The organism is Streptomyces sp. 5-10 (genome assembly GCF_014712245.1).
GTDB lineage: Bacteria > Actinomycetota > Actinomycetes > Streptomycetales > Streptomycetaceae > Streptomyces > Streptomyces violaceusniger.
This window is the reverse complement of the sequence record NZ_JACVYG010000044.1, coordinates 1-55,072: the sequence shown is the minus strand read 5'-3', so window position 1 is coordinate 55,072 and position 55,072 is coordinate 1. Positions and strand designations below refer to the sequence as shown.

Sequence of the window (55,072 nt, the reverse complement as noted above, 5' to 3'; positions counted from 1 at the left end):
CGCTCATCAGGCGCTCTCCACCGTCTCGATGCCGAGCTCGCGCTCCCGCATCAGGGTGTAGATCCGGGCGATGTCCTTCCGGACGGCCTTCAGCCGGCCGTGGTTCTCGAGCTGTCCGGTCGCCGCCTGGAAGCGGAGGTTGAACAGCTCTTCCTTGGCCTCACGCAGCTTGCCAACGAGGTCCTCGTTGTTCAGCTCACGCAGCTCGGACGCCTTGGTACCGGCCGCCATCACGACTCACCTGCCTCGCGCCGAACGATCCGGCACTTCATCGGGAGCTTGTGAGCAGCGCGGGTGAGCGCCTCACGCGCAGTCTTCTCGTTCGGGTAGGACAGCTCGAACATCACCCGACCGGGCTTGACGTTCGCGACCCACCACTCCGGCGAACCCTTACCGGAACCCATGCGGGTCTCGGCAGGCTTCTTCGTCAGCGGACGGTCCGGGTAGATGTTGATCCAGACCTTGCCGCCACGCTTGATGTGGCGGGTCATCGCGATACGAGCGGCCTCGATCTGACGGTTGGTGACGTACGCCGGGGTGACGGCCTGGATGCCGTACTCGCCGAACGCCAGCTCCGTACCGCCCTTGGCCATGCCGGACCGCTTGGGGTGGTGCTGCTTGCGGTGCTTGACCCTGCGAGGGATCAGCATGGGGTCAGCTCTCCTTTCCGGCTGCGCTGGGCTCGGCCGCAGCGGCGGCGGGCGCCTCGGCCTTGTTGGCCTCGGCGGCCGCGGCGGACTGCTGCGGCTTACGGCCGCGGCCGCCGCGCTCGCCACCACGGCGCTGCGGGCGGTCGCTGCCACCACGCGACGGGCGGTTGCCGGCGCGGGCGGCGGCGTTCTCGGCGCGGACCTCGGCGATGTTCTTCACGTCGCCCTTGTAGATCCACACCTTGACGCCGATGCGGCCGAAGGTGGTCTTGGCCTCGAAGAAGCCGTACTCGACGTTCGCGCGGAGCGTGTGCAGCGGCACCCGGCCCTCGCGGTAGAACTCCGAGCGGGACATCTCGGCACCGCCGAGACGGCCACCACACTGGATCTTGATGCCCTTGGCACCGGCCTTCATCGCGCTCTGCATCGACTTGCGCATGGCGCGACGGAAGGAGACGCGGGAGGACAGCTGCTCGGCGACGGCCTGGGCCACCAGCTGAGCGTCGACCTCGGGGTTCTTCACCTCGAGGATGTTCAGCTGCACCTGCTTGCCGGTCAGCTTCTCCAGGTCGCCGCGGATACGGTCGGCCTCGGCGCCGCGGCGGCCGATGACGATGCCCGGCCGGGCGGTGTGGATGTCGACGCGGACCCGGTCACGGGTGCGCTCGATCTCCACCTTGGAGATACCGGCGCGCTCCATGCCCGACGTCATCATCCGGCGGATGGCGACGTCTTCCTTGACGTAGTCCTTGTACAGCTTGTCGGCGTACCAGCGCGACTTGAAGTCGGTGGTGATGCCGAGCCGGAACCCGTGCGGGTTTACCTTCTGGCCCATTACCGGGTTCCTTCCTTGCTGCTGACGACCACGGTGATGTGGCTGGTCCGCTTGCGGATCCGGTAGGCGCGGCCCTGGGCGCGCGGACGGAACCGCTTCAGGGTCGGGCCCTCGTCGACGTACGCCTCGGAGATGAAGAGGCTGTCGGCGTCGGTGTGGTCGTAGTTGTGCGCGGCGTTGGCGATGGCGCTGTCCAGCACCTTGCCGACCGGCACGCTCGCGGCCTGCGGGGCGAAACGCAGGACCGCCTGGGCCTCCGTGGCACTCATGCCACGGATGAGGTCCACCACGCGGCGGGCCTTCATGGGCGTGACGCGGATGTACCGCGCCTGGGCCCTGGCTTCCATGGTTGTCCCTTCGGTGTCTGTCATGAGTCTTTTCCGCTGATCAGCGACGACGCGACTTGCGGTCGTCCTTCTCATGGCCGCGGAAGGTGCGGGTCGGCGCGAACTCGCCGAGCTTGTGGCCGACCATCGACTCGGTGACGAACACCGGGACGTGCTTGCGGCCGTCGTGCACCGCGATCGTGTGGCCGAGCATGGCCGGGACGATCATCGAGCGGCGGGACCAGGTCTTGATGACGTTCTTGGTGCCTGCTTCGTTCTGCGTGTCCACCTTCTTGATCAGGTGGTCGTCGACGAAGGGCCCCTTCTTGAGACTGCGCGGCATCTAAACCCGCTCCTAGCGCTTCTTGTTCGTCTTGCGGCGGCGGACGATGTACTTGTTGCTGGCCTTCTTCGGCGAGCGCGTACGGCCCTCCTTCTGACCCCACGGCGAGACCGGGTGGCGACCACCGGAGGTCTTGCCCTCACCACCACCGTGCGGGTGGTCGACGGGGTTCATGACCACACCACGAACGGTCGGGCGGACGCCCTTCCAGCGCATGCGGCCGGCCTTGCCCCAGTTGATGTTCGACTGCTCGGCGTTGCCGACCTCGCCGACGGTGGCGCGGCAGCGGACGTCGACCAGGCGAATCTCACCGGACGGCATGCGCAGGTGGGCCATGGAGCCCTCCTTCGCCAGCAGCTGCACGGAGGCACCCGCGGAGCGGGCGAACTTCGCGCCGCCGCCGGGCCGCAGCTCGATGGCGTGGAGCGTGGTACCGACCGGGATGTTGCGCAGCGCGAGGTTGTTACCGGGCTTGATGTCGGCGCCGGGGCCGTTCTCGATCCGGTCGCCCTGCGTCAGGCCGCGCGGCGCGAGGATGTAGCGCTTCTCGCCGTCGGCGTAGTGCAGCAGCGCGATGCGCGCGGTGCGGTTGGGGTCGTATTCGATGTGTGCGACCTTCGCCGGGACGCCGTCCTTGTCGTGACGGCGGAAGTCGATCACGCGGTACGCACGCTTGTGACCGCCACCCTGGTGGCGGACCGTGATGCGGCCGGCGTTGTTACGACCACCCTTGCTGTGCAGCGGGCGGACCAGCGACTTCTCCGGCGTGGACCGCGTGATCTCGACGAAGTCGGCGACGCTGGAGCCACGACGGCCCGGGGTCGTCGGCTTGTACTTGCGGATACCCATTTCTCAGTCCTCGGAAGATTCCGGACTTCTGGACGTTCCGATCTCCGTCAGGAGACCGGACCGCCGAAGATGTCGATGCGGTCGCCCTCGGCGAGGGTCACGATGGCGCGCTTGGTGTCCTTGCGCTTGCCGAAACCGGTGCGGGTGCGCTTGCGCTTGCCCTGGCGGTTGATCGTGTTGACCCCGGTGACCTTGACCGAGAAGACCGCCTCGACGGCCTGCTTGATCTGGGTCTTGTTCGCGCGCGGGTCGACGATGAACGTGTACTTGTTCTCGTCCAGCAGCGCGTAGCTCTTCTCCGAGACCACCGGCTTGACGAGAACGTCGCGGGGGTCGGTGAAGGTCTTGCTGGTGACAGCGGTCGCCTCACTCATCAGGCGGCGCTCCCTTCGGTCTTCTCAGCGGCCTTGGGACCAGCCACGAAGGACTCGAAGGCGGCCTTGGTGAAGACCACGTCGTCGGAGACGAGCACGTCGTACGTGTTCAGCTGGCCCGGCTCCAGGATGTGCACCTGGGGCAGGTTGCGGGCGGACAGCCACGCGGCCTCGTCGCTCCGCTCGGCGACCAGGAGCACGTTCTTGCGCTCGCTGATCTTGCCCAGCAGGGCCTTCGCGGCCTTGGTGGAGATCTCGCCGTCGACCACGCCGGTCACGACGTGGATGCGCTCGTGACGCGCCCGGTCGGAGAGGGCCCCGCGCAGCGCGGCGGCCTTCATCTTCTTCGGGGTGCGCTGGCTGTAGTCGCGCGGCACGGGGCCGTGCACGACGCCACCGCCGGCGAACTGCGGCGCGCGGGTCGAGCCCTGGCGCGCGCGGCCGGTGCCCTTCTGGCGGTACGGCTTCTTGCCACCGCCGCGGACCTCACCACGGGTCTTGGTCTTGTGCGTGCCCTGGCGGGCAGCGGCCAGCTGGGCGACGACGACCTGGTGGATCAGCGGAACGCTGACCTGCGCGTCGAAGATCTCCGCGGGGAGTTCGACGGACCCGGCCTTGTCGCCTGCCGGCGAAAGGATGTCAATGGTGCTCATCGGTTACCTCAGGCCCCCTTGGCCGCGGTACGGACCAGGACGAGGCCGCCGTTCGGACCAGGAACCGCTCCCTTGATCAGGAGCAGACCCTTCTCCGCGTCAACGGCGTGGACGGTCAGGTTCTGGGTGGTGACCCGCTCATTGCCCATGCGGCCGGCCATGCGCAGGCCCTTGAACACGCGGCCCGGGGTGGCGCAGCCACCGATGGAGCCCGGCGAGCGGTGCTTGCGCTGGGTGCCGTGGCCGGCGCCGAGGCCGCCGAAGCCGTGGCGCTTCATGACACCGGCGGTGCCCTTGCCCTTGCTGGTGCCGGTCACGTCGACCTTGACACCGGACTCGAACACCTCGGCCGTGACCTCCTGGCCGAGCGTGTACTCACCGGCGTCGGCGGTACGCAGCTCCACCAGGTGGCGGCGCGGGGTCACGTCCGCCTTGGCGAAGTGGCCCTTGAGCGGCTTGTTCACCTTGCGCGGGTCGATCTCGCCGAAGGCGATCTGGACGGCGCTGTAGCCGTCCGCGTCAGCGGTACGGACCTGGGTAACGACGCAGGGACCGGCCTTGACGACGGTGACCGGGACGACGCGGTTGTTCTCGTCCCACACCTGCGTCATGCCGAGCTTCTCGCCCAGGACGCCCTTGATCTGCTTAGCCATCTCGCGCGTCACCTCAGAGCTTGATCTCGATGTCGACGCCGGCCGGCAGGTCGAGACGCATCAGCGAGTCAACCGTCTTCGGCGTGGGGTCGAGGATGTCGATGAGGCGCTTGTGCGTACGCATCTCGAAGTGCTCGCGCGAGTCCTTGTACTTGTGCGGCGACTTGATGACGCAGTACACGTTCTTCTCTGTGGGCAGCGGCACCGGGCCCGCGACCGACGCACCAGTCCGGGTCACCGTCTCGACGATCTTCTTCGCCGAGGAGTCGATGACCTCGTGGTCGTAAGCCTTGAGCCGGATGCGGATCTTCTGTCCCGCCATGGCTACTTCGTAGTCCTGTCTCTCGTAACGCTCTGGGACCCGATGGCGTTCGCGCCCTCCTCCACCTCACCACCGACCCACGCGGTCGGGCGTGTCGCATCCCTTCCCATAAATCTCCGCACGGAAATCCCTGGTGAAGGGGGTTGCTGGGGGAGAAAGTCACCCACCGGGCGCCTGGCTGGGGCCCCGCTGACACTTCCCGGAAGATTCCCGTACTTCCGCCCCTGATCAGGGGCGACGAGTACTGTGGGACTCGCTTCCGGTCCTCCCGGCGGGAGGCGCGCAGCATCGGCACTCAACCGAGCAACCTGGTTAGTGTGCCATAGCGGCTGCTCCGGACGCCAATCAGGGGCCCGGAAGCGTACCCCTCGCGGGGCGCACTTCAAACTCGGCGGGCACCGGAGACCGGGGCACGATGTCAGGTGCGACCGTGCAACCCCATGTGACCCCGCGCGCAACAGGGCACGAGCCCCAACCGGTCACCCGTCCCACACGTCTCTCCAGGGGAACACACGACACTGACACCCCTGGAAGCGCCCCCATGACCTCCACCGCGCAGGCCCCCGGCCCATCCACCTCACCACCAAGACGACGGGGGCGCACCACCCGGAGCGCCCGCCCCCGGAACGCGGCGGTGGCACTGGCCGCCGGTGCGGCCCTGATCGCCGGGGTCGTGTTCGCGTTACGCGACGACGATGGCGACGGCACGGCCCGCGCCGCCAACGCGACACCCCCGCCGCCGGACGCCATCTCGGCCACCTCAAGACCCCCTCGCCCGGGCTCCCCCACCACCGCGACCGGCGAGTTCGTCACCGCGAAGTCCTCCGGCACGGTGATCGGCAAGGGAGGCGATCTCCGGCGGTTCAAGGTCATGGTGGAGAAGGGCACCGGCGTCGACGCGAAGCGGGCCGCGGCCGAGATCTCGGCGATCCTCGCCGACAAGCGCGGCTGGACCAACGACGGCATCCACTCCTTCCAGCTGGTCGCCGACGGCCCCTCCGACTTCGAGGTGAAGATCGCCACCCCGGACACGGTCGACGAGATCTGCGGCGCCGTGGGCCTGGACACCCATGGCGAGGTCAACTGCGACGCCGGCACCCAGATCATGGTCAACCTCACACGCTGGAACACCGGCTCACCGGAGTTCTCCGGCCCCATCAGCGGCTACCGGGCGCTGATCGTCAACCACGAGGTCGGCCACCGCATCGGCCACGGCCACGAGACCTGCCCCGGGAAGGGCAAACGGGCGCCGGTGATGATGCAGCAGATATACGGGCTCAAGGGCTGTGCCGCGAACGAGTGGCCCTACAGCGCGAACGGCAGGTACATCGAGGGCCCGGCCGTCCCGTGACGACTACATGTGATCGATCTGGGTCAGGTCGATGTCGATCGTGAAGGGGACCGTCAGCTTCAGCCGCTCGTGATGGATGCCGGTGTTCGTGTAGGACTTGGTCACGGGATCCAGCTCATATGGGGCGTCGTGCCCGAGCTGATCTGCAAGACGGTCTGGGCCGAACTCGCCCTCCGCCGCTGACATCGTCCGCCCGCACCGGCGTCCGGCATCCCCGGCCCCGGTGGCCGAGATCCCGGGGCTGCGGGAGATCAATGGCCAAGAACCCCCGGAAAGAACCCACCCAACCCATCCAAACCTCACCCTGGTCACCCGCGCGGGTGATCCCGCCCGCTCCAACTGGCGCACCGGCGGCCCGGCAGGGCAGGCTCGGGCACGACAACCCCAGACATGCGACGGCCCCCGGCCGGGAGTGGCATCCCGTTCGAGGGCCTGACCAACGAGGAAGTTAGGGCTTCCCCAGTGGCTGAGCAGCAGCTTAGCGCGCCTCCGCGCGCGCTTTCCCTGGTTCGCCGATCCGCCGGCGGACTCACCCATGTGAGTGAGCACCAACCCACCCAGTACACGGTCATCGGCAATCACCTCACCCAGCACCGCGCGCTGTCCCTGACCGCGATCGGGCTCGGCGCGCACATCCAGTCGCTGCCCGACGGGGCCCAGGTGGACATCAGGACACTGGCCGCGAAGTTCCCGGAAGGGCGGGACCGGATCGCCGCCGCGCTCCGGGAGCTGGAGCGGCACGGGTACCTCGAGCGGGTCCGGGAGCGTACGTCCGAGGGGCGAATCGTCACCCGGACGTTCTCGTACAACGCCCCGGAGATCACCCGCGCCCGCCGCCGCGCCGGGGAGATCCGGCCGCGCGAGGCGGTCAGGCCGCCCGCACCGCCGCCCCGGACCGACCCCGGCCTGGCACCGCCGCCCCGGACCGACCCCGGCCTGGCACCGCCGCGCCGGACCGACCCCGGCAGCCTGGCACCAGCGCCCCCGGCCGGCGCCGTCCCGCCCGCACCGCCCGTCCCTCCCTCGCCGCCCCCGGCGCCCGTACCCGTCCGGATTCCCGCGCCGCCGCGCCCACCCGCCACGCAGGCCGACCCCGCGCCCCTCGGAACCCGCGCTCGCGCCGCGACGTCGCTCCTCGCTGAGCTGCGCCGCGACGACGACCGCTTACTCCTGCCCGAGCGGGACGTGCGCCGCCTCGCCCCCGCCGTCACCACCTGGCTGGAGCGTGGCGCCACCCCCGAGGCCGTACGCCGGACCCTGAGCACGAACCTCCCGCCCGACCTGCGTCACCCGGCCGCTCTGCTCGCCCATCGCCTCACCGCGCTGCTGCCGCCGCCTCTCCCGGCGGCCCAGCCCACGCCACCACGCCCGGCAGTCGTCCCCCTCCAGAACTGCGACGGCTGCGACCGCGCCTTCCGCTCCCCAGGGCCCGGCCTCTGCCGAGGCTGCCGAGAACCCGAAGACGCTGTCACGCCGACCGCTGCCTGAAGAAAGTCAGGCCAGCGCGAGTGGTGTCGTCGGGGCGACCGAACGGCTGGAGAGCTCCAACAACAGATCGCCCACGGTGGCCCCGTTGCCGAGCCCCAGGTCCGATACGGGGACCGTACCGGGGAGCGCTCGGGAGGCGACGCCCAGCAGGTGGAGGGTGGCGTCCTCGCCGCGCACTGCGAGCAGCGCCGACGCGTCGTCCGGAGCGATCTGGTCGAGCACCGCGCTCAACCGGTCCTGGAGGACCGCACACACCACCGCCAGCCGATCCGGCTCACTCCGTGGCAGCGCACACATTGTCCGCATGGTCTCCGGCCGCCCGAGCGCATGCTCCAATTGCGTTACCCAGCCCGGCCGTGTTGTCAAACGACAACACACGCTACGGGGTACGGCGCGGGTCGCCTTCAGGGAGCGGACAGAGCGCGGCGCGCGCCGCGATCCTGCGGGCCGCGCGGTCGGCGTTCGACGGCGTGCCGGGCACGGGAATGGTCAAGCAGCGCCCCTCACACGGGCAGTACAGCCGCCCCCAGGTGATGATCAACCAGCAATGACAGCGTTCACCCCGATACATCGCATGGACGTTCGCGTACAAGGTCGGCAAGCTCCCAGCGGTAGCTGGGGCGGCCGTACCAAGGCGGCGAGCGGGGCAGATCTTCACCGACGCGGCACTAGCATGACCGTGAGGTCTTCCCGTTGTCCGACACACTCGGCCGCCGCCCGAGAGAGGAGCGAACGCCATGACGATCGCCCCGGATCACGCCGACCGTGACGCACTCCGCTACCAGTCCATGCGGGACATCGTCGAGCAGATACAGGAAAGCGTTCCCGGAAAGCTGGAGATCACCAAGGAAGGGATCGTTCACGACATGATGTCGCCGGGGGGGCCGCACGAGTTGACGGCGGCGCGCATCAGCCGTCGGCTGGAGAAGGTCATGCCGGACGATCTGCTGGCCCATACCGGCACACCGGATGTGGAGGACCCGAACACAGGCGTGCTGCGCCATCCGGACGTGATCGTGATCGCCGAAGCGGATATGGACGTCGAAGGAGCGCTCGATCCGAAGACGCTCCTCGCCGCCATCGAGGTGGTGTCCCGGTCCAATCCGGACAATGACTGGGTGGGGAAGACACGGGATTATCCACAGCTGGGAGTTCCCGTGTATGTGATCTTCGATCCCCGTACGGGTGAGGGCGCCGTGCTGTCCGAGATCCACCCCACTCCGCACGGCCCCCGGTACGCGACCCGGAAGGACTTCGTCTACGGGGAGGACATCACCATCGGCGAGTGGACGATCTCGACGGAGAACCTGCCGCGCTATCGGTAGAGCGGCACGCTGGTGCGGCCGACCGCGCCCACGGTAGTCATCGGCGTCGGAGTGTCGCTGGGCTTCTCGCTGATGCTGCGCTTCGGGCGCCAGTACCTGCTGGCGCGCAAGGAGGCCGTGATCGAGCTCGAGGAGTACCTGGCCTGGCACGGCGGCGAGCGGACAGTGAACCGCCGCACCGACGACCCCGGCGCCGCCTATCTGAAGGCGTCCCCCACTGGCGCGATCATGATGCTGCTGCCGGTGCTGGTCGCGGCCTGCTGGCTCGCGGTGCTCGGAGTGCTGATCGCCGACTGCCGTCGCCGAAGGGGTGGGCCCTCGGCGGTATGCGTTATGCGTCGGCCTCGTGGCGGCGATGTGTCCGATCTGTGACCGATACCTCCCGTCCGGCGGACAACCTGTCAAGATCACCGATCGTCCCTTCACGTGGAGCAGCCGGGGATTACGCGCTGCCGAAGTGACAGGGCCACCAAATTGAACAGTCGATGGACATCGCGGGGGGCGCGGACCACCCGCAGGCAGACGCTCGCCGCGCTGGCGGCGCTCACCGCCGGGGGAGCCGTGGGGATCGCCGGAGTCACCGGGATCGCCGGATGCGGGGCCGGGCGTTCGCGTGGCGCGGCAGCCGAGCCGACGCGGGCCAGTGAGCCGGGGGCGGCGGAGCCGTTCACCTCGACGGTGGGCGACAAGCGGGCGCTGCTGCTGCAGATCATGGCGCACCCCGACGACGATCTGTACTTCATGAACCCGGACGCCGAGCATGTGCTGCGCTCCGGCACCCCGGTGGTCTGCGTGTACGTCACGGCCGGTGAGGCCCGGGGGATCAACCATCAGGCGGGGACGCCGATCCCGCGCGCCGACAAGGCGGCGTACTCCGCCTCCCGCCACCAGGGGCTGCGGCAGGCGTACGCGCAGATGATGGGGCTGAACCAGTTCGCGCCCTGGCAGCGTTCGGTGCTGCGGCTGCCCGGCGGGGTCACGGCGGAGACCAACACCCTCGCCAACGGCGCCCGCAGCGCCCGGCTGATCTTCCTCAACATCGCCATGCTGTCCGACGGCGGCGTACGGATCCCGGCGCTGTGGAGCACCCCGGGCACGGTGATGCGCACCCTCCTGGCCACCGGCTCCCCCGTGGCACACCCCAGCTCGTACGGCCATCAGACGCTGGTCGACGTGCTCGCCGGGATCATGGACCGCTATCGGCCCACGCTGATCCACACGCTGGACCCGGACCCCGACTTCCAGGTGCACGACCTCCTGCACCCCAAGGACAACGATCAGCCGGGCTGCTCGGACCACCGCGACCACACGCCGGTCGCGCTGTTCACCTGGAAGGCGATCGCCCAGTGGGTGGCCGCGTCCACGCGGCGCGACAAGAGCGCCCCGCGCTTCACCACCACCGCGTTCCGCGGCTACTACAACCAGCGCTGGCCGCACAATCTGCCGCCCGCGGTGCTCGCCCAGAAGGCCCGGGCGATCAAGTCCTACGGCGGTGCGCCGGACTGGGACTGCGGCAACGCGGCCGGCTGCGGCGACTACAGCCAGGGCGGGCTGCGCCCGCTGCGGAACCGCAAGGGCTGGATCCGCTCCACCCACTACCGCTACCCCACCTCGCTGCCCGCCCCCACCACCGACGCCCAGGGACGCCTCGTGGCGTACGGCGTGCTCGGCACCCAGGCCGTGCGGTGGCGCGAGACGGCGCCCGGCAGCGGGCGGTTCGGGGCGCCGCGGGGGCTCGGCGGCGGACCGCTCGCCCCGGCGCTCGCCGCGGTGCGGGACAGCGCGGGGCGGCAGGTGCTGTTCGCCCTGCGGTTCGCGGCGCTGGCCGGGCAGGGCGCGGGCGACCTGCGCGAGATCGTGGTGCTGGAGCAGCGCCGCCCGGACGGCCCGTTCCGCGCCTGGACCGGGCTCGGCACCCCCGAGAGCGACCCCGAGCACGGCCGCCGGGTCGGCTGCCCGGCGGCGGTGGCCACCCCGGACGGCCGGGTGCACCTCTTCGTACGGACCGCGGACAAGGGCCTGGCCAGCCGGGTACGGGAGGCGAACGGCGGCTGGGGTCCCTGGCAGCGGCTCGGCGGTACCGAGATCCAGGACGGGCTGACCGCGCTGCTGGACGCGGAGGGGCTGGTCCACGTCCTCGCCCCCGGCCGCGACACCGTCCACCACTGGGCCCAGGAGCGGGCCGGCGGCCCGGTCGCCCTGCGCCGGCCGTCCGGTCTGCCGCGCCCCGGCGGGGACCCGCTGGGCGCCGCGGTGGCGCCCGACGGCACGCTCGCGCTGGTCTACCGCACCCCGACGGCCACCGTGCCCGCCGTCCACGGCGAAACCTCCCTCACGGTGCGGCACTTCGAGGGCTACGGGGCGATCGCCGCCCACACCGTGGCGGAACCGTCCGGCCGCCGCGAGGCGAAGACGCTGCTGCTGGTCGGCCGCGACCTGAGCGGTGAGGTCCAGGTCCAGTACGGCACCGGCCCGGACGCCAAACCGCTGCGCTCCCCCGGCCACCTGACCCCGGTCGGCGCCCCGGCCCTCCTGGCGGACGACGGCCACCAGGGCGTCTGCGTGGTGGGCCTGTCCCCCGACGCCACCCCCTGGATCTGGCGCCCCCGCCCCACATCGCGGGCGTAAGCCCCCGGGCCGCCGCCCAGGCGGGGGCCCGGGCGGGGCCCAGGCCCCGCCGCCCCGCCCGGTGGGCGACCCCGAGGCGGCGTCCCCGGGACGGCATCCTCGGGGCGGCGTCCAGGCCGCATCCCGGCGCGGCCCGCTCGGCGGCATCCCCGGTCGGTCCGGGCCCGCGCTGGGCGCCCCCGGGGGGCAAGCATCACCAGTGCACACCGTCCGGGCCCCGTCCCGGCGCAGCCCCCTCGGCGACATCCCACGGTCCGTCCGGCTTTCCGGGCGGCGGCCGACCCGGCGGGCGGCCTTCGCGATCCCCGTGCGGCTACCGCTCCTCCGCCGTGCGGCATGGCCGGGGCCCCACCCGGTGTCTTGCCACTGGGTGGGGCCCCGTCGTGTCCGGCTTTCGCCGGGGGTGCTCAGCGGCGGGCCGCTGCGGTGCGGGGGGCGGGTTCCTCCTCGAGCTCCTCTTCGGGCTCCTCATACGCCTCGGCGTCCCCGGGTTCCTCGGGCTCCTCCGGCTCTTCGGCCTCCTCCGGCTCTTCGGGCTCCTCCGGCTCGCCCTCGTACCCCTCGTCGTACTCCTCGGGCTCGGCGCCTTCGGGTTCCTCCTCGTACGCGTCCTCGGGCGTCTCGTCCGGCTGCTCATCGGAGCCTCCCCCGGTCTCCTCGGCCTCCTCGGCCGCGCCGACCTCGTCGGCCTGCTCGCGCTCTTCCTCCTCCACGGCCGTCTCGTGGTCCCGCACGACCTCGCCGTCCTGGATCTCGCCGCGCCAGCCGTCCGTGGCCTCGCCGCGCATCATGATGAACTTCCGGTAGAGCTTCAGGTCGAGCCGGGCCCGCCGGCCCTGGGCGCGCCAGATGTTGCCGGTCTTCTCGAAGAGGCCCTTGGGGAAGTACTCGAGAACCAGCAGCACCCGGGTGAGGTTGTCCCCGAGCGGGTGAAAGGTGACGACGCCCTTGACGGTGCCCTTCGCACCCTCCGTCGTCCAGCTGATCCGCTCGTCGGGCACCTGCTCGGTGACGTTCGCCCGCCAGCTGCGGGTGGACTTGGCGACCTTCACCTTCCAGTTGCTGCTGGTGTCGTCGGCCTTCTCGACGCTGACGACCCCCTTGGCGAAGGTGCTGAACTCCTGGAACTGGGTCCACTGGTCGTACGCCTCGCGGACCGGCACCCCGACGTCGATGTCCTCGACGACCGTCACGCTCTTGGACTTGCCGCCCCCGCTCCTGCCCCGTCCGCCCTTGCCGAAGGCCCCTTTGACCTTCTCCTTCAGCGACTCCTTGAGTGAGTCCTTGAGTGAGTCCTTCAGCTGGGACGTACCGGCCTTCCTCAGGGCCTGCCCCGGGGACTTGCCCTCGGAGAGGGACTGCGCGCCCTTGGCGAGGCCCGAGCCGAGGCCGGAGATCGCATGGGTCGCCCGTGCCTGGACATAGTCGCGCAGCTCGTCCTTCAGGCGGTCGGTGGCCGGATTCTTGACGATGTCGTCCTTGAGCTTGCCGAGCGTGTCAGCCATTGCGGCCCCCCGCGGTCCTGTCGGTCTTCTTCGCCGCGGCCTTCTTCGCTGTCGTCTTCTTCGCCGTGGTCTTCTTGGCCGCGGCCTTCTTCGCCGTGCCGGAACCGGACGCGGCGGTCTTCTTCGCCGGGCGGGCCGGGGCCTTGGCCGCCGCCTTGCGCGGGGGCCTCGGCGGCTTCGGTTTCCGCTTCGGCTCGGGCTCCGCCTCGCCCTCCGGCCGCCCTTCGGCAGGCTCCTCGGCGGGCTCCTCGCCCTCGCCCCGGTCCCGCTCGTCCTCCGCTTCGGCCCCCTGGCCCTCGTTCTCGCCCTCGTCCCCGCCCCCGCCTTCGCCACGCAGCAGCGCCGTGCGCTCGTGCAGCGAGTCGGCGAGGCCGCTCACCCGGTCGGAGACGGCCTTGGTCGCGGCCTGCCGCGTGGCGTCGGCAAGCTCCTTGCGCACTTCCGAGTTGAGGCCGCTCAGCAGCGGCGCCTCGGCGAGGGACTTCTTCAGCTGCTGCGGATCCAGCGCGATCTTCTTGCCGGCCAGCAACATGCCCAGCCCGACGGCGAGTTTCGCCTTCTTCGTACGCCCGAGGAGGTAACCCCCCACGACCGCGACCGCGATCTTGCCATTGGTCATCATCTGTTCGCTCCCGAAGTCGAACGCGGCTTCGATGTGGACGGCCGGGTACCCACATACGAAAGAGCCCCACCCGCCAGAGGCGGATGGGGCTCTTTGCTCCGGGGAGCGTCAGGTCACTTGACGATCTTGGTGACCTGGCCGGCGCCGACGGTCCGGCCACCCTCACGGATGGCGAACTTCAGGCCCTCCTCCATGGCGACCGGCTGGATCAGCTGGACCGACATCTCGGTGTTGTCGCCCGGCATGACCATCTCGGTGCCCTCGGGGAGGGTCACAACGCCCGTCACGTCCGTGGTACGGAAGTAGAACTGCGGACGGTAGTTGTTGAAGAACGGCGTGTGGCGGCCACCCTCGTCCTTGGACAGGATGTACGCCTGGGCCTCGAACTCGGTGTGCGGGGTGACCGAGCCCGGCTTGATGATGACCTGGCCGCGCTCGACGTCCTCGCGCTTGATGCCGCGGAGCAGCAGACCGACGTTCTCACCGGCCTGGCCCTCGTCGAGCAGCTTGCGGAACATCTCGATACCGGTGACGGTGGTCGAGGTCTTCTCCTGCTTGATGCCGATGATGTCGACGTTCTCGTTGACCTTCAGCACACCGCGCTCGATACGGCCGGTGACGACCGTACCGCGACCGGTGATGGTGAAGACGTCCTCGATCGGCATCAGGAACGGCTTGTCGACGTCGCGCTCCGGCTGCGGGATCGACTCGTCGACGGCCTTCATCAGGTCGAGGACGGACTGGCCCCACTCGGCGTCGCCCTCGAGCGCCTTGAGCGCCGAGACCTTGACGACCGGAACCTCGTCGCCCGGGAACTCGTACTCGGAGAGCAGCTCGCGGACCTCGAGCTCGACGAGCTCCAGGATCTCCTCGTCGTCCACCATGTCGGCCTTGTTCAGGGCGACAACGATGTACGGCACACCGACCTGGCGGGCCAGGAGCACGTGCTCCTTGGTCTGCGGCATCGGGCCGTCGGTGGCGGCGACCACGAGGATGGCGCCGTCCATCTGCGCCGCACCGGTGATCATGTTCTTGATGTAGTCCGCGTGACCGGGGCAGTCAACGTGCGCGTAGTGACGCGACTCGGTCTGGTACTCGACGTGCGCGATGGAGATGGTAATACCGCGCTGGCGCTCCTCAGGAGCCTTGTCGATCTGGTCGAAGGCCGAGGCCTCGTTCAGGTCCGGGTACGCGTCGTGCAGCACCTTGGTGATCGCAGCGGTAAGCGTGGTCTTACCGTGGTCGATGTGACCGATGGTGCCGATGTTGACGTGCGGCTTAGTCCGCTCGAACTTCGCCTTCGCCACTGGGGTCCTCCTGTGGAGTGGTTCTGTACGCATCCACGCTTTGCGGATGGGTTCAGGTGGTCTTACCGAACCGGCCAGGACCCCGAGGGGGATGCCCTTCGCCGTATTCGTATGGGGGCCGGCGGCCGGGGCCCGTCGTGGAACGCGGTGAACGCCCTCCACGACGGAATGCCCCGATGCCTTGTGCTTCCAGCCTAAAGGGTGAGAAATGCGGATGAACCCGCCTTACTCGCCCTTGGCCTTCGCGATGATCTCCTCGGCGACGTTCCGCGGAACCTCGGCGTAGGAGTCGAACTGCATGGAGTAGCTGGCGCGGCCGGACGTCTTGCTGCGCAGGTCGCCCACGTAGCCGAACATCTCCGACAGCGGAACCAGGCCGGTGACCAGCTTGGCGCCGCTCCGGTCCTCCATGGACTGGATCTGCCCGCGACGGGAGTTGATGTCGCCGATCACGTCACCCATGTAGTCCTCGGGCGTAGTGACCTCGACCTTCATCATCGGCTCGAGCAGGGCCGGGCTGGCCTTGCGGGCGGCCTCCTTGAAGGCCATCGAACCGGCGATCTTGAACGCCATCTCGGACGAGTCGACCTCGTGGTAGCCACCGTCGATCAGGGTGACCTTCACACCGGTCAGCGGGTAGCCCGCGAGCACGCCGAACTCCATGGCCTCCTGGCAGCCCGCGTCCACCGACGGGATGTACTCCCGCGGGATGCGGCCACCGGTGACCTTGTTCTCGAACTCGTAGCCGTCACCCTCGAGCGGCTCCAGCGCGATCTGCACCTTCGCGAACTGGCCGGAACCACCAGTCTGCTTCTTGTGCGTGTAGTCGTACCGCTCGACCGGCTTGCGCAGCGTCTCGCGGTAGGCCACCTGCGGCTTGCCGACGTTGGCCTCGACCTTGAACTCGCGCTTCATCCGGTCGACCAGCACGTCGAGGTGGAGCTCACCCATACCGGCGATGATGGTCTGGCCGGTCTCCTCGTCGGTCTTGACGCGGAAGGACGGGTCCTCCTCGGCGAGCCGCTGGATCGCGACGGCCAGCTTCTCCTGGTCGCCCTTGGACTTCGGCTCGATGGCCACCTCGATGACCGGGGCCGGGAAGTCCATCGACTCCAGGATCACCGGGTTCGACGCGTCGCAGAGGGTCTCACCGGTGGTGGTCTGCTTCAGACCCATGACGGCGACGATGTCGCCGGCACCCACCGAGTCGATCTCCTCACGCTTGTTCGCGTGCATCCGGTAGATCTTGCCGATGCGCTCCTTCTTGCCCTTCACCGAGTTCAGGACCTGCGAGCCGGACTCGAGGCGGCCCGAGTAGACCCGGATGAAGGTGAGCTTGCCCAGGTGCGGGTCGCTCGCGATCTTGAACGCCAGGACCGACAGCGGCTCGTCCTCGGACGGCTTGCGCTTGATGACCTCGTCGGGGTCGCTGACCGAGTGGCCCTCGATCGCCTCGATGTCGATCGGCGACGGCAGGTAGCGGACGACCGCGTCGAGCAGCGGCTGCACACCCTTGTTCTTGAACGCGGTGCCGCAGAACACGGGGGTGACGGTGGTGCCGCCGCCCTTGCCGGAGGCGATGGTGATGCGGCGGATCGCCGCGTACAGCTGCTCCACGGAGGGCTCCTCGCCCTCCAGGTACAGCTCCATCATCTCCTCGTCGTTCTCGGCGACGGCCTCGAGCAGCTTGCCGCGCCACTCCTCGGCGGCTTCCTTGTGGGTGTCCGGGATGTCGACGGTGTCGTACATCTCGCCCTTGGTCGCCTCGGCGGACCAGACCAGCGCCTTCATCTGGACGAGGTCGACCACGCCCTTGAAGTCGGCCTCGGTGCCGATCGGGAGCTGCATGACCAGCGGAGTCGCGCCCAGGCGGTCCGTGATCATGTCGACGCAGCGGTGGAACTCGGCACCGGTGCGGTCGAGCTTGTTGACGAAGCAGATACGCGGAACGCCATAGCGGTCCGCCTGACGCCACACCGTCTCGGACTGCGGCTCCACACCGGCGACGCCATCGAACACGGTCACGGCACCGTCGAGGACGCGCAGCGAACGCTCCACCTCGACGGTGAAGTCGACGTGGCCCGGGGTGTCGATGATGTTGATGGTGTGATCGACGTTCTCAAGCGGCCAGTGACAGGTCGTCGCGGCCGACGTGATCGTGATGCCGCGCTCCTGCTCCTGCTCCATCCAGTCCATGGTGGCAGCGCCGTCGTGGACTTCACCGATCTTGTAGCTCACGCCGGTGTAGAACAGGATCCGCTCGGTGGTGGTCGTCTTGCCCGCGTCGATGTGGGCCATGATCCCGATATTGCGGACCTTGGCCAGGTCAAGTGAAGTGGTGGCCATATGGCTCAGTCTTCTCTCGGTTCTCGATGGGGTAGCGACTACCAGCGGTAGTGCGCGAAGGCCTTGTTGGACTCGGCCATCTTGTGGGTGTCCTCACGCCGCTTGACGGAGGCGCCCAGACCATTGCTGGCGTCCAGCAGCTCGTTCATGAGCCGCTCGGTCATGGTCTTCTCACGACGCGCGCGCGAGTAGCCCACGAGCCAACGCAGGGCGAGGGTGGAGGAGCGGCCGGGGCGGACCTCGACCGGCACCTGGTAGGTGGCGCCACCGACACGACGGGAGCGGACCTCGAGGGTCGGCTTCACGTTCTCCAGCGCGCGCTTGAGGGTGATGACCGGGTCGTTGCCGGTCTTGTCCCGCAGACCTTCCATCGCGCCGTAGACGATGCGCTCGGCGGTGGAGCGCTTGCCGTTCAGCAGCACCTTGTTGATGAGGGAGGTCACCAGAGGAGAGTTGTAGACCGGGTCGATGATGACCGGGCGCTTCGGGGCGGGGCCCTTACGAGGCATTCTTACTTCTCCTTCTTGGCGCCGTAGCGGCTGCGAGCCTGCTTGCGGTTCTTGACGCCCTGCGTGTCGAGGGAGCCGCGGATGATCTTGTAACGAACACCCGGCAGGTCCTTCACACGACCGCCGCGCACGAGCACGATGGAGTGCTCCTGCAGGTTGTGCCCCTCACCCGGGACATAGGCGGTGACCTCGATCCCACTGCTCAGCCGGACACGCGCGACCTTGCGGAGCGCCGAGTTCGGCTTCTTCGGCGTCGTGGTGAACACGCGGGTGCATGTGCCACGGCGCTGCGGCGACCCCGCGAGGGCGGGGGTCTTGTTCTTCTCGACCTTGTCCTGGCGGCCCTTGCGGACCAGCTGCTGGATCGTAGGCACCGTTTCTCCGGTTTCTGTGTGCCAGTCTCGGTAAAGCTAACCTGGAGTTTCTCCGACCCACGCGGTCGGGTGTGTCGCGCACCGCAGCCCTCTGCGAAAGTCAGAGAGTGCAGATTGTTGGTGTCGACACCTCGGGCCCCCGAGCGGTCTGGAAGCGCGCACAGGAGCCCAGGGACACCCCAGGCACAAGGTCAGAGCGTACCTATAGCATCGGCTCCGGTCAAAACAAATGCACACGCGCTGGACACACCAACCCGGAGCATAGCCGCAGGGCGGCCACCCCCGCCATGGGGTGACCGCCCTGTGAACGTTGAGCAGCCTCCGCGGACCTACTGGTTGTACGGACCGTAGTCGTAGTCCTCCAGCGGAACCGCCTGGCCGGAGCCCGTGCCGAAGGGCGAGTAGTCGATGTCGTCGTAGCCGACGGCCGAGTACATCGCGGCCTTCGCCTCCTCGGTCGGCTCGACCCGGATGTTGCGGTAGCGGGACAGGCCCGTACCGGCCGGGATGAGCTTACCGATGATCACGTTCTCCTTGAGGCCGATCAGGGAGTCCGACTTGGCGTTGATCGCCGCGTCGGTGAGCACCCGGGTCGTCTCCTGGAAGGACGCCGCCGACAGCCAGGACTCGGTCGCCAGCGAGGCCTTGGTGATACCCATCAGCTGCGGACGGCCGGAGGCCGGGTGGCCGCCTTCCTGGACCACACGACGGTTCTCACCCTCGAAGCGCGAGCGCTCCACGAGCTCGCCCGGCAGCAGCTCCGCGTCGCCGGACTCGATGATCGTCACACGGCGCAGCATCTGCCGGATGATGATCTCGATGTGCTTGTCGTGGATCGACACACCCTGCGAGTTGTAGACCTTCTGGACCTCGCCCACCAGGTGCACCTGGACGGCGCGCTGGCCGAGGATGCGCAGCACGTCGTGCGGGTTGACGGCACCCACGGTCAGCGGCTGGCCGACCTCGACGTGGTCGCCCTCGCCCACCAGCAGACGGGCTCGCTTGGAGACGCCGTAGGACGTCTCGTCGGAGCCGTCGTCCGGGGTGACGACGAGCTTCTTGGTCTTCTCGGTCTCCTCGATCCGGACGCGGCCTGCCGCCTCCGAGATCGGGGCGACACCCTTGGGCGTACGGGCCTCGAAGAGCTCGACGACACGCGGCAGACCCTGGGTGATGTCGTCACCGGCCACACCACCGGTGTGGAAGGTACGCATCGTCAGCTGGGTGCCGGGCTCACCGATGGACTGGGCGGCGATGATGCCGACCGCCTCGCCGATGTCCACCAGCTTGCCGGTCGCCAGCGAGCGGCCGTAGCACATGGCGCAGGTGCCGACGGCGGACTCGCAGGTGAGCACCGAGCGGGTCTTGACCGTCTCCACGCCGTGGCGGACCAGCTCGTCGATGAGCACATCGCCCAGGTCGGTGCCGGCCGGGGCCAGGACCTTCCCGTCCACGACGATGTCCTCGGCGAGGCAGCGCGCGTACACGCTGGTCTCGACGTCCTCCGTCTTGCGCAGCACGCCGTCCGCGCCCGTGGTCGCGATCGCCAGCTTGAGGCCGCGGTCGGTGCCGCAGTCCTCCTCGCGAATGATCACGTCCTGCGAGACGTCCACCAGACGACGGGTCAGGTAACCCGAGTCGGCGGTACGCAGGGCGGTGTCGGCGAGACCCTTACGGGCACCGTGGGTGGAGATGAAGTACTCCAGCACGGAGAGACCCTCACGGAACGACGCCTTGATGGGCCGCGGGATGGTCTCGTTCTTCGCGTTGGACACCAGACCACGCATACCGGCGATCTGACGCATCTGCATCATGTTTCCGCGCGCGCCCGAGTTGACCATCATGAAGATCGGGTTGGTCTTCGGGAAGTTCGCGTTCATCGCCTCGGCGACCTCGTTGGTCGCCTTGGTCCAGATCGCGATCAGCTCCTGGGTGCGCTCGTCCTTGGTGATCAGACCGCGCTCGTACTGCTTCTGGACCTTCTCGTCCTGCGCCTCGTAGCCCTCGATGATGGCCTTCTTGGCCTCGGGCACGACCACGTCGGAGATGGCGACGGTGACACCGGAGCGGGTGGCCCAGTGGAAACCGGCCGCCTTCAGGTTGTCCAGCGTCGCCGCGACGATGACCTTGGGGTAGCGCTCGGCGAGGTCGTTGACGATCTCGGAGAGCTGCTTCTTGCCCACCGAGTAGTCGACGAACGGGTAGTCCTCGGGCAGCAGCTCGTTGAAGAGCGCGCGGCCCAGCGTGGTGCGCAGCCGGAAGCTGTCACCGGGCTGCCAGGCAGGCTCGCCCTCTTCGGCCACCGGCGGGGTCCAGCCACGGGGCGGGACGGTGCCCACGGGGAAGCGGATGTCGATCTTCGCCTGGAGCGAGAGCTCCCGGGCGTCGAACGCCATGATCGCCTCGGCGACCGAGCCGAAGGACCGGCCCTCGCCCTTGACCTCGCGCTCCTCCTCGTCGGTGGTGAGGAAGAACAGGCCCAGCACCATGTCCTGGGTCGGCATGGTCACCGGACGGCCGTCGGCCGGCTTGAGGATGTTGTTCGAGGACAGCATCAGGATGCGGGCCTCGGCCTGCGCCTCCGCGGACAGCGGCAGGTGCACGGCCATCTGGTCACCGTCGAAGTCCGCGTTGAACGCGGTGCAGACGAGCGGGTGAATCTGAATGGCCTTGCCCTCGACCAGCTGCGGCTCGAACGCCTGGATACCGAGGCGGTGCAGGGTGGGCGCACGGTTCAGCAGCACCGGGTGCTCGGCGATGACCTCTTCGAGCACGTCGTACACGACCGTGCGGCCGCGCTCGACCATGCGCTTGGCCGACTTGATGTTCTGCGCGTGGTTCAGGTCCACCAGGCGCTTCATCACGAACGGCTTGAAGAGCTCCAGCGCCATGGCCTTGGGCAGACCGCACTGGTGCAGCTTGAGCTGCGGGCCGACGACGATGACCGAACGGGCCGAGTAGTCGACGCGCTTACCGAGCAGGTTCTGACGGAACCGGCCCTGCTTACCCTTCAGCATGTCGCTGAGGGACTTCAGCGGACGGTTACCGGGGCCGGTGACCGGGCGGCCGCGGCGGCCGTTGTCGAAGAGGGCGTCAACAGCCTCCTGAAGCATGCGCTTCTCGTTGTTGACGATGATCTCCGGGGCGCCGAGGTCCAGGAGCCTCTTCAGCCGGTTGTTCCGGTTGATCACACGGCGGTACAGGTCGTTCAGGTCGGAGGTCGCGAAGCGGCCACCGTCCAGCTGCACCATCGGACGCAGGTCCGGCGGGATCACCGGGATGCAGTCCAGCACCATGCCGTTGGGGCTGTTGCGGGTCTGCAGGAAGGCGGAGACGACCTTGAGGCGCTTGAGCGCACGGGTCTTCTTCTGGCCCTTGCCGGTCCGGATGATCTCGCGGAGCTTCTCGGCCTCCTCGTCGAGGTCGAAGGACTCCAGGCGCTTCTGCAGCGCCGCGGCGCCCATGCCGCCCATGAAGTACGTGCCGAAGCGGTCACGCAGCTCGCGGTAGAGCAGCTCATCGCCCTCCAGGTCCTGGACCTTGAGGTTCTTGAAGCGGTTCCACACCTCGTCGAGACGGTCAATCTCGCGCTGGGCGCGGTCGCGCAGCTGCTTCATCTCGCGCTCGGCGCCCTCGCGCACCTTGCGGCGCACATCGGCCTTGGCGCCCTCGGCCTCGAGCTCGGCGAGGTCCGCCTCCAGCTTCTTGGCACGGGCCTCGAGGTCCGCGTCGCGACGCTGCTCGATCTGCTGGCGCTCGACGGAGACATGGGCCTCCAGCGAGGGCAGGTCGCGCGTGCGGCGCTCCTCGTCCACCCACGTGATCATGTAGGCGGCGAAGTAGATGACCTTCTCGAGGTCCTTCGGGGCGAGGTCGAGCAGGTAGCCCAGACGGCTGGGCACACCCTTGAAGTACCAGATGTGGGTGACGGGAGCGGCAAGCTCGATGTGGCCCATCCGCTCACGGCGCACCTTGGCGCGGGTGACCTCGACACCGCAGCGCTCACAGATGATGCCCTTGAAGCGGACGCGCTTGTACTTCCCGCAGTAGCACTCCCAGTCCCGGGTCGGACCGAAGATCTTCTCGCAGAAGAGTCCGTCCTTTTCGGGCTTGAGGGTGCGGTAGTTGATGGTTTCCGGCTTCTTGACCTCACCGTGGGACCACTGACGGATGTCATCAGCGGTGGCGAGGCCGATCCGCAGCTCGTCGAAGAAGTTGACGTCGAGCACTTGTCGTCAATCCCTCTTTCAGGGTCGTGTCTTCGGGTCTGACTGGGGGTCCGGGGAGAGGCCGGGGCGCTCGGTGGCGAGTACCCCGGCCAGACCCGTCAGACCTCTTCGACGCTGCTCGGCTCGCGCCGGGACAGGTCGATACCGAGCTCCTCCGCAGCGCGGAAGACGTCCTCGTCGGTGTCGCGCATCTCGATGGACATGCCGTCGGACGACAGCACCTCCACGTTGAGGCACAGGGACTGCATCTCCTTGATGAGCACCTTGAAGGACTCGGGGATGCCGGGCTCGGGAATGTTCTCGCCCTTGACGATGGCCTCGTAGACCTTCACGCGGCCGGTCACGTCGTCGGACTTGATGGTCAGCAGCTCCTGGAGGGCGTACGCGGCGCCGTAAGCCTCCAGCGCCCACACCTCCATCTCGCCGAAGCGCTGGCCACCGAACTGAGCCTTACCACCCAGCGGCTGCTGGGTGATCATCGAGTACGGACCGGTGGACCGGGCGTGCAGCTTGTCGTCCACCAGGTGGTGCAGCTTGAGGATGTACATGTAGCCGACCGAGATCGGGTCCGGGAACGGCTCGCCGGAGCGGCCGTCGAACAGCCGGGCCTTGCCGGAGGGCTGGACCAGGCGGTCGCCGTCCCGGTTCGGCACGGTGTGCTCGAACAGGCCGGCCAGCTCGTCCTCGCGGGCGCCGTCGAAGACCGGGGTCGCGACGTTGGTACCGGGCTGGACCTCGTCGGCACCGATCGCCCGCAGCCGCTCCATCCACTCCTCGGAGCCCTCGACCTTCCAGCCGCGCGAGGCCAGCCAGCCGAGGTGGATCTCCAGGACCTGCCCCGGGTTCATTCGGGACGGGACACCCAGCGGGTTGAGGATGATGTCGACCGGGGTGCCGTCCTCCAGGAACGGCATGTCCTCGACCGGCAGGATCTTGGAGATGACACCCTTGTTGCCGTGGCGGCCGGCGAGCTTGTCACCGTCGGTGATCTTGCGCTTCTGCGCCACGTAGACGCGGACCAGCTGGTTCACGCCCGGCGGCAGCTCGTCGCCCTCCTCGCGGTCGAAGACGCGCACGCCGATGACCTTGCCGGTCTCACCGTGCGGCACCTTCAGCGAGGTGTCACGGACCTCACGGGCCTTCTCACCGAAGATCGCGCGCAGCAGGCGCTCCTCCGGGGTCAGCTCGGTCTCACCCTTCGGGGTGACCTTGCCGACCAGGATGTCCCCGGCGATGACCTCGGCGCCGATGCGGATGATGCCGCGCTCGTCGAGGTCGGCCAGGACCTCCTCGGAGACGTTCGGGATGTCCCGGGTGATCTCCTCGGGGCCCAGCTTGGTGTCCCGGGCGTCGACCTCGTGCTCCTCGATGTGGATCGAGGAGAGGACGTCGTCCTGCACCAGACGCTGGCTGAGGATGATCGCGTCCTCGTAGTTGTGGCCCTCCCACGGCATGAACGCCACCAGGAGGTTCTTGCCGAGCGCCATCTCGCCGTCCTCGGTGGACGGACCGTCGGCCAGCACCTGGCCGGCGACCACCCGGGCGCCCTCGTCCACGACGACCTTCTGGTTGAAGGAGGTGCCCTGGTTGGAGCGGGAGAACTTGGCCACCCGGTAGGTGGTGTACGTGCCGTCGTCGTTGGCGACCGTCACGTAGTCGGCGGAGACCTCCTGGACGACACCGTCCTTCTCGGCCTTGATGACGTCGCCGGCGTCGACCGCGCAGCGGTACTCCATGCCGGTGCCGACCAGCGGGGACTCCGCCTTGATCAGCGGCACGGCCTGGCGCATCATGTTCGAGCCCATGAGCGCGCGGTTGGCGTCGTCGTGCTCCAGGAACGGGATCATCGCGGTCGCGACCGACACCATCTGGCGCGGCGAGACGTCCATGTAGTCGACGTCGTCACCGGGGATGTAGTCGACCTCACCGCCACGGCGGCGGACCAGGACGCGGTTCTCGGCGAAGTGGAGATCGTTCGTCAGCGGCGCGTTGGCCTGCGCGATGACGAAGCGGTCCTCCTCGTCGGCCGTCAGGTAGTGCACCTCGTCGGTGACGACACCGTCGACCACCTTGCGGTACGGGGTCTCGATGAAACCGAACGCGTTGACCCGGCCGTACGAGGCGAGCGAGCCGATCAGACCGATGTTCGGGCCTTCGGGCGTCTCGATCGGGCACATGCGGCCGTAGTGCGAGGGGTGCACGTCACGGACCTCGAAGCCCGCCCGCTCACGGGAGAGACCACCGGGGCCGAGCGCGTTCAGCCGGCGCTTGTGGGTCAGACCCGACAGCGGGTTCGTCTGGTCCATGAACTGCGACAGCTGGCTGGTGCCGAAGAACTCCTTGATGGAGGCGACGACCGGCCGGATGTTGATCAGGGTCTGCGGCGTGATCGCCTCGACGTCCTGCGTGGTCATGCGCTCGCGGACGACGCGCTCCATACGCGCCAGACCGGTGCGGACCTGGTTCTGGATCAGCTCGCCGACGTTACGGATGCGGCGGTTGCCGAAGTGGTCGATGTCGTCGGTCTCGACGACCACGGACTGGCCGTTGTCCCCGACGGTCTCGGTCTCACCGGCGTGCAGCTTCACCAGGTACTTGATCGAGGCGATGATGTCCTCGACCGTCAGGACGCCCGCGTCCAGCGGGGCGGCCGCGCCCAGCTTCTTGTTGACCTTGTAGCGGCCGACCTTCGCCAGGTCGTAGCGCTTCGGGTTGAAGTAGAGGTTCTCCAGCAGCGTCTGCGCGGCCTCCCGCGTGGGGGGCTCGCCCGGGCGCAGCTTGCGGTAGATGTCGAGCAGCGCGTCGTCCTGGCCCTGGGTGTGGTCCTTCTCCAGGGTGGCGCGCATGGACTCGTACTCGCCGAACTCCTCGAGGATCTGCTCGGTGGTCCAGCCGAGCGCCTTCAGGAGGACGGTGACGGACTGCTTGCGCTTGCGGTCGATGCGGACACCGACCATGTCGCGCTTGTCGATCTCCATCTCCAGCCAGGCACCACGGGAGGGGATGACCTTGACCGAGAAGATGTCCTTGTCGGACGTCTTGTCGATGGAGGAGTCGAAGTAGACACCCGGCGAGCGGACCAGCTGCGAGACGACGACACGCTCGGTGCCATTGATGCAGAAGGTGCCCTTGTCGGTCATGAGCGGGAAGTCGCCCATGAAGACCGTCTGGGACTTGATCTCACCGGTCTCATTGTTGGTGAACTCGGCCGTGACGAAGAGCGGAGCGGCGTAGGTGAAGTCACGCTCCTTGCACTCGTCGATCGAGTTCTTCGGCGGCTCGAAACGGTGATCACGGAAGGTCAGGGACATCGACCCGGAGAAGTCCTCGATCGGGGAGATCTCCTCGAAGATCTCTTCCAGACCGGACTTGGTGGGGACGTCCTGACCGCTGTCCAGCGCAGCCTCGACGCGAGCCTTCCACGCCGCATTGCCGAGCAGCCAATCGAAGCTCTCGGTCTGCAGCGCGAGGAGGTTCGGAACCTCGAGGGGCTCCTTGATCTTCGCAAAGGAGATGCGCAGCGGGGCGGTGCTGGCGCCATTGTTCGTATTGGCAGTCGAGGCGTTGCGCGAGGCGGCCAAGAGGGGGTCCTTCCGAGGGCTCGGACTCACTACGCGCGTACCGGTCCCACCGAGAGCCCATGGATGAAATCCCTGGTCAGGGAGTCTTCATCGGTAGTGCTCGAAGGTAGGTATGCCCCTGGTGACGGGCAGGGAGCAGCTAACAGGCAGCGCAAAGGGTCAGTGTAGCCACTTGGCACACTGATGTCCAGCGCCGAGTTTCTGAGACCGGCAGTGCCAATCTCTCCCTCCGGTGAGGGGGCGTGCCCCTCGTTGTCTTCTCACGCCCTGTCGGCAGCCCGCGCTGTCGATGCGCATATCGATACTGCCCGCTTCGCCGACGATCCATGCCTCGGACTTTCGGATCGGTGTGACGTCGCGTCCTGAGAATTGCGCGCTGCGTGCCGTTCGTCAAGGCCCCCCACTCCGGCGAGATCGTCACAGGGCGTGGCGACGGGCAACGAAGATCACCCTACCTCCACAAGCCCATAAGGCAATGTAACCGTCACGGGAACGCCGAAGGGCGACCACCCGAACGGGTGATCGCCCCTGGCATGGAACCGGGCCGCGCCGCCGGACGTCCTACCGGCGTGTGACGGCGGGCCGCGAGGTCATCCGACCTCGAGGGGTCACTTGACCTCGACGGAGGCGCCGGCGCCCTTGAGGGACTCGGCGGCCTTGTCGGCCTGCTCCTTGTTGACCTTCTCGAGGACCGGCTTCGGGGTGCCGTCGACGAGGTCCTTGGCCTCCTTCAGACCCAGGGAGGTCAGCTCGCGCACGACCTTGATGACCTGGATCTTCTTGTCGCCGGCGCCGGTGAGGATGACGTCGAACTCGTCCTTCTCCTCCTCGGCCGGGGCAGCGGCGCCCGGGGCACCCGGGGCGGCGGCGACCACGGCGGCCGGGGCGGCGGCGGTGACGTCGAACTTCTCCTCGAACGCCTTCACGAACTCGGAGAGCTCGATGAGGGTCATCTCCTCGAACTGCGCGAGCAGGTCTTCCTGGCTGAGCTTCGCCATGATGGCGGTCCTTCCACTAATTCGGCAGGTGGTGCCGGATGTACATGTCGGCGGGCTTCCGGGCCCGCTGCGACCGGGGCCTGACTACTCGGCGGCCTCGGCCTCGGCGGGAGCCGGGGTGTCGGCACCGCCCTGCTCGGCCTGCTTCTGCCGGAGCGCCTCGGCGGTCCGGACGAACTTCGACAGCGGGGCCTGGAAGAGCGCGGCAGCCTGGGACTGCTTGGCCTTCATCGCACCCGCCAGCTTGGCGAGCAGCACCTCACGGGACTCGAGGTCCGCGAGCTTCTTGATCTCGTCGGCGGACAGCGCCTTACCGTCAAGGACACCGCCCTTGATGACGAGAGCGGGGTTCTCCTTGGCGAAGTCACGGAGACCCTTCGCCGCCTCGACCGGGTCACCGGTCACGAAGGCGACGGCCGACGAACCCGAGAACAGGTCGTCGAGCTGGTTGATCCCGGCCTCGTTGGCCGCGATCTTGGTCAGCGTGTTCTTCACCACACGGTACTGAGCGTTCTCACCGAGCGAACGGCGCAGCTCCTTCAGCTGCGCAACGGTGAGACCGGTGTACGCGGTCACAACGGCCGCGTTCGCGTTGCGGAACTTCTCCCGCATCTCGTCGACGGCTGCGACCTTGTCAGGACTCGCCATGAGCCTCGGCCTCCTTCCGGGTGATGAGGACCGCTTCGGCCTGAAGGAAGGAGACTGAGACAACGCGAAAACGCCCCGGCGCAGGCGCTCGGGGCGTAACTCGACCGGTACGGACCAGCGGCCCGTTCGGGAGTGCTACCTCAGTCACCTACGCAGGTCGCCCGCAGCTAGCGGATCCTTCAGCCACCGGATCCCTTGCGGGACACGGCGACAACCAGCGGTCTTTGGCTTCTGTAGGAGATTACGCGAACGGGCCTCGGCCAGGCAAATCGGCTCTACTGCTGGAGCATGTCCTGGAAGTCCACGGTGTCCGAGGAGGACGGCTCGGTGACCGTCACGCTGGTGCCGTAGTCCGAGTAGTAGACCGTGGAGTCGTAGGCGCCGCTGTTGCTCTGCGCCTGCTCACGCTTCTTGACCAGCAGGTTCTCGTCGTCCACCCACAGGTCGATGGTCTCGGTGTCCATACCGGAGGACTCCAGCTGCTTCTGCAGGGCGTCCAGGTCCGACTGGCTGAGCTCCTTGGACTGCATCTTGGCGATCTCGGAGACCTTGACCGTGCCCGTGTAGTGGGTGGCCTTGACGCCCTTCACGTCCTCGCTGCCCACGCTCTTGACCTTGCCCGTGGCGAGCAGCAGCTCCACCGAGCGCGACGGGTTGTTGTTCTGCATCTGGTCCTTCAGGAAGGCGCCCGAGGGGCCCGCCTTCTGGGCCAGCGCGTCGTAGTCGTACTTCACCCAGTGCTTGCCGCCGCCCGCCTGCGCGGCGAACTCGTCGCCCATGTTCAGGAACATCGCGTCGGGCGTGTACTTGGCGTCCATCGGCTTGCCCGCGACCGGGGAGGAGGCGATGGCGCCACCGTTCTGGGTGATGGACATGTTGGCCCGGATGCCGTTGGCCCAGTCCATGTCGCCGGACATCTGCGAGTTCTGCTCGCCCATCTTGGTGGTGCCCTCGACCTTGGCCGAGTTCTTCTTGTCCGTCTGCTGCGAGGCGAGCTTGAGTGCCGCCAGCGGGCTCATCCCGGACTGCCCGGACTTGTCGCCGCCCGTCTTGTCGCCGGCCTTGTCATCGCCGGACTTCTCGCTCCCGCACGCGGTGAGGCCGACCATCAGAACGAGACTTCCAGCGGCTATCGCCCATCGCGTACCGACATGAGTACCGCGCACGGCTCCCCCTAGTTTTTATTTCTCTTTTACGTCTTGTGCAGAGTGACTCTAGCGGAGGCGTCCGACAACGGAAGAAGCCGGGCCCCCGCACCTTCGACGCGGTGCGGGGGCCCGGCGGTTGCACACCATGGTGCGCTGATCAGGGGCTGCCTCAGATGGCGTCTTCCTCGACCAGCAGGTTGCGGGTGCGGTTGGCGTCCAGCGGGATGCCGGGGCCCATCGTGGTGGTCAGGGTCGCCTTCTTGATGTAGCGGCCCTTCGCGGCGGACGGCTTGAGACGGGTGATCTCCTCGAGCGCCGCGGCGTAGTTCTCCACCAGCTTCGTCTCGTCGAACGAGAGCTTGCCGATGATGAAGTGCAGGTTGGAGTGCTTGTCGACGCGGAACTCGATCTTGCCGCCCTTGATGTCCGTGACGGCCTTGGCCACGTCGGGGGTGACGGTGCCGGTCTTCGGGTTCGGCATCAGACCACGCGGACCGAGCACCCGGCCGAGGCGGCCGACCTTGCCCATGAGGTCCGGGGTGGCGACGACGGCGTCGAAGTCCAGGCGACCCTTGGACACCTCGTCGATGAGCTCGTCGGAGCCGACGATGTCGGCGCCGGCGGCCTCCGCGGCCGCAGCACGGTCACCGGTCGCGAAGACCAGGACCCGGGCGGTCTTACCGGTGCCGTGCGGCAGGTTCACGGTGCCGCGGACCATCTGGTCGGCCTTGCGCGGGTCGACGCCCAGGCGCATGGCGACCTCGACGGTCGCGTCGAACTTGGTGGTGGAGGTGTCCTTCGCCAGACGGACGGCCTCGAGCGGGGCGTAGGCGCGCTCCCGGTCGATCTTGGCGTCCGCAGCGCGGAGGGTCTTGCTGCGCTTGCTCACTCTTGCTCCTGATGTCTGTGGAGTTCGTGGTCCGGGCCAGCGCTTGGCCCTGCCACAGGTGGCCGCGGGGGCGGTGGGCCCTCGCGCGGAGGTGTCAGCCCTCGACCGTGATGCCCATGGAGCGGGCGGTGCCGGCGATGATCTTCTCGGCGGCGTCCAGGTCGTTGGCGTTCAGGTCGGGCATCTTGGTGGTGGCGATCTCACGCACCTGGTCGCGGGTGATCTTGGCGACCTTGGTCTTGTGCGGCTCGCCGGAGCCCTTCTCCACGCCCGCGGCCTTGAGGATCAGCTTGGCGGCCGGCGGAGTCTTGGTCACGAAGGTGAAGGAGCGGTCCTCGTAGACCGTGATCTCCACCGGCACGACCATGCCGCGCTGCGACTCGGTCGCGGCGTTGTAGGCCTTGCAGAACTCCATGATGTTGACGCCGTGCTGACCCAGCGCGGGGCCGACCGGCGGGGCCGGGTTCGCGGCACCGGCCTGGATCTGGAGCTTGATCAGCCCCGTGACCTTCTTCTTCTTGGGAGGCATGCTCTCTCCGGGTCCTAGTGAGAGGTTGTTCGCCTCCGAACCGGATCATCCGGATGGAGGCATACCGCACAACGATAACGGGTATAGCTGTGCGCCTTAAAACCGAGCAGGTCAGACCGGCCCTCAAGCCCGTCTGACCTGTTCGGAAGTTCTCGTGAAGAGACTCAGCTCCGCAGAGACTCAGTTCTTCTGGATCTGGTCGAAGCTCAGCTCGACCGGGGTCTCCCGGCCGAAGATCTCGACCAGGCCCTTGACCTTCTTCGAGTCGGCGTTGATCTCGTTGATCGTCGCCTGGAGGGTCGCGAACGGGCCGTCGGTGACCGTGACCGAGTCGCCCACCTCGAAGTCCAGCACCTGGACCTCGACCTTGCGGCTCGGCGCCGGCACACCGCTCTCCTCGGCGGCGGCCTTGGCGGCCTTCTCCTCGGCCTCGGGGGCGAGCATCTTGACGATCTCGTCCAGGGTCAGCGGGTACGGGTCGTAGGCGTTGCCCACGAAGCCGGTGACACCCGGCGTGTTGCGGACCACACCCCACGACTCGTTCGTCAGGTCCATGCGGACGAGCACATATCCGGGCAGCTTGTTCTGCCGGACGTTCTTGCGCTCGCCGTTCTTGATCTGGACGATCTCTTCCTCGGGGACCTCGGCCTGGTAGATGAAGTCCTCGACGTTCAGCGAGACGGCACGCTGCTCCAGGTTGGCCTTCACGCGCTTCTCATAGCCCGCGTAGGTGTGGATCACGTACCACTCACCGGGCAGCCCGCGCAGCTCCTCGCGGAGCGCCTCGACCGGGTCGACCTCAGCCTCGGCCTCGGCCGCGTCGTCCGCCTGGGCCGTATCGGTCTCGAGGGCGTCCTCGCCCTCGACGCGCAGCGCGTCCTCCTCGGCGGGAACGCCCGCCGAGGCGTCGGCCGCTTCAGCCTGGTCGGAGTCCGCCGCCTCGACGATGTCGAGCTCGTCCTCACGGGACTCGACGGGCTCGGCGGCGTCGTTCAGGTTCGGGTCAGACACTGTGGCTGCTTCTTCCTGGCTTCAAAGGGGTGGAACGTGCGAAAGAGGCGACGCCGGTACAGCGGCCGCCTTTCGCGAGGGTCTCAGCCGAAGACGTACTTGATGGCGTTGTTGAACCCATAGTCAATCACGGTCACGATGCCGATCATGATGACGACGAAGACGATCACCACGCTGGTGTACGTCGACAGCTGGCTGCGCGTGGGCCAGACGACCTTGCGCAGCTCAGCGATGATCTGGCGGTAGAAAAGCGCGAGCCGACCGAAAGGCCCCTTCTTCGCGCGCTTACCACCACGACGACCCCGCTTGGTCGTCTCCTCATCCTCGGGACGACCGCTCTCAGGCGTCGCGGTGGAGCCAAGGGCTTCCGTCACTCGTCCTCACCTGAATCCGGGTCGTGGCCGTGCCGCGTCCGGCCCGGCCGCACAGCGGTGCTTGTCCTTGCGTACGCATGCACGCACCCTCATCACAGTGCGTGTAGCAGGGCCGGAGGGACTTGAACCCCCAACCGCTGGTTTTGGAGACCAGTGCTCTACCAATTGAGCTACGACCCTTTGCGGCACTCCCAACCTACCGCATACACCCGGCTGCACGGAGTGTGCGGTCGGATCCGGCTGTTGATCGGCCAACGACGGATGAGTGTACGTGCTTGACGGCCGGGCGTCGAACGAGAAGCGCGCGAAGCCCGGAGCAAACCCGTGTGCCACCCATTTCACCCGTCTGCGACGATGCATCTATGACCGCTGCTACTCCCCCAGTACAGTCCCCGACCGACCGGCGGGTATCGGCCCGGATCGGCTCGATCTCCGAGTCCGCGACCCTCGCCGTCGACGCCAAGGCCAAGGCCCTCAAGGCCGCGGGCCGTCCGGTGATCGGCTTCGGCGCCGGTGAGCCCGACTTCGCCACGCCCGACTACATCGTCGACGCCGCGGCCGCGGCGTGCCGCGACCCGAAGTACCACCGCTACACCCCGGCCGGCGGCCTCCCCGAGCTCAAGGCCGCGATCGCCGCGAAGACGCTGCGCGACAGCGGGTACGAGGTCGAGGCGGCCCAGGTCCTGGTGACCAACGGCGGCAAGCAGGCGATCTACGAGGCGTTCGCCGCGATCCTGGACCCGGGCGACGAGGTCATCGTCCCCGCGCCCTACTGGACCACCTACCCGGAGTCGATCCGGCTGGCCGGCGGTGTCCCGGTGGAGGTCGTCGCCGACGAGACGACCGGCTACCGGGTCTCCGTCGAGCAGCTGGAGGCGGCCCGCACCAAGAACACCAAGGTGCTGCTCTTCGTCTCCCCCTCCAACCCCACCGGCGCGGTCTACAGCCGTGAGCAGGTCGAGGCGATCGGCCGCTGGGCCGCCGACAACGGGCTGTGGGTGCTGACCGACGAGATCTACGAGCACCTGGTCTACGGCGACGCCCGGTTCCACTCGCTGCCGGTCGTGGTGCCCGAGCTGCGCGACAAGTGCATCGTGGTCAACGGTGTCGCCAAGACGTACGCGATGACCGGCTGGCGGGTGGGCTGGATCGTCGGCCCCAAGGACGTCGTCAAGGCCGCGACGAACCTCCAGTCGCACGCCACCTCGAATGTGAGCAATGTCGCTCAGGTCGCGGCCCTGGCCGCCGTCTCGGGCGACCTGGACGCCGTGGCCGCGATGCGCGAGGCGTTCGACCGCCGCCGCCGCACCATCGTGCGGATGCTGAACGAGATCGACGGCGTCGAGTGCCCGGAGCCGGAGGGCGCCTTCTACGCCTACCCCTCGGTCAAGGGGCTGCTCGGCAGGGAGATCCGCGGCAAGCGGCCGCGGACCACCGTCGAGCTGGCCGAGATCATCCTGGAGGAGGCCGAGGTCGCGGTGGTGCCGGGTGAGGCGTTCGGCACCCCGGGCTATCTGCGGCTGTCCTACGCGCTGGGCGACGAGGACCTCGTCGAGGGCGTCTCCCGGCTGCAGAAGCTGCTGGGCGAGGCGAGCGCGTAAGGCGCCTGGCCTTCGCCTGGCTTTCGCCTGGCCTTCGTACGCACGAGCCGTCGCGAGCCGTCGCGAGCCGTACGCGCGAAGGGAACGGGCCGGAGTCCGCGGTGGCGGATTCCGGCCCGTTCCGCGTGCGCGCGCCTCCCCGTTCGGGGAAAGCGGTACCGGCGGGTCCGGACGTGCGGCAGTATCTGCAGATGGCACGCGATGTACACCTGCTCCCCAAAGCGCATCTGCATCTCCACTTCACCGGCTCCATGCGCCCCGGAACCCTCCTCGAACTGGCCGACAAGTACGGCGTCCACCTCCCCGAGGCCCTGAGCGGCGGTGAGCCGCCGAAGCTGCGCGCCACCGATGAGCGCGGCTGGTTCCGCTTCCAGCGGCTGTACGACATCGCACGCTCCTGCCTGCGGGAGGCCGACGACATCCGGCGGCTGGTGCGCGAGGCGGCCGAGGAGGACGTGCGGGACGGGGCCCAGTGGCTGGAGATCCAGGTGGACCCCACCTCGTACGCCCCGCGCCTGGGCGGGCTGACCCCCGCGATGGAGGTCATCCTGGACGCGGTCGAGAGCGCCTCCGCGGAGACCGGTCTCGGGATCAGGGTGGTGGTCGCCGCCAACCGCGTGAAGCATCCGCTGGAGGCCCGCACCCTGGCCCGGCTCGCGGTGCGCTTCGCGGACCGCGGCGTGGTCGGCTTCGGCCTCTCCAACGACGAACGGCGCGGATTCGCCCGCGACTTCGACCGGGCCTTCGCCATCGCCCGGGAGGGCGGGCTGCTGGCGGCGCCGCACGGCGGCGAGCTGTCGGGCCCCGGCAGCGTACGGGACTGCCTGGACGACCTCGGCGCGGCCCGGGTCGGCCACGGGGTGCGCGCGGCGGAGGACCCACGGCTGCTCGCCCGGCTCGCCGAGCGCGAGGTGACCTGCGAGGTGTGCCCGTCGTCGAACGTGGCGCTCGGGGTCTACGAGAAGCCGGAGGACGTCCCGCTGCGCACGCTGTACGACGCGGGGGTGCCGATGGCGCTCGGGGCGGACGACCCGCTGCTCTTCGGCTCGCGGCTGGCGGCGCAGTACGAGCTGGTGCGCGAGCACCACGGCTTCACGGACGCCGAACTGGCCGAGCTGGCGCGTCAGTCGGTGCGCGGCTCGGCCGCGCCGGAGGAGGTCCGGCGGCGGATGCTGGCGGAGATCGACGACTGGCTGGCGGGCCCCGACCTACTCGGGTAAGTCGGTCTCCTCACGCGAGCAGACCGGATCAGATGCTCACGCCGACCGTCACCGGCTCGTTGACCAGCCGGATCCCGAACGCCTCCTCGACCCCGGCCACCACCTCGCGGGCCAGGGCCAGCAGGTCCTCGGTCGTGGCCTCGCCCCGGTTGGTCAGGGCGAGCGTGTGCTTGGTGGAGATGCGGGCCGGGCCGGTGCCGTAGCCCTTGGGGAAGCCCGCCCTGTCGATCAGCCAGGCCGCGGAGGTCTTGATCAGGCCGTCGCCCGCCGGGAAGGCGGGCGGCACGGTGTCCGGGCCCAGGCGTTCGGCGACGCGGGCCAGGAAGGCGGCGTGGGCGTCCTGGTCAAGCACCGGGTTGGTGAAGAAGGACCCCGCGGACCAGGTGTCGTGGTCGTCGGGGTCGAGCACCATGCCCTTGCCCGCGCGCAGCCCCAGGACCGTCTCGCGGGCGACGGCGGCCGGGACCCGGTCCCCCACCTCGACGCCGAGCACCCGCGCGGTCTCGGCGTACCGGACGGGTGCGGAGAGCCCGCCCGCGTCCTCCAGTTCGAAGCGGACCCGGAGCACCACATGGCGGTCGGGGTCGGCCTTGAAGCGGCTGTGGCGGTAGGAGAAGGCGCAGTCGGCGTTCGGGATCGTGACGACCTCGTCGGCGCGGCGGTCGTAGGCGATCACCTCGGTGATCGTGGCGGAGACCTCCTGGCCGTAGGCGCCGACGTTCTGTATCGGGGTCGCGCCCGCGGAGCCGGGGATTCCGGCCAGGCATTCGATGCCCGCGAGCCCCGCCCGGACCGTACGGGCCACGGCGGCCGACCAGTTCTCGCCCGCGGCGAGCTCCAGGCGGGTGCCGTCGAGCGTGAAGCCGCTGGTGGCGATGTGCAGGGCGGTGCCGTCGAAGCCCTTGTCGGCGATGACCAGATTGCTGCCGCCGCCGATCACCAGCAGCGGGGTCCCGGCCGCGTCGGCCGCGCGGACCGCGGCGATGACCTCGTCGTCGGTCGTGGCCGTGAGCAGCCGGTTGGCCGGTCCGCCGAGACGGAAGGTGGTGAGGGGCGCGAGAGGGGCGTCGTGGAGTTCCTGCACGCGCTCAAGAGTACGGGGGCGCCCCCTGGGGTCCTGGCGGCGGCCGCCCCCGGTGTGGGGAATCCGGGGGCCGGCGGGCCTGCGGGCCGTAGGGCCTGTCTGGGAGCCCTGAGGGGCTTGGACGGGCCGCACGCGCTCCGGCGTGCTCTCATCCGCCCGGGGGCCGCATCGGGCGCGGTCGGGGGCTCAGACGAGCCGTACCACGGCGCGGGCCCGGCCCAGCACCTTCTGACCGGCGCTGGTCGCCGTGATGTCGAGGCGCACCGTACGGGCCTCGTCGTCCAGCTTGGCGGTCACCTTGGCGCCGATCTCGATGACCGCGCCCTTGTCGTCGTTGGGGACCACGACCGGCCGGGTGAAGCGGACGCCGTACTCGACGAGGGCGCCGGGGTCGCCGGCCCACTCGGTCACCACGCGGGCCGCCTGGGCCATGGTGTAGGCGCCGTGCGCGATGACGTCGGGGAGGCCGACCTCCTTGGCGAACTTCTCGTTCCAGTGGATCGGGTTGAAGTCGCCCGACGCGCCCGCGTAGCGCACGAGGTCGGCGCGGTTCACCCGGAACTCGCGCACGGGCACCTCGGTGCCGACCTCCACGGCGTCATACGAGATCTTGGCCGTCATCTGCTCTCCTCCACCTCTGCGTCAGCGGCGCGGGCCACCAGCGTCGTGAACGACGTCGCTACATGATCACCCGCCTCGTCGTGGACCTCGCCGCGGACGGACAGGATGTCGTTGCCGGCCAGCGACTTGATCGAGTCGATGATCGAGGTGACCTTCAGACGGTCCCCCGCGCGGACCGGGCGGGTGTACTCGAACCGCTGGTCGCCGTGGACCACCCGGCTGTAGTCCAGCCCCAGCTGCGGATCCTCGACAACCTGCTTCCCGGCCGCCTTGAAGGTGATCGTGAAGATGAACGTCGGCGGGGCGATCACATCGGGGTAGCCGAGGTCCCGGGCCGCCTCGGGGTCGGTGTAGACCGGATTGGTGTCACCGAGGGACTCGGCGAATTCCCGGATCTTCTCCCGGCCGACCTCGTACGGGGCGGTGGGCGGGTAGGTCCGCCCCACGAAGGACTGGTCGAGCGCCATCGGCGCACACCTCCTGCGATTGAATTACCAACGAAACGAGGCCGCCCCCCGCGAGTGGGGGCGGCCTCGAATGAGAGTTTATTGCTATCGCGTCTCACGGTGCGCGGTGTGCGCGTTGCAACGCGGGCAGTGCTTCTTGATCTCAAGACGATCCGGGTCGTTGCGCCGGTTCTTCTTGGTGATGTAGTTCCGCTCCTTGCACTCCACGCAGGCCAGCGTGATCTTCGGGCGGACGTCGGTGGCAGCCACGTGAGTGCTCCTTGACGAACGGACTAGGGGATTAACGCAGAAAGAGTAGCCGATCGAAGGACCGACCCCACAATCGGCTACTGTCAGTAGCGGTGACCGGACTTGAACCGGTGACACAGCGATTATGAGCCGCTTGCTCTACCGACTGAGCTACACCGCTGCGATGCGAGTGACTCCCCGCCCAACCAGCGTAGCGGAACGGGAAGCCTCACACATCAGAGCCCCAATACGGAATCGAACCGTAGACCTTCTCCTTACCATGGAGACGCTCTGCCGACTGAGCTATTGGGGCGAGCGATGAAGACATTACACGGTCGGCCGCCGAAGGTGAAATCCGTATCGGCCCCTCGTCACCCCGGGCTCATGCACCACACCAGTACGACTATTCGGCTCCTCCGCGAAGCCGCCCCCACCTCGTCCTAGGCTTCGCATCGCACCCGCGTGATCTTGGCTGCGCACGCATCCGACGCGTGCCCGGCGCGTCACCCGTCGCGTGCTCGGTGCGAATCCCAGGAGTGCGATGCCCGAGAGCCAGCAGCAGCCGCAACAGCCCCAACAGCCGCCCGGGAGCGGCGGAGCGGCCCCCGGCGACCCCTCCGCCCTGGTGCTCGGCGGCGTCCGGCTCGCCGACGGGCGCACCGTGGACGTCCGGCTCAGCGGCGGGCGGATCGAGGCCGTGGGCACGGCGGGCAGCCTCGTCCCCGGCACCCGGCTGGACCTCGGCGGCTATCTGCTGCTGCCCGCCCCCGCCGAACCCCACGCCCACTGCGACACCGCCCTTACGGCCGACATGGCGGGCCCGGTCCCGTACGCCCCCGAGGACGTCCAGCGCCGCACCGTCGAGGCCGCCCTGCTCCAACTCGGCCACGGCGCGACGGCGCTGCGCACCCATGTCCGCGTCGGCGGGGTGCACGGACTGCGCTCCCTGGAGGCGGTCCTGGAGGCCGGCCGGGCGCTGCGCGGGCTCACGGAGCTGAGCGCGGTGGCGGTGCCCCGGGTGCTGACCGGCACCGCCGGGGCGGACGGTCTGGCGATGCTGCGGGACGCGGTGGGGATGGGCGCGTCGGTCATCGGCGGCTGCCCCGACCTCGACCCCGATCCGACCGGCCACGCCGAGGCCGTCCTCGACCTCGCCGCGCGCCACGGCCGCGCCGTCGATCTGCACACGGACGGTGACGACCCGGCCCGCCTCGCCCGGCTCGCGGCGATGGCCGGGGGCCTGCGGCCGGGCGTCACGATCGGCCCCTGCGGCGGGCTGTCCCGGCTGCCCGCGGACATGGCGGGGAGGGCCGCCGAGCGGCTGGCGGCGGCCGGGGTGACCGTCGTCTGCCTCCCCCAGGGCGACTGTGCCGGGCTGGAGCACCAGGGCATGTGGGGAGCGCGCACCCGCGGCTGCGCGCCGGTGCGGCTGCTGCGCGCCGCGGGCGTCCGGGTGGCCGCGGGCAGCGGGGCGCTGCGGGACGCGGTGAACCCCGTGGGGCGCGGCGATCCCCTGGAGGCCGCCTTTCTGCTGGCGTCCCTGGGCGAGTCGCGGCCCGAGGAGGCGTACGAGGCGGTGTGCGCGGGGGCGCGGGCCGCCATGGGGCTCGCCGAGGTGCGGGTGGAGGCCGGGTTCCCGGCGGAGCTGCTCGCGGTGCGCGGGGACGGCCTCGCCGGGGTGCTCTCGCTCGCGTACAGCAGAGTCGTGGTGCACCGGGGGCGCGTGGTGGCCCGGACCAGCGCGGTGCGGGAGTACTGCGACTCGGCGGCCGCCGCGGCGCTGGACCTGCCCCGGCAGGCGCGGCCGCAGAGCGGCGGCGAGCAACAGTAGGCCGCACGGCGTACGGTCGGGATCATGCGCATTGTCATCGCTGGTGGACATGGACAGATCGCGCTGCGGCTGGGGCGGCTGCTCACCGCGCGCGGAGACGAAGTGGCGGGCATCATCCGCAAGCCGGAACAGGCGGGCGACCTGCTGGCGTCGGGCACCGAACCGGTCGTCTGCGACCTGGAGTCGGCCTCGCTGGAGGACGTGGTCAAGCATCTGGAGGACGCGGACGCGGCCGTCTTCGCGGCCGGGGCGGGTCCCGGCAGCGGTGCCGCCCGTAAGGACACCGTCGACCACCGGGCCGCGGTGCTCTTCGCGGACGCGGCCGAACGGGCCGGGGCCCGGCGGTTCCTGATCGTCTCCTCGACGGGCGCCTCCCACGAGCCGCCGCCGGACACCGACCCGGTCTTCGCCGCCTACCTGCGCGCCAAGGCCGCGGCGGACGACGACATCCGCGCCCGGGACGGCCTCGACTGGACCGTGCTGCGGCCGGGCCGGCTGACGAACGACCCGGGCACGGGCCGGGTGAAGCTGGCCGAACGCACCGGGCGCGCCGAGATCACCCGCGACGACGTGGCCGCGGTCCTGGTCGCCCTGCTGGACGAGCCCCGTACGGCGGGCCGCACGCTGGAGCTGATCAACGGCGACACGGCGGTGGCGGACGCGGTGGGGGCGGTCGCCGAGCGGGGGTGAGGGGCCGGGTCGGCCCGACCCGGCCGTTCAGAAGCCCACCCGGGCCGGGGCGGTCCCACCCGATCGCTCAGAAGCCCACCCGGGCCGGGGCGGTCCCACCCGATCGCTCAGAAGTCCACCTGGGCCGGGGCGTCGGCCCGGGCCACGGACTCCTGGGCGAACTGGCGCTCGTACGCCGTCCGGATCCGTTCGATCCGCGGGTCCTGCGTCCCCGCCTCGGACGCCGGGTAGAGCAGGACCACCTCGTACGAGCGCTCCCGCTCGATCGTCCCGTTCTGGTCCCGCCACTGCCCCCGGCCGTCGTGGATCGTCAGGCCGGCGGGGAAGCGCGGGGTGATCCGCCGGTCCACGAAGGCCAGGAACTGCTTCTCGGTGACGGGCGGCCCGCCGTCGGGGCGCTCGGTGCCGAAGAAGAGCCGGGTCTCGACGTACGGCTTGCCCCGGCCCACGGCGCCGGAGGGCGCGGCGGCGGGCGGGTCGTCCAGCGCGGCGTACGCGGCGACGGGGGTGGTGGCGGCGAGGGCGAAGGCCGCCCCGACGGCGGCGAGACGGACGCGTGGCTTCATGGTCGGCATCGTCCGATCGTCCCGGCGCCGGGGACCCTCGGGAAGAGCGCCTTACGGTGCACATCCGTGCGAGGCGCGGGGGCGTATGCGCGGGGGCGTATGCGCGGGGGCGTATGCGCGGGGGCCGGGGGCCCGGCCCCGAAGACCGCCTCGGACAGCCGCCACAGCGCCATGCAGACCAGTCCGATGCCGACCGCCCAGACCAGCGCCGCGCCGAACGGCCGCCCGGCGAGGGTCTGGAGCGCCCCGCCCCGGATGGCCCGGGGCCCGCCTCGCGCGGGGTGCGTGTGCGCGTTGCCGAACCCACATCGCGTGCGATCGACGATGCGTTCACCGTTTCCTCCCGTTGTCGCGCCATCGTCCGCCCTGAACGTACGTGCGGGAACGGGACTTTCTCTTGTTGGTTGAAGCGATCCGCCCTACTCTGCCGCCACCGAATCTGACGAGCCGTCAGATTAACGGGGAACGGGCAGGACCACCACGAGGAGACCGGGGAGAGATGGCGAGATGACCGGCGAGACGAACGGCACGACCGAGCTGCCCCTGGTCATCAGCGTCGATGACCATGTGATCGAGCCCGCGCACCTCTTCGAGAGCTGGCTCCCGGCCAAGTACCGGGACCGCGGCCCCAAGCCCCTCACGGCCGGGATCGGCGAGCTGGCCTACATCGGCGGCAAGTACAAGTTCACCACCGACCCGGACGGCCAGCTGACCGACTGGTGGCAGTACGAGGGCGATCTCTTCCCTTACAAGCGGATCATCGCCGCCGTCGGCTTCTCGCGCGACGAGATGACCCTCGACGGCATCACCCGCGAGCAGATGCGCCGCGGCTGCTGGGACCCCAAGGCCCGGCTCGCCGACATGGACCTCAACCACGTCGAGGCGTCGCTGTGCTTCCCGACCTTCCCCCGCTTCTGCGGCCAGACCTTCGCCGAGGCGAAGGACAAGGAGGTCGGGCTGGCGTGCGTCCGCGCGTACAACGACTGGATGGTCGAGGAGTGGTGCGGCGACAGCGGCGGCCGCCTCATCCCGCTCTGCCTGATCCCCCTGTGGGACGTCGACCTCGCCGTCCAGGAGATCCGCCGCAACGCGGCCCGCGGCGTCCGCGCGGTGACCTTCAGCGAGATCCCCACCTACCTCGGGCTCCCCAGCATCCACAGCGGCTACTGGGATCCGTTCTTCGCCGAGTGCGAGGCCACGGGGACGGTCGTGTGCATGCACATCGGCTCCTCCTCCCAGATGCCCGCCGCCTCCCCCGACGCCCCGCCGGCCGTCCAGGCCGCGCTGAGCTTCAACAACGCCATGGCGTCGATGATGGACTTCCTCTTCAGCGGCGTCCTGGTCTCCTTCCCGCGCCTGAAGCTGGCCTACGCCGAGGGCCAGATGGGCTGGATCCCCTACGCCCTGGAGCGCGCCGACGACGTCTGGGAGGAGCACCGCGCCTGGGGCGGCGTCCGCGACCTCATCCCCGAGCCGCCGTCCACGTACTACTACCGGCAGATCTTCTGCTGCTTCTTCCGCGACAAGCACGGGGTCGCCTCGCTGGACACGGTCGGCGTGAACAACGCCACGTTCGAGACCGACTACCCCCACGTCGACTCCACCTGGCCGCACACCCGCCGCATCGCCGCCGAGCATGTGGCCAACCTCTCCCCCGAGACCACGTACAAGATCCTCCGCGGCAACGCGATCCGGATGCTGGAGCTGGACCTCGACCGGGGGCGACCGGCGGGGGCGGGGGCGGGCGGCTGAGCCGGGCGCGGCGGCCACGGCCAGGCCGGGCGCGGCGGCCAGGCCGGGGCGCGGCACCTAAGCCGGGCGCGGCGGCTCGCTCGTGCGCGGCTGGTCCGAGCCGCAGTAGCGGCACTTGCGCGCCGCCTCGGGGAGGTCCTCGGCGAGGCATTCCGGGCAGGTCTTGATCGGGCCCGGCTCCCCGAAGACCTCCGCGCCCCGGCGGGCCTGGGTGTACTTGTACGGCACGACGATCAGGAAGTAGATGACGGCCATGAAGATGATGAAGTAGATCAGGGCGGAGATGAACGACCCGATGTTGAGGTAGGTCGAGCTGTTCCCCTGGGCGCCGAGCTGCCAGCCGAGCCCGACCGATGAGCCGCCCTGCAGCCGGGCGATGATCGGGTTGATCACGGAGTCGGTGAACGCCTTGATCAGCGTCGAGAACGCCAGCGCTGTGACCAGGCCGACGGCGACAACGATGACATCACCGCGCATGAGGAAGTTCTTGAAGCCCCTGAGCACGATCCGCCCTCTCTGTCCTGAATACGGGGGAATCACCACCCTAGGAGCGGTCTTGCGGAGCCCACGGCGCGCCACGACGGACGGCCGCCCGTACGGCGGCAGTGGGAGACTCACCGTCAGCAGACCATAATGTGTGCTTCGGGACGATATCGCTTGGGCACCGGAGGGCAAGGCCGCCATGGGCACGCTGGTCTTCGACAGTGACGACCTGGAGATGACCGAGGACTTCCTCAGCAAGGCCTACGCCAAAATGCGCATCGGCAGCAGCACCCCGAGCGCGAGCCGGGCACAGATCCGCCGCGACACCGTCGCGTCGATCAGCGTGGACGAGCTCGATCTGGACTTCGACATGAGCTATTCCGTCACTCCGCTCGGCAGGATCTGCCTGTGCGTCGTCCACGCCGGCACCATCGAGGACCATGTCTTCCCGGGCGTCGAGGATGCCTTTGGGCCCGGCGACGTGGTGTCCTTCGCCCCGCCGGACCTTCCCTACTCGGGGCGGATCCGCGCCGCCCGCTACAACATCACCATGCTCGACCCCGCGCTGCTGAGCCAGGTCGCCGCCACCGTCGGCCAGCGCACCCCGCAGCCGGTCCGGCTGACCGGGCACCGGCCGCACTCCGCGGCCGCGGCCGGGCATCTGCGGCGCACCATCAACTTCGTGCGCGACCACGCCCTGGCCGATCCGGCCATCGCCGACCAGCCGCTGGTCCAGGCCACTGTCAGCCAGCTCCTGGCCGGCAGCGTGCTCGCGGCCTTCCCCAACACCGCGCTCACCGACCCCACCGCGTCCGACCGCAGCGACGCCCACCCCGGCACGCTCCAGCGCGCGCTCAGCCACATCGACGACCACGCCGCCGAGCCCCTTACCGTCGCCGACATCGCCGCGGCCGCGCACGTCAGCGTCCGTGCCCTGCAGTACGCCTTCCGCAGACACCTGGACACCACGCCGATGGCGTACGTCCGCCGGGTGCGCCTGGCACACGCCCACCACGAGCTGGCGACCGCCGACCCCGGGACCACCACGGTGACGGACATCGCCACCCGCTGGGGCTTCTTCCACCCGGCCCGCTTCGCCGCCCTGTACCGCGAGACCTACCGCACCACCCCGAGCGCCACGCTGCACAGCTGACCGCCCGCGCCGCCCTCGCCTTCGTTTTCTGTCCCGTGAGGCGCTTGGGCGTGCGTTTGCCGTATCGCCATGGACCGGCCCACGTCTGAAGAGTGGACAGCTGCGGCATTGCCCATTGACGCCGTGGCCCACTTCCCGATCGAAAGGCAGTACGTGGCGATCGAGAGGGATGACCTGCTCAAGAAGATCGCCGCCTTGGAGGAGGAGGTCGGGCAGCTACGGCAGGCAGTGGTCTCCCACGCCGTGATCGACCAGGCGATCGGTGTGGTCATCGCCCGCGGCCGCCTGCTTCCGGACCAGGGCTGGGACGTCCTCAGGGCGGTGTCCCAGAACACCAACACCAAGGTGCGGCTGATCGCCGAACAGATCGTCCAGTGGCCGTACTCCGGCCGGCTCCCCGAGGACATCCGGCAGGCCCTGGAAGCGGCCCTGGAAGCGACCCTGGCCCGCCGGGCCGATACGGGCCGGCCCAGAACCCCGACCACATCAGCGGACCGCTAGCCGCGCGCTGTCCCAGCGGCGCGAGGTGTCCGGCGCCGTTCCTCGCTTCCCGAACGAGAACGGCCCCTGACCGCGTTTCCGCAGTTCAGGGGCCGTTTCCCACGTGTGGCGGCGCCAGGATTCGAACCTGGGTAGGCTAAGCCGACGGATTTACAGTCCGCTCCCATTGGCCACTCGGGCACACCGCCTGGGATGTGGCCAGGTGCCCCGCTCTCGCGGCGCTGCTCCCTGGCGACGACGTAAACAATACCTGATGTGGAGGGGTGCTTCGCCACCCGGTTGATCGCCGCTTGATCATGGCCGAGATCGCTAGGCTGGCTGAAGCGGTCCGCTGGGCCGTGCCACTGACGGATCTACGTACGAGGAGCCAACTCAAGATGGCCGACTCCAGTTTCGACATCGTCTCGAAGGTCGAGCGGCAGGAGGTCGACAACGCTCTGAACCAGGCGAGCCGCGAGATCTCCCAGCGTTACGACTTCAAGAACGTCGGCGCCTCGATCGCGTGGTCGGGCGAGCGGATCGAGATGCGAGCCAACTCCGAGGAGCGGGTCAAGGCGATCCTCGACGTCTTCCAGTCCAAGCTGGTCAAGCGCGGGATCTCGCTGAAGGCCCTGGACGCGGGCGAGCCGCAGGCGTCGGGCAAGGAGTACAAGATCTTCGCCTCGCTGCAGGAGGGGATCTCGCAGGAGAACGCGAAGAAGGTCGCCAAGATCATCCGCGATGAGGGGCCCAAGGGCGTCAAGGCGCAGGTGCAGGGCGATGAGCTGCGGGTGACCTCCAAGAGCCGGGACGACCTTCAGGCCGTGATCGCCCTGATCAAGGGCAAGGACCTCGACTTCGCGGTGCAGTTCGTCAACTACCGGTAGGCAGCGCCCGGACCGGTGCGGCAGGGGCGGTGCGGCATGGCCGTGCCGCCCCTGGTGTTGTCGGCGTCCCCGGTCAGCGGTGGGTGAAGGGCTGGTCGGTGGGGACGATTTCATGGCCGAGGGGGGCCAGGGAGATCGGGATGAGCTTGAAGTTGGCCAGGCCCAGGGGGATGCCGATGATCGTGATGCAGAGGGCGACGCCGGTGATGAGGTGGCCGAGCGCCAGCCACCAGCCCGCGAGGACGAGCCAGAGGACATTGCCGACGCAGGAGGGGGCTCCGGCGTCGCGGCGGGGGACGGCGGTGCGGCCGAAGGGCCACAGGGCGAAGCCGGCGATGCGCCAGGAGGCGATCGCGAAGGGGATGCCGATGATCGTGACGAAGAGCAGGACCCCGGCGAGCAGATAGAGGATCGCCATCCAGATGCCGGAGAAGATCAGCCAGATCAGGTTCAGGAGCGTTTTCACGGCCTGCGGCCTCCTGCCATCTGCTCGAGGCGGGCGATGCGCTCCCGCATGGGCGGGTGGGTGGAGAAGAGCTTGGCCATGCCCTCACCGGCGCGGAAAGGGTTGGCGATCATCAGGTGGCTGGCGGTCTCCAGACGGGGCTCGGGCGGCAGCGGCAGATGCTTGGTGCCCGCCTCCAGCTTACGCAGGGCGCTGGCGAGGGCCAGGGGGTCGCCGGTGAGCTGGGCGCCGGAGGCGTCCGCCTCGTACTCGCGGGAGCGGCTGACGGCGAGCTGGATGATGGAGGCCGCGAGCGGGCCCAGGATCATGATCAGCAGCATGCCGAGGAAGCCGGGGCCCTCGTCGTCGTCGGACCGGCCCATGGGGATCAGCCAGGCGAAGTTCACCAGGAACATGACGACGCTGGCGAGCGCGCCCGCGATCGAGGAGATCAGGATGTCGCGGTTGTAGACATGGCTGAGCTCATGGCCGATGACCCCGCGCAACTCGCGCTCGTCCAGCAGCCGCAGGATGCCGTCGGTGCAGCACACCGCCGCGTTACGGGGGTTGCGGCCGGTGGCGAAGGCGTTGGGGGCCTCGGTCGGGGAGATGTAGAGCCGGGGCATCGGCTGGCGCGCGGCCGTGGAGAGCTCGCGCACCATCCGGTACAGCCCCGGCGCCTCGAACTCGCTGACGGGGCGGGCGCGCATCGCGCGCAGGGCCAGCTTGTCACTGTTCCAGTAGGCGTACGCGTTGGTCCCGAGTGCGACGATCACCGCGATGATCAGTCCGGTACGGCCGAAGAGGCTGCCGATGACGATGATGAGCGCGGACAGACCACCGAGGAGTACGGCGGTCTTCAGCCCGTTGTGCCGGCGGTGCACGGTGTGCCCTCCCGATGTGCCGCAGGGGAACCCTTTGCCTGGTGTCTCCACCTTCCAGTGGACCCTCCTGAAAAAGTCAACGCCAGGCGAAGGGCACCAGTTCCCTTGTGCACATGGGCGCGGATCCGCGGGGCCCGCGGGGGTGCTTACGGCAGGGTGCTCGAGGCGAACCGGAGGACGAGTTGCGGGGCACCGGAGAGGGCGATGCCGACGACCGCGGCGAGGTCCGGGGCGCGCCGTAGGGCGGGCGGGGCGCGCGGCGGACCGGACGCGCGCCGCCCGCGGGTGAGGCGGCGCCGCCGCGGGCGGTTACGCGGTCGCGGTTACAGCAGGGTGCTCGAGGCGAACCGGAGAACGAGTTGCGGGGCGCCGGAGAGGGCGATGCCGACGACCGCGGTGAGGGCGATGGCGGCCGTAAGGGGGACGGCGCGGGGGCGGGTGACGGCCGCCCCGGTGGCGGGCGCGGGTTCCGTCCCGGCGGCGGGCGCGGGCTCCGGGGCGCGGAAGAGCACGGCCGTCCACTGGAGGTAGTAGTACAGCGCCACCACCACGTTCAGCGCCATCACCACCGCGAGCCAGCCCAGCCCCGCGTCCACCGCCGCCGAGAAGACGGTCACCTTGGCGAAGAGTCCGATGACGCCCGGGGGCAGCCCGGCCAGGCACAGCAGGAAGAAGCCCAGGGCCAGGGCGGCGGCCGGGCGGGCCGCGTACAGGCCGCGGTAGTCGGTGAGCCGGTTGGCCGGGCTCGTACGGGCCACCAGGGCGGCCACCGCGAAGGCGCCGAGGTTCACGACCGCGTACATCAGGGCGTACGCGACGGTGGAGCCGACGGCGCGCGAGGCGTCCCGGCCGGAGTCGGCGTAGCCGGCCGCGGCGATGGGGACCAGCAGATAGCCCGCCTGGGCGACGGAGGACCAGGCGAGCAGCCGTACGGCGCTGAAGGAGCGCTCCGGGCGCTGGCGCAGCGCCGCCGCGTTCCCCGCGGTCATGGTGAGGGCGGCCAGGACGGCGACGGCCGGGCCCCACACCTCGGCGTAGGAGGGGAAGGCGAGGACGGTCACCAGGATGAGCCCGGAGAACCCGACCGCCTTACCGACGACGGACAGATACGCCGCGACGGGCACCGGCGCGCCGACGTAGGTGTCGGGCACCCAGAAGTGGAAGGGCACGGCGGCGGTCTTGAACGCGAAGCCCACCAGGGTGAGCACGACGCCCGCCTGGGCGAGCGTATCCAGCCGCGGGTCGACATGGGTGAGGGCGTCGGCGATCCGGGACAGGTGGAGGCTGCCGGTCGCGGCGTAGACGAAGCTGACGCCGAGCAGCATCACGGCCGTCGCGGTGACCGAGGAGAGGAAGAACTTCAGCGCGGCCTCGGAGGAGAGGCGGTCGCCGCGGCGGAGGCCCACGAGGGCGAAGGCCGGGAGCGAGGCCACCTCGAGGGCGATGACCAGGGTGGCCAGATCGCGGGAGGCGGGCAGCAGGGCGGCCCCGGAGGCGGAGGACAGCAGCAGGAACCAGAACTCGCCCGCGGGGAGTTTGAGATCGTCGAGGGCGCTGAAGGACAGCAGCGCGGTGAGCAGCGCCCCGCCGAGCACCAGGAACTGGATGACGAGCGCGAAGGTGTCGGCCGTGTAGCTGCACGCGTGGGCGCCGGTGGTCAGGCAGAAGGTGGAGCGGTCGCCGTCCAGCAGCGGCAGCAGGGCGAGCGCGGCCAGGGCCAGTCCCGCTATCGCTCCCCAGCCCAGCAGGTGCTTCCTGCGCTCGGGCAGGAAGAGGTCCGCGACGAGGACGGCGAGGCCGGCCAGGGCCGCGATGGTGGGCGGTGCGACCGCGAGCCAGTCGACGGACTGGACGAGGCTCGTGGCGAGGCTCGAGGCGTTCGGAGTCATCGGGTGCCTCCCGCGAGGAGCTGCTGCACGGCCGGGTCGGTGAGGCCGAGGAGGGCCGCGGGCCACAGTCCGGCGAGGACGGTGAGGGCCACCAGCGGGCTCCACGCGGCGAATTCATGGCCGTGGACGTCGGCCAGGGCGGGCCGGTCGGCCTCGCTCCCGGTGCCGGGCTCGATCGGATGGTCGCCCATGCAGACGCGCCGTACGACGATGAGCATGTAGGCGGCGGTGAGCAGGGTGCCGAAGGCGGCGAGCGCCATATAGGTGAGATACGCGGGGCGGCTGAGCCCGTCGGCGGGGTCGAAGGCGCCGAACATGGCGAGCATCTCGCCCCAGAACCCGGCGAGTCCGGGCAGCCCCAGGGAGGCCACGGCGCCGAAGGCGAGCAGCCCGCCGAGGCGCGGCGCCCTGCCGTAGAGGGCGGCGCCGCTGGTGCCCGCGAGCTGGTCGAGGTCGGTGGTGCCGGAGCGGTCCTTGAGCGCGCCGACGAGGAAGAAGAGCAGTCCGGTGATCAGGCCGTGGGCGATGTTGGCGAAGAGCGCGCCGTTCACCCCGGTGGGGGTGAGGGTCGCGATGCCGAGCAGCACGAAGCCCATATGGCCGACGGAGGAGTAGGCGATCAGCCGCTTGAGGTCGCCCTTGGCGCCGGTGCGGGCTAGGGCGAGGCAGGCGAGGGATCCGTAGATGATGCCGACCACGGCGAACGCGGCGAGGTAGGGCCCGTAGGTGTGGGCCGCGTCGGGGGTCATCGGCAGCACGATGCGGACGAGGCCGTACGTGCCCATCTTGAGCAGCACGCCCGCCAGCAGCACCGAGCCGACCGTGGGTGCGGCGGTGTGGGCGTCGGGCAGCCAGCTGTGCAGCGGCCACATCGGGGCCTTGACGGCGAGTCCGACGATGATGGCGAGGGCCGCGATGAGCTGGGTGGTGTGGCTGAGCCCGGAGCCGTTGTCGGTGGCGAGTGCCACCATGTCGAAGGTGCCGCCCTTGAGCCCGACGAGGAGGAGGCCGAGCAGCATGACGACGGAGCCGAGCAGCGTGTAGAGGATGAACCGCCAGGCGGCGCGCTCGCGTTCGGCGCCTCCCCACCGGTTGATGAGGAAGTACATCGGGATGAGGACCATCTCGAACGCCAGGAAGAACAGCATCAGGTCCAGCACCGCGAAGCTGGCCAGGGTGCCGGACTCCAGGAGGAGCAGCAGCGCGACGAAGGCCTTGGGGGACGGCCCGGAGGGCCGGTTGAAGTAGGCGTAGAGCGCGCTGAGGAAGGTCAGCAGCGCGGTCAGCACGAGCAGCGGCAGCGAGACGCCGTCCACGCCGAGGTGGATGCGGATGTCCAGGGCGGGGATCCAGCCGATGTCGGTCTGGGCCTGCATCCTGGCCGGGTGGTCGTGGTCGAATCCGGCGGCCAGGGCGATGGCCGCGGCGAGCACCACACCGGTGACGGTCACGCCGTGGCGCATGACGGCCTGGTCGGGTCCGCGGCCGCGCAGCCCGGGCGGGGCCGGGAGCAGGGCGGCGACGGAGCCGAGCAGGGGGAGCACGACCAGGGCGGCGAGGAGGAGTTGCTGGACGGTGTGGTTCACGGGTCAGGCTCCCGCTGCGACGAGGACGGCGGCCACGGCCAGGACGAGGGAGCCCGCGAGCAGCGCGCCGAGGTAGGTCTGCACATTGCCGGTCTGGGCGCGGCGGACGGCCGCGCCGAGCAGGCGGGGCGCACCGCCCGCGCCGCGTACGTACGTCTCGACGACCTCGCGGTCGAGGAAGCGGACGAGCCGGGCGGCGGCCCGCACGGGCCGGACGAACAGGGCGCTGTAGACGGTGTCGAGGTGGAAGCCGACGGCCGCGTGGCGGTGCAGCGGGCCCAGGAGCAGCCGCCCGGGGTCGGCGGGGTCGCTGGCGCCCGCGATGGAGCCGTAGGCCGCCTCGTGGGTGGCGATGGCCTCGGCCTCGGAGACGGCGTCGGCGGCCTCGGGGTGGGCGGCCACCGCGCCGAGCGGGACCCGGCGGGCCCGCGCCGAGCTGTGCCGCCAGGCGCCGTACATCACGAGGGCGCCGCCGAGGGCCAGCCCGGTGCCGAGGACGGACGTGGTGAGGGTCGGGGTGAGGGACTCGCCGTCGAACCAGTCGGGCAGCGTGCCGTAGGCGAGGCCGAGGGCGGCCGTGGGGAGGAACAGCGCCCACAGGACGACGTTCATGGCCACCGGCTGCTTGCCGTGGTCCGGGGCGGGCTCGCCCTGCCCGCGGAAGGCGAGCAGCCACAGCCGGGCCGCGTATCCGGCGGTCAGGAGCGCGGTGAGCAGCCCGGCGAGGAGCACGGTCCAGCCGACGCCCTCCGGGACGCCGGAGGTGTGGCCGGTGGCGGCGTGCTCGGCCGCGCCGAGGACGGCCTCCTTGGAGAAGAAGCCCGCGAAGGGCGGGATGGCGGCGAGCGCGAGGAGCGCGACCGTCATCGTCCAGAAGGCGTCGGGGATGCGCTGGGCGAGGCCGCTCATCCGGGACATGGCGGCGAGGGAGTTGCTGCCGGCGGCGTGGATCACCACGCCCGCGCCGAGGAACAGCAGCGCCTTGAACGCGCCGTGGGTGATCAGGTGGAAGACGGCGGCGCCGCGGTCGTCGACGGCCAGGGCGCCCGTCATATAGCCGAGTTGACCGACGGTCGAGTAGGCGAGGACGCGTTTGATGTCGTCCTGGGCGAGCGCGGCGAGCGCCGAGCCGACCATCGTCACGGCCGCCATGACGGCCAGTACGGCGAGCGCGGCGCCCGAGGAGGCGAAGACGGGCAGCAGCCGGGCCACCACATAGACACCGGCGGCGACCATGGTGGCCGCGTGGATCAGCGCGGAGACCGGGGTGGGACCGGCCATCGCGTCCGGCAGCCAGGTGTGCAGCGGGAACTGCGCGGACTTGCCCGCGACCCCGGCGAGCAGCAGCAGCGCGATCAGGGTGGGGTGGTCCAGCGGCACCCCGGCGGTCTCGGAGGTCAGCCGGGTGTGGATCTCGCTGATGCGGAACGTGCCGGTGTCGCCCGCGAGCGCGAAGATGCCGATCAGGAACGGGACGTCGCCGAGCTTGGTGACCAGGAACGCCTTCAGGGACGCCGAGCGCGCGGCCGCGGTCTCCCAGTAGTGGCCCACCAGGAAGTACGAGCAGATGCCCATGATCTCCCAGCCGACGAGCAACACGATCAGGTCGTCGGAGTAGACGACGAGGAGCATCGCGGCGGTGAAGAGGGAGACGAGCGCGGCGTAGGAGGGGTAGCGGGGGTCGTCGCGCAGATAGCCGGTCGAGTAGATCTGCACACAGCAGGCGACGACGGCGACGAGGACCGCGACCAGGGCGGCGAAGCCGTCGATCTGGAGGGCCAGGTCGACGGGGACCGAGCCGGTGTCGGCGAGCCGGGTCGCGGCGGTGAGCGGGGCCGTGCCGCCACCCGCTCCCCCGCCCTGCCGCACGGCGACGAGCACGGCGAGCCCGGCCGCGGCGAGGGTCGGGAGCACCGCGAGGGGGCGGACGAAACCGGGGGCACGGCGGCCGAGCAGGAGCCCGGCGACGGCGCCGAGGAACGGCAGGAGGGGGACGAGAACGGCGGCGGTCGTGGTCGTCACGCGGTCTGCCTCCGGGCGCGTCGTGCCTGGTCGGCGTCGTTGTCAGTGGGGGCTGCCATGCTGTCGTCCATCGGGTCCTGGCCGGCCGACGGGGGGTCGGCCAGGTCCCGCAGCCGGTCGACGTCGGAGGTGCCGCGGTTGCGATACACGAGCAGGACGATGGCGAGGCCGATGCCGATCTCGGCGGCGGCGATGGCGATGGTGAAGAGGGTCAGCGCCTGGCCCGCGTGCAGGGTGTCGCGGAGCCAGACGTCGAAGGCGACGAGGTTGAGGTTGACGGCGTTGAGCATCAGCTCGACCGACATCAGCACCAGGATCGCGTTGCGGCGGGCGAGGACGCCGTACAGACCGGTGCAGAAGAGGAGGACGGCGAGCACGGCGGGGTAGGCGAGGTGCATCAGCGCTTCTCCTTGCCGTGGCCGGCGCGTGGGCCACTGTCGTGGCCGACACCCGGGCCACTGTCGGCGCCGCTCTTGTCGGCGCCGCTCTTGCGGGAGAGGACGATCGCGCCCACGAGGGCGGCGAGGAGCAGCACGGACAGCGCCTCGAACGGCAGCACCCAGTGGCGGAAAAGGCTCTCACCGGAGACGGCGGTGGAGCCCTGTACGCCCTTGTCCAGCTCGATCCAGGTGGTCCGGAAGGCGTCCACGACCACCCACACCAGGGCGCCCGCGGCGGCCACGGCCACGGCGAGCGCGGCGGGGCGGTTGCCCGAATCGGCGTCCGGGGAGCGGCCGATGGGCGCCTTGGTGAGCATCAGCCCGAAGAGGAGGAGGACGACGACGGACCCGACGTAGATCAGCACCTGGACCCAGGCGATGAACTCCGCCGTGAGCAGGAGGTACTCCACGGCGAGGCCGCCGAGCGCCACCACCAGCCACAGGGCGGCGTGCACCAGCTGTTTGGTGGTGACGGTGACGACGGCCGCGCCGAAGGTCGCGATGCCCACCAGCAGGAAGGCGATCTCGACTCCGGTCGGCGACAGGAACCCGTGGCCGGTGGCGGCCAAGTGGACCGCAGGGCTCACGAGGCGGCTCCGTTCCCGTTCTCGGTTCCGTTCCCGTTGCCGTTCCGGTCGGTCCGGTCGGTCCGGTCGGTCCCGCCGGATCCGCGCTCGGCCTCGGCCTGCGCGGCCTCGGCGGCGGCGAGCTTGTCGGCGGCCTTACGGGCGGCGGCGATCTCCTTGGGCTCCTCCGCGCGCGGGTCGAGCGCGGGCGGCGCGGGCACCGTCCACATCCACTCGCGGAGCTTGTCCCGCTCATGGGTGAGATCGCGGATGTCCTCCTCCGCGTACTCGAACTCCGGCGACCAGAAGAGCGCGTCGAAAGGACACACCTCGATGCAGATACCGCAGTACATGCACAGCGCGAAGTCGATCGCGAACCGGTCCAGCACATTGCGGCTGCGCTCGCGCCCGCCCGGGGCGGCCGGGGGGACGGTCTCCTTGTGCGAGTCGATGTAGATGCACCAGTCCGGGCATTCGCGGGCGCACAGCATGCAGACCGTGCAGTTCTCCTCGAACAGCCCGATCACCCCGCGGGTGCGGGGCGGCAGCTCGGGCTGCGCGTCCGGATACCGCGCGGTGTGCGACTTCCGGGTCATCGTGCGGAGGGTGACGGCCAGGCCCTTGGCCAGACCGGATCCGGGGATGCCCATCAGGAGATCACCACCTTGACGACGCCGGTGAGGGCGATCTGGGCCAGTGAGAGCGGAATGAGGCAGGTCCAGGCGAACCGCTGGAGCTGGTCCTCGCGCAGCCGGGGATAGCTGACCCGCAGCCAGATCACGATGAAGGCGAGGACGGCCGTCTTCAGCAGGGTCCACAGCCAGCCGAGGCCGTCGGCGGACGGCCCGTGCCAGCCGCCGAGGAAGAGGACGGTGGTCAGCCCGCACAGGACGACGATGCCCGCGTACTCGGCGAGCAGGAAGAGCGCGAACCGCAGGCCCGTGTACTCGGTGTACGCACCGAAGATGATCTCGGAGTCGGCGATCGGCGCGTCGAACGGCGGGCGCTGCAGCTCGGCGAGACCGGCGGTGAAGAACACCACCCCGCCGACGATCTGCCACGGCACCCACCACCACTCGAACGCGTCGAGGATGCCGGGCAGCGAGACCGTGCCCGCCGCCATCGCCACGGAGGCGGCGGCGAGCAGCATCGGCAGCTCGTACGCCATGAGCTGGGCGGCCGTGCGCAGGCCGCCGAGGAGGGAGAACTTGTTCGCCGAGGCCCAGCCCGCCATCAGCGAACCGAGCACTCCGACGCCCAGCATGGCGAGCACGAAGAAGATGCCCGCGTCCAGGACCTGGCCGACCGCGCCCTCGGCGGGGCCGATCGGGATCGCGACGAGGACGAGGAGGTACGGCAGCAGCGCGACGGCGGGCGCGAGCTGGAAGATCCGCCGGTCGGCCCCGGCCGGTACGACGTCTTCCTTCTGCGCGAACTTCACGCCGTCCGCGACCAGCTGGGCCCATCCGTGGAAGCCGCCCGCGTACATCGGCCCGAGGCGGCCCTGCATATGGGCCATGACCTTGTGCTCGGTCTGCCCCACGACCAGGGGCAGCACGAGGAAGGCGAGCAGGAGGGCGAGCAGTCGCAGCGCGACGTCGAGGACGTCGTTCACGCGGCGCCTCCTGGCTGGTCGTCGGTGTCGTGGTCGGGGGTGGCCTCCGGGGTGTCCGGTGTGTCCGGTGTGTCCGGTGCGTCGGGTACGGCGTCCGGGGTGCCGGGTGCGGCGTCCGGGGTGCCCGAGGTGCCGAGGGTGTCGGGCGCGGCGTCCGAGGCGCCGGGTGCGTCCGGGGTACCGGGTGCGGCGTCGGGTTTCGCGCCGGGTCCGTCTCCGGTCGCCTCGGTCTGCGCTTCCGATTCCGGTGCCTGCGGCTCACGCGGGGACTCGGCGTCCTCGTCCCGCGCGGGGCGCGCGTGGTGCCACGGGGCGTCGGACGAGCGGCGCTGCGGCGCGGGGCGCCGCGGGCGAGCCGGGGCTTGGGGCGCCGACGGCTCGTCGGCCGCGCCCCGCCCACCGGCGGCCGCGTCCGTGGTCGAGGCTTCGGCCGCGGCCTCCGCTCCCGCCGGGCGAGGGCTCGCCGAGCCCTCGCCCGCAGTACGGGAGCGCCGGGCCGGGCGCTCGGCCGCCGGGGCGGTGGCCTCCCCCACCGTCTCCGCCGGATCCGCCGCGCGCTGACTCGCCGAGCCCTGGCTCGCACTGCGGGAGCGCCGTGCCGGACGCTCAGCCGCCGGGGGCTGCCCTTCCGCCGTCTCCGCGCCCGCCGGGCGCTGGCTCGCCGAGCCCGCCGTCGCGCTGCGGGTGCGGCGGGC

General features: G+C 69.8%; 56 protein-coding genes, 4 tRNA genes and 2 pseudogenes (1 of these 62 cut by a window edge). 13 read left to right on the top strand and 49 right to left on the bottom strand.

From position 1 onward, the window contains the following. The 11 genes in view from rpsQ to rpsJ are tightly spaced (at most 47 nt apart) and all read right to left on the bottom strand, a layout consistent with a single transcriptional unit that may run on beyond the window. On the bottom strand, positions 1-7 hold the start of the coding sequence (rpsQ, locus tag IEJ02_RS35675) for a 30S ribosomal protein S17 (protein WP_137979069.1). 281 nt of this gene lie to the left of the window's left edge; only the first 7 of its 288 coding nucleotides appear in the window; it begins with the start codon at positions 5-7; its stop codon lies off the left edge, out of view. Next, positions 7-231 carry a 50S ribosomal protein L29 gene (gene rpmC / locus IEJ02_RS35670; protein WP_009715874.1) on the bottom strand — a complete coding sequence of 75 codons (225 nt, stop codon included), beginning with the start codon at positions 229-231 and terminating at the stop codon, positions 7-9. The genes rpsQ and rpmC overlap by 1 nt, the downstream gene beginning before the upstream one ends. Further along, positions 231-650: a 50S ribosomal protein L16 gene (rplP, locus tag IEJ02_RS35665; RefSeq protein WP_009715875.1), complete on the bottom strand. Its 420-nt coding sequence runs from the start codon at positions 648-650 to the stop codon at positions 231-233. The genes rpmC and rplP overlap by 1 nt, the downstream gene beginning before the upstream one ends. A gap of 4 nt (positions 651-654) precedes the next feature. Beyond that, positions 655-1,485 carry a 30S ribosomal protein S3 gene (gene rpsC, locus IEJ02_RS35660; RefSeq protein WP_137979068.1) on the bottom strand — a complete coding sequence of 277 codons (831 nt, stop codon included), beginning with the start codon at positions 1,483-1,485 and terminating at the stop codon, positions 655-657. After that, positions 1,485-1,832 (bottom strand): 50S ribosomal protein L22, encoded by a 348-nt coding sequence (gene rplV, locus IEJ02_RS35655; RefSeq protein WP_059148970.1) that lies wholly within the window; start codon positions 1,830-1,832, stop codon positions 1,485-1,487. Before rplV ends, rpsC begins: the two co-directional genes overlap by 1 nt. Positions 1,833-1,872: 40 nt before the next feature. Further along, the gene (rpsS, locus tag IEJ02_RS35650) at positions 1,873-2,154 is read right to left on the bottom strand and encodes a 30S ribosomal protein S19 (protein ID WP_020869258.1); all 282 of its coding nucleotides are present in this window, start codon (positions 2,152-2,154) and stop codon (positions 1,873-1,875) included. A 12-nt stretch (positions 2,155-2,166) separates the two neighbouring features. Continuing rightward, on the bottom strand, positions 2,167-3,003 hold the full coding sequence (rplB, locus tag IEJ02_RS35645; protein ID WP_020869259.1) for a 50S ribosomal protein L2: 837 nt from the start codon (positions 3,001-3,003) through the stop codon (positions 2,167-2,169). A 47-nt stretch (positions 3,004-3,050) separates the two neighbouring features. Continuing rightward, positions 3,051-3,377: a 50S ribosomal protein L23 gene (gene rplW / locus IEJ02_RS35640; RefSeq protein WP_030835099.1), complete on the bottom strand. Its 327-nt coding sequence runs from the start codon at positions 3,375-3,377 to the stop codon at positions 3,051-3,053. After that, positions 3,377-4,030, bottom strand: a complete 654-nt coding sequence (gene rplD, locus IEJ02_RS35635; RefSeq protein WP_037952891.1) for a 50S ribosomal protein L4 — start codon at positions 4,028-4,030, stop codon at positions 3,377-3,379. The genes rplW and rplD overlap by 1 nt, the downstream gene beginning before the upstream one ends. 8 nt (positions 4,031-4,038) lie before the next feature. After that, positions 4,039-4,683: a 50S ribosomal protein L3 gene (gene rplC, locus IEJ02_RS35630; protein WP_030835094.1), complete on the bottom strand. Its 645-nt coding sequence runs from the start codon at positions 4,681-4,683 to the stop codon at positions 4,039-4,041. 13 nt (positions 4,684-4,696) lie between these two features. Then, complete coding sequence (gene rpsJ / locus IEJ02_RS35625; RefSeq protein ID WP_003948644.1) at positions 4,697-5,005, bottom strand: 30S ribosomal protein S10; 309 nt, start codon at positions 5,003-5,005, stop codon at positions 4,697-4,699. 541 nt (positions 5,006-5,546) lie between these two features. Here rpsJ and IEJ02_RS35620 point away from each other — a divergent pair. After that, entirely contained in the window at positions 5,547-6,356 is an 810-nt protein-coding gene (locus tag IEJ02_RS35620; RefSeq protein WP_191068607.1) for a DUF3152 domain-containing protein, read from the top strand. Between the two features lie 3 nt (positions 6,357-6,359). Here the strand turns inward: IEJ02_RS35620 and IEJ02_RS35615 are convergent. After that, positions 6,360-6,476 (bottom strand): annotated as a pseudogene (locus IEJ02_RS35615) (Uma2 family endonuclease); the annotation flags it as partial. A gap of 417 nt (positions 6,477-6,893) precedes the next feature. Here IEJ02_RS35615 and IEJ02_RS35610 point away from each other — a divergent pair. After that, positions 6,894-7,844, top strand: a complete 951-nt coding sequence (locus IEJ02_RS35610; RefSeq protein ID WP_317986008.1) for a helix-turn-helix domain-containing protein — start codon at positions 6,894-6,896, stop codon at positions 7,842-7,844. A gap of 6 nt (positions 7,845-7,850) precedes the next feature. On the opposite strand, the gene IEJ02_RS35605 is transcribed toward IEJ02_RS35610, so the two are convergent. Beyond that, entirely contained in the window at positions 7,851-8,141 is a 291-nt protein-coding gene (locus IEJ02_RS35605) for a hypothetical protein (protein WP_191068606.1), read from the bottom strand. Positions 8,142-8,581: 440 nt separating this feature from the next. On the opposite strand from IEJ02_RS35605, the gene IEJ02_RS35600 reads away from it, so the two are divergent. From IEJ02_RS35600 to IEJ02_RS35590, 3 genes are all read left to right on the top strand, one after another. Continuing rightward, complete coding sequence (locus tag IEJ02_RS35600) at positions 8,582-9,169, top strand: Uma2 family endonuclease (protein ID WP_138914408.1); 588 nt, start codon at positions 8,582-8,584, stop codon at positions 9,167-9,169. Between the two features lie 12 nt (positions 9,170-9,181). Beyond that, positions 9,182-9,541 carry a hypothetical protein gene (locus IEJ02_RS35595; RefSeq protein WP_223865015.1) on the top strand — a complete coding sequence of 120 codons (360 nt, stop codon included), beginning with the start codon at positions 9,182-9,184 and terminating at the stop codon, positions 9,539-9,541. Positions 9,542-9,643: 102 nt separating this feature from the next. Further along, the gene (locus IEJ02_RS35590; RefSeq protein WP_191068605.1) at positions 9,644-11,797 is read left to right on the top strand and encodes a PIG-L family deacetylase; all 2,154 of its coding nucleotides are present in this window, start codon (positions 9,644-9,646) and stop codon (positions 11,795-11,797) included. Between the two features lie 407 nt (positions 11,798-12,204). On the opposite strand, the gene IEJ02_RS35585 is transcribed toward IEJ02_RS35590, so the two are convergent. The 16 genes from IEJ02_RS35585 to IEJ02_RS35510 all read right to left on the bottom strand — a co-directional run bounded on the left by IEJ02_RS35585 (position 12,205) and on the right by IEJ02_RS35510 (position 32,047). Then, positions 12,205-13,302 (bottom strand): SRPBCC family protein, encoded by a 1,098-nt coding sequence (locus tag IEJ02_RS35585; protein WP_191068604.1) that lies wholly within the window; start codon positions 13,300-13,302, stop codon positions 12,205-12,207. Continuing rightward, positions 13,295-13,924, bottom strand: coding sequence for a hypothetical protein (locus IEJ02_RS35580; protein WP_191068603.1), 630 nt, complete (start codon positions 13,922-13,924; stop codon positions 13,295-13,297). The genes IEJ02_RS35585 and IEJ02_RS35580 overlap by 8 nt, the downstream gene beginning before the upstream one ends. Before the next feature lie 113 nt (positions 13,925-14,037). Continuing rightward, positions 14,038-15,231 (bottom strand): elongation factor Tu, encoded by a 1,194-nt coding sequence (gene tuf, locus IEJ02_RS35575; protein ID WP_137979063.1) that lies wholly within the window; start codon positions 15,229-15,231, stop codon positions 14,038-14,040. A gap of 225 nt (positions 15,232-15,456) precedes the next feature. Further along, on the bottom strand, positions 15,457-17,577 hold the full coding sequence (gene fusA / locus IEJ02_RS35570; RefSeq protein WP_191068602.1) for an elongation factor G: 2,121 nt from the start codon (positions 17,575-17,577) through the stop codon (positions 15,457-15,459). Positions 17,578-17,615: 38 nt separating this feature from the next. After that, on the bottom strand, positions 17,616-18,086 hold the full coding sequence (gene rpsG, locus IEJ02_RS35565) for a 30S ribosomal protein S7 (RefSeq protein WP_137979061.1): 471 nt from the start codon (positions 18,084-18,086) through the stop codon (positions 17,616-17,618). A 2-nt stretch (positions 18,087-18,088) separates the two neighbouring features. Further along, the gene (gene rpsL / locus IEJ02_RS35560; RefSeq protein ID WP_014054153.1) at positions 18,089-18,460 is read right to left on the bottom strand and encodes a 30S ribosomal protein S12; all 372 of its coding nucleotides are present in this window, start codon (positions 18,458-18,460) and stop codon (positions 18,089-18,091) included. A gap of 329 nt (positions 18,461-18,789) precedes the next feature. Beyond that, positions 18,790-22,689 carry a DNA-directed RNA polymerase subunit beta' gene (locus IEJ02_RS35555; RefSeq protein WP_137979060.1) on the bottom strand — a complete coding sequence of 1,300 codons (3,900 nt, stop codon included), beginning with the start codon at positions 22,687-22,689 and terminating at the stop codon, positions 18,790-18,792. A gap of 98 nt (positions 22,690-22,787) precedes the next feature. Then, the gene (gene rpoB / locus IEJ02_RS35550) at positions 22,788-26,270 is read right to left on the bottom strand and encodes a DNA-directed RNA polymerase subunit beta (RefSeq protein WP_137979059.1); all 3,483 of its coding nucleotides are present in this window, start codon (positions 26,268-26,270) and stop codon (positions 22,788-22,790) included. Between the two features lie 608 nt (positions 26,271-26,878). Then, a complete protein-coding gene (rplL, locus tag IEJ02_RS35545; RefSeq protein ID WP_030835056.1) occupies positions 26,879-27,268 on the bottom strand; it encodes a 50S ribosomal protein L7/L12 in 390 nt (129 codons plus the stop codon). Between the two features lie 84 nt (positions 27,269-27,352). Beyond that, on the bottom strand, positions 27,353-27,916 hold the full coding sequence (gene rplJ, locus IEJ02_RS35540; RefSeq protein WP_137979058.1) for a 50S ribosomal protein L10: 564 nt from the start codon (positions 27,914-27,916) through the stop codon (positions 27,353-27,355). A 275-nt stretch (positions 27,917-28,191) separates the two neighbouring features. Beyond that, a complete protein-coding gene (locus IEJ02_RS35535; protein WP_498067117.1) occupies positions 28,192-29,082 on the bottom strand; it encodes an SCO4651 family lipoprotein in 891 nt (296 codons plus the stop codon). Positions 29,083-29,233: 151 nt separating this feature from the next. Then, positions 29,234-29,953 (bottom strand): 50S ribosomal protein L1, encoded by a 720-nt coding sequence (gene rplA, locus IEJ02_RS35530; protein ID WP_137979056.1) that lies wholly within the window; start codon positions 29,951-29,953, stop codon positions 29,234-29,236. A gap of 94 nt (positions 29,954-30,047) precedes the next feature. Continuing rightward, on the bottom strand, positions 30,048-30,482 hold the full coding sequence (gene rplK, locus IEJ02_RS35525) for a 50S ribosomal protein L11 (protein WP_020869305.1): 435 nt from the start codon (positions 30,480-30,482) through the stop codon (positions 30,048-30,050). Between the two features lie 180 nt (positions 30,483-30,662). After that, complete coding sequence (gene nusG / locus IEJ02_RS35520) at positions 30,663-31,493, bottom strand: transcription termination/antitermination protein NusG (protein WP_191068600.1); 831 nt, start codon at positions 31,491-31,493, stop codon at positions 30,663-30,665. 83 nt (positions 31,494-31,576) lie between these two features. After that, entirely contained in the window at positions 31,577-31,867 is a 291-nt protein-coding gene (secE, locus tag IEJ02_RS35515; protein WP_037952862.1) for a preprotein translocase subunit SecE, read from the bottom strand. Between the two features lie 107 nt (positions 31,868-31,974). Then, positions 31,975-32,047: transfer RNA gene (locus tag IEJ02_RS35510), tRNA-Trp, on the bottom strand. 182 nt (positions 32,048-32,229) lie between these two features. On the opposite strand from IEJ02_RS35510, the gene IEJ02_RS35505 reads away from it, so the two are divergent. Both IEJ02_RS35505 and IEJ02_RS35500 read left to right on the top strand, forming a co-directional pair. Next, positions 32,230-33,468, top strand: a complete 1,239-nt coding sequence (locus IEJ02_RS35505) for a pyridoxal phosphate-dependent aminotransferase (RefSeq protein ID WP_191068599.1) — start codon at positions 32,230-32,232, stop codon at positions 33,466-33,468. A gap of 191 nt (positions 33,469-33,659) precedes the next feature. Further along, a complete protein-coding gene (locus IEJ02_RS35500; RefSeq protein ID WP_191068598.1) occupies positions 33,660-34,688 on the top strand; it encodes an adenosine deaminase in 1,029 nt (342 codons plus the stop codon). Positions 34,689-34,716: 28 nt separating this feature from the next. Here the strand turns inward: IEJ02_RS35500 and IEJ02_RS35495 are convergent, their stop codons facing one another. From IEJ02_RS35495 to IEJ02_RS35470, 6 genes are all read right to left on the bottom strand, one after another. Beyond that, positions 34,717-35,772 carry a UDP-N-acetylmuramate dehydrogenase gene (locus IEJ02_RS35495; RefSeq protein WP_137979053.1) on the bottom strand — a complete coding sequence of 352 codons (1,056 nt, stop codon included), beginning with the start codon at positions 35,770-35,772 and terminating at the stop codon, positions 34,717-34,719. Between the two features lie 186 nt (positions 35,773-35,958). Then, on the bottom strand, positions 35,959-36,393 hold the full coding sequence (locus IEJ02_RS35490; protein WP_137979052.1) for a MaoC family dehydratase: 435 nt from the start codon (positions 36,391-36,393) through the stop codon (positions 35,959-35,961). Continuing rightward, positions 36,390-36,860: a MaoC family dehydratase N-terminal domain-containing protein gene (locus IEJ02_RS35485; protein ID WP_137979051.1), complete on the bottom strand. Its 471-nt coding sequence runs from the start codon at positions 36,858-36,860 to the stop codon at positions 36,390-36,392. Before IEJ02_RS35485 ends, IEJ02_RS35490 begins: the two co-directional genes overlap by 4 nt. A gap of 84 nt (positions 36,861-36,944) precedes the next feature. Beyond that, positions 36,945-37,109 carry a 50S ribosomal protein L33 gene (rpmG, locus tag IEJ02_RS35480; RefSeq protein WP_009715907.1) on the bottom strand — a complete coding sequence of 55 codons (165 nt, stop codon included), beginning with the start codon at positions 37,107-37,109 and terminating at the stop codon, positions 36,945-36,947. Positions 37,110-37,196: 87 nt separating this feature from the next. After that, positions 37,197-37,269, bottom strand: a tRNA-Met gene (locus tag IEJ02_RS35475). A 59-nt stretch (positions 37,270-37,328) separates the two neighbouring features. Beyond that, a tRNA-Thr gene (locus IEJ02_RS35470) sits at positions 37,329-37,401 on the bottom strand. A gap of 228 nt (positions 37,402-37,629) precedes the next feature. Between IEJ02_RS35470 and IEJ02_RS35465 the strand changes: the two genes are divergently transcribed. Both IEJ02_RS35465 and IEJ02_RS35460 read left to right on the top strand, forming a co-directional pair. Further along, complete coding sequence (locus tag IEJ02_RS35465; protein WP_191068597.1) at positions 37,630-38,919, top strand: amidohydrolase family protein; 1,290 nt, start codon at positions 37,630-37,632, stop codon at positions 38,917-38,919. Positions 38,920-38,943: 24 nt separating this feature from the next. Continuing rightward, a complete protein-coding gene (locus tag IEJ02_RS35460) occupies positions 38,944-39,609 on the top strand; it encodes an NAD(P)H-binding protein (protein WP_191068596.1) in 666 nt (221 codons plus the stop codon). A gap of 107 nt (positions 39,610-39,716) precedes the next feature. On the opposite strand, the gene IEJ02_RS35455 is transcribed toward IEJ02_RS35460, so the two are convergent. Beyond that, positions 39,717-40,184: a DUF3574 domain-containing protein gene (locus IEJ02_RS35455; RefSeq protein WP_191068595.1), complete on the bottom strand. Its 468-nt coding sequence runs from the start codon at positions 40,182-40,184 to the stop codon at positions 39,717-39,719. Then, positions 40,172-40,381, bottom strand: a complete 210-nt coding sequence (locus tag IEJ02_RS51180) for a hypothetical protein (protein ID WP_370467176.1) — start codon at positions 40,379-40,381, stop codon at positions 40,172-40,174. Before IEJ02_RS51180 ends, IEJ02_RS35455 begins: the two co-directional genes overlap by 13 nt. Before the next feature lie 301 nt (positions 40,382-40,682). Here IEJ02_RS51180 and IEJ02_RS35445 point away from each other — a divergent pair, with 301 nt between their 5' ends. After that, positions 40,683-41,927, top strand: coding sequence for an amidohydrolase family protein (locus IEJ02_RS35445; protein WP_191068594.1), 1,245 nt, complete (start codon positions 40,683-40,685; stop codon positions 41,925-41,927). Between the two features lie 57 nt (positions 41,928-41,984). Here the strand turns inward: IEJ02_RS35445 and IEJ02_RS35440 are convergent, their stop codons facing one another. Then, positions 41,985-42,431, bottom strand: a complete 447-nt coding sequence (locus IEJ02_RS35440; protein ID WP_191068593.1) for an MscL family protein — start codon at positions 42,429-42,431, stop codon at positions 41,985-41,987. A gap of 133 nt (positions 42,432-42,564) precedes the next feature. Here IEJ02_RS35440 and IEJ02_RS35435 point away from each other — a divergent pair, with 133 nt between their 5' ends. Beyond that, complete coding sequence (locus tag IEJ02_RS35435; RefSeq protein WP_317986007.1) at positions 42,565-43,563, top strand: helix-turn-helix transcriptional regulator; 999 nt, start codon at positions 42,565-42,567, stop codon at positions 43,561-43,563. 108 nt (positions 43,564-43,671) lie between these two features. Continuing rightward, positions 43,672-44,064, top strand: a complete 393-nt coding sequence (locus IEJ02_RS35430) for an ANTAR domain-containing protein (protein ID WP_223865014.1) — start codon at positions 43,672-43,674, stop codon at positions 44,062-44,064. A 106-nt stretch (positions 44,065-44,170) separates the two neighbouring features. Here IEJ02_RS35430 and IEJ02_RS35425 read toward each other — a convergent pair. Beyond that, positions 44,171-44,252, bottom strand: a tRNA-Tyr gene (locus IEJ02_RS35425). Positions 44,253-44,441: 189 nt separating this feature from the next. Here IEJ02_RS35425 and IEJ02_RS35420 point away from each other — a divergent pair. Continuing rightward, complete coding sequence (locus IEJ02_RS35420) at positions 44,442-44,930, top strand: YajQ family cyclic di-GMP-binding protein (RefSeq protein ID WP_030835003.1); 489 nt, start codon at positions 44,442-44,444, stop codon at positions 44,928-44,930. 73 nt (positions 44,931-45,003) lie between these two features. Here the strand turns inward: IEJ02_RS35420 and IEJ02_RS35415 are convergent, their stop codons facing one another. From IEJ02_RS35415 to IEJ02_RS35370, 10 genes and pseudogenes are all read right to left on the bottom strand, one after another. Beyond that, positions 45,004-45,396 (bottom strand): YccF domain-containing protein, encoded by a 393-nt coding sequence (locus IEJ02_RS35415; protein ID WP_191068591.1) that lies wholly within the window; start codon positions 45,394-45,396, stop codon positions 45,004-45,006. Next, a complete protein-coding gene (gene htpX, locus IEJ02_RS35410; protein WP_191068590.1) occupies positions 45,393-46,259 on the bottom strand; it encodes a zinc metalloprotease HtpX in 867 nt (288 codons plus the stop codon). Before htpX ends, IEJ02_RS35415 begins: the two co-directional genes overlap by 4 nt. Before the next feature lie 323 nt (positions 46,260-46,582). Further along, positions 46,583-48,148, bottom strand: a complete 1,566-nt coding sequence (locus IEJ02_RS35405; protein ID WP_191068589.1) for an NADH-quinone oxidoreductase subunit N — start codon at positions 48,146-48,148, stop codon at positions 46,583-46,585. Further along, positions 48,145-49,734 carry a complex I subunit 4 family protein gene (locus IEJ02_RS35400; RefSeq protein ID WP_191068588.1) on the bottom strand — a complete coding sequence of 530 codons (1,590 nt, stop codon included), beginning with the start codon at positions 49,732-49,734 and terminating at the stop codon, positions 48,145-48,147. The genes IEJ02_RS35405 and IEJ02_RS35400 overlap by 4 nt, the downstream gene beginning before the upstream one ends. A gap of 3 nt (positions 49,735-49,737) precedes the next feature. Beyond that, on the bottom strand, positions 49,738-51,756 hold the full coding sequence (locus tag IEJ02_RS35395) for an NADH-quinone oxidoreductase subunit 5 family protein (protein WP_191068587.1): 2,019 nt from the start codon (positions 51,754-51,756) through the stop codon (positions 49,738-49,740). Beyond that, a complete protein-coding gene (nuoK, locus tag IEJ02_RS35390) occupies positions 51,753-52,154 on the bottom strand; it encodes an NADH-quinone oxidoreductase subunit NuoK (RefSeq protein WP_137979044.1) in 402 nt (133 codons plus the stop codon). The genes IEJ02_RS35395 and nuoK overlap by 4 nt, the downstream gene beginning before the upstream one ends. Next, positions 52,154-52,783, bottom strand: coding sequence for an NADH-quinone oxidoreductase subunit J family protein (locus tag IEJ02_RS35385; RefSeq protein WP_191068586.1), 630 nt, complete (start codon positions 52,781-52,783; stop codon positions 52,154-52,156). The genes nuoK and IEJ02_RS35385 overlap by 1 nt, the downstream gene beginning before the upstream one ends. Next, a complete protein-coding gene (locus IEJ02_RS35380; protein ID WP_223865013.1) occupies positions 52,780-53,412 on the bottom strand; it encodes a NuoI/complex I 23 kDa subunit family protein in 633 nt (210 codons plus the stop codon). Before IEJ02_RS35380 ends, IEJ02_RS35385 begins: the two co-directional genes overlap by 4 nt. Then, positions 53,412-54,377 carry a complex I subunit 1/NuoH family protein gene (locus IEJ02_RS35375; RefSeq protein WP_191068585.1) on the bottom strand — a complete coding sequence of 322 codons (966 nt, stop codon included), beginning with the start codon at positions 54,375-54,377 and terminating at the stop codon, positions 53,412-53,414. The genes IEJ02_RS35380 and IEJ02_RS35375 overlap by 1 nt, the downstream gene beginning before the upstream one ends. Next, positions 54,374-55,072, bottom strand: a pseudogene (locus IEJ02_RS35370) (NADH-quinone oxidoreductase subunit C); the annotation flags it as partial. The pseudogene IEJ02_RS35370 and the gene IEJ02_RS35375, both read right to left, overlap by 4 nt.

What these genes read in the sequence shown, in the direction of transcription:
- IEJ02_RS35620 (WP_191068607.1), top strand. Translation starts at nt 5,547, where the DNA reads ATGACCTCCACCGCGCAGGCCCCCGGCCCATCCACCTCACCACCAAGA.
- IEJ02_RS35380 (WP_223865013.1), bottom strand. Translation starts at nt 53,412, where the DNA reads ATGGGCATCCCCGGATCCGGTCTGGCCAAGGGCCTGGCCGTCACCCTC.
- IEJ02_RS35505 (WP_191068599.1), top strand. Translation starts at nt 32,230, where the DNA reads ATGACCGCTGCTACTCCCCCAGTACAGTCCCCGACCGACCGGCGGGTA.
- IEJ02_RS35490 (WP_137979052.1), bottom strand. Translation starts at nt 36,393, where the DNA reads ATGACGGCCAAGATCTCGTATGACGCCGTGGAGGTCGGCACCGAGGTG.
- rpsG (WP_137979061.1), bottom strand. Translation starts at nt 18,086, where the DNA reads ATGCCTCGTAAGGGCCCCGCCCCGAAGCGCCCGGTCATCATCGACCCG.
- IEJ02_RS35485 (WP_137979051.1), bottom strand. Translation starts at nt 36,860, where the DNA reads ATGGCGCTCGACCAGTCCTTCGTGGGGCGGACCTACCCGCCCACCGCC.
- rplK (WP_020869305.1), bottom strand. Translation starts at nt 30,482, where the DNA reads ATGCCTCCCAAGAAGAAGAAGGTCACGGGGCTGATCAAGCTCCAGATC.
- IEJ02_RS35605 (WP_191068606.1), bottom strand. Translation starts at nt 8,141, where the DNA reads ATGTGTGCGCTGCCACGGAGTGAGCCGGATCGGCTGGCGGTGGTGTGT.
- rplV (WP_059148970.1), bottom strand. Translation starts at nt 1,832, where the DNA reads ATGGAAGCCAGGGCCCAGGCGCGGTACATCCGCGTCACGCCCATGAAG.
- IEJ02_RS35460 (WP_191068596.1), top strand. Translation starts at nt 38,944, where the DNA reads ATGCGCATTGTCATCGCTGGTGGACATGGACAGATCGCGCTGCGGCTG.
- IEJ02_RS35600 (WP_138914408.1), top strand. Translation starts at nt 8,582, where the DNA reads ATGACGATCGCCCCGGATCACGCCGACCGTGACGCACTCCGCTACCAG.
- nuoK (WP_137979044.1), bottom strand. Translation starts at nt 52,154, where the DNA reads ATGCACCTCGCCTACCCCGCCGTGCTCGCCGTCCTCCTCTTCTGCACC.
- rplP (WP_009715875.1), bottom strand. Translation starts at nt 650, where the DNA reads ATGCTGATCCCTCGCAGGGTCAAGCACCGCAAGCAGCACCACCCCAAG.
- IEJ02_RS35420 (WP_030835003.1), top strand. Translation starts at nt 44,442, where the DNA reads ATGGCCGACTCCAGTTTCGACATCGTCTCGAAGGTCGAGCGGCAGGAG.
- IEJ02_RS35585 (WP_191068604.1), bottom strand. Translation starts at nt 13,302, where the DNA reads ATGGCTGACACGCTCGGCAAGCTCAAGGACGACATCGTCAAGAATCCG.
- fusA (WP_191068602.1), bottom strand. Translation starts at nt 17,577, where the DNA reads ATGGCCACCACTTCACTTGACCTGGCCAAGGTCCGCAATATCGGGATC.
- rplW (WP_030835099.1), bottom strand. Translation starts at nt 3,377, where the DNA reads ATGAGTGAGGCGACCGCTGTCACCAGCAAGACCTTCACCGACCCCCGC.
- IEJ02_RS35405 (WP_191068589.1), bottom strand. Translation starts at nt 48,148, where the DNA reads ATGACTCCGAACGCCTCGAGCCTCGCCACGAGCCTCGTCCAGTCCGTC.
- rpsS (WP_020869258.1), bottom strand. Translation starts at nt 2,154, where the DNA reads ATGCCGCGCAGTCTCAAGAAGGGGCCCTTCGTCGACGACCACCTGATC.
- rplD (WP_037952891.1), bottom strand. Translation starts at nt 4,030, where the DNA reads ATGAGCACCATTGACATCCTTTCGCCGGCAGGCGACAAGGCCGGGTCC.
- IEJ02_RS35445 (WP_191068594.1), top strand. Translation starts at nt 40,683, where the DNA reads ATGACCGGCGAGACGAACGGCACGACCGAGCTGCCCCTGGTCATCAGC.
- rplL (WP_030835056.1), bottom strand. Translation starts at nt 27,268, where the DNA reads ATGGCGAAGCTCAGCCAGGAAGACCTGCTCGCGCAGTTCGAGGAGATG.
- rpmC (WP_009715874.1), bottom strand. Translation starts at nt 231, where the DNA reads ATGGCGGCCGGTACCAAGGCGTCCGAGCTGCGTGAGCTGAACAACGAG.
- IEJ02_RS35580 (WP_191068603.1), bottom strand. Translation starts at nt 13,924, where the DNA reads ATGATGACCAATGGCAAGATCGCGGTCGCGGTCGTGGGGGGTTACCTC.
- IEJ02_RS35500 (WP_191068598.1), top strand. Translation starts at nt 33,660, where the DNA reads ATGGCACGCGATGTACACCTGCTCCCCAAAGCGCATCTGCATCTCCAC.
- IEJ02_RS35465 (WP_191068597.1), top strand. Translation starts at nt 37,630, where the DNA reads ATGCCCGAGAGCCAGCAGCAGCCGCAACAGCCCCAACAGCCGCCCGGG.
- rplC (WP_030835094.1), bottom strand. Translation starts at nt 4,683, where the DNA reads ATGGCTAAGCAGATCAAGGGCGTCCTGGGCGAGAAGCTCGGCATGACG.
- rplB (WP_020869259.1), bottom strand. Translation starts at nt 3,003, where the DNA reads ATGGGTATCCGCAAGTACAAGCCGACGACCCCGGGCCGTCGTGGCTCC.
- rpsC (WP_137979068.1), bottom strand. Translation starts at nt 1,485, where the DNA reads ATGGGCCAGAAGGTAAACCCGCACGGGTTCCGGCTCGGCATCACCACC.
- IEJ02_RS35455 (WP_191068595.1), bottom strand. Translation starts at nt 40,184, where the DNA reads ATGCCGACCATGAAGCCACGCGTCCGTCTCGCCGCCGTCGGGGCGGCC.
- rpsJ (WP_003948644.1), bottom strand. Translation starts at nt 5,005, where the DNA reads ATGGCGGGACAGAAGATCCGCATCCGGCTCAAGGCTTACGACCACGAG.
- rplJ (WP_137979058.1), bottom strand. Translation starts at nt 27,916, where the DNA reads ATGGCGAGTCCTGACAAGGTCGCAGCCGTCGACGAGATGCGGGAGAAG.